Annotated in this window: 49 protein-coding genes, 7 tRNA genes and 1 riboswitch (1 of these 57 running past the window's edge); of the genes, 7 read left to right on the top strand and 49 right to left on the bottom strand. The window is 40.0% G+C overall.

Annotation, left to right across the window (positions count from 1 at the left end; translation table 11 throughout):
• Positions 1-599: the 5' portion of a bifunctional 2-keto-4-hydroxyglutarate aldolase/2-keto-3-deoxy-6-phosphogluconate aldolase gene (locus PaeCFBP13512_RS11990; RefSeq protein WP_137223304.1), read on the bottom strand. It extends 67 nt beyond the left edge of the window; 599 of the gene's 666 nt are visible here — the first part of the coding sequence; the start codon lies at positions 597-599; the stop codon falls past the left edge of the window.
• Positions 600-626: 27 nt separating this feature from the next.
• Positions 627-1,589 carry a sugar kinase gene (locus PaeCFBP13512_RS11985; RefSeq protein WP_137223302.1) on the bottom strand — a complete coding sequence of 321 codons (963 nt, stop codon included), beginning with the start codon at positions 1,587-1,589 and terminating at the stop codon, positions 627-629.
• A gap of 273 nt (positions 1,590-1,862) precedes the next feature.
• Between PaeCFBP13512_RS11985 and PaeCFBP13512_RS11980 the strand changes: the two genes are divergently transcribed.
• The 4 genes from PaeCFBP13512_RS11980 (at position 1,863) to PaeCFBP13512_RS11965 (ending at position 6,611) form a co-directional block, all read left to right on the top strand.
• Positions 1,863-2,933, top strand: coding sequence for an acyltransferase family protein (locus tag PaeCFBP13512_RS11980; RefSeq protein ID WP_137223300.1), 1,071 nt, complete (start codon positions 1,863-1,865; stop codon positions 2,931-2,933).
• 195 nt (positions 2,934-3,128) lie between these two features.
• Complete coding sequence (locus PaeCFBP13512_RS11975) at positions 3,129-3,380, top strand: KGG domain-containing protein (protein WP_137223524.1); 252 nt, start codon at positions 3,129-3,131, stop codon at positions 3,378-3,380.
• Between the two features lie 288 nt (positions 3,381-3,668).
• Positions 3,669-5,339 carry a dihydroxy-acid dehydratase gene (ilvD, locus tag PaeCFBP13512_RS11970; RefSeq protein ID WP_137223522.1) on the top strand — a complete coding sequence of 557 codons (1,671 nt, stop codon included), beginning with the start codon at positions 3,669-3,671 and terminating at the stop codon, positions 5,337-5,339.
• 147 nt (positions 5,340-5,486) lie between these two features.
• Positions 5,487-6,611 (top strand): AI-2E family transporter, encoded by a 1,125-nt coding sequence (locus tag PaeCFBP13512_RS11965; RefSeq protein ID WP_137223298.1) that lies wholly within the window; start codon positions 5,487-5,489, stop codon positions 6,609-6,611.
• Between the two features lie 84 nt (positions 6,612-6,695).
• Here PaeCFBP13512_RS11965 and PaeCFBP13512_RS11960 read toward each other — a convergent pair whose 3' ends face one another.
• The 13 genes from PaeCFBP13512_RS11960 to cymR all read right to left on the bottom strand — a co-directional run bounded on the left by PaeCFBP13512_RS11960 (position 6,696) and on the right by cymR (position 20,224).
• A complete protein-coding gene (locus PaeCFBP13512_RS11960; protein WP_241669360.1) occupies positions 6,696-9,242 on the bottom strand; it encodes a methyl-accepting chemotaxis protein in 2,547 nt (848 codons plus the stop codon).
• Between the two features lie 219 nt (positions 9,243-9,461).
• Complete coding sequence (locus PaeCFBP13512_RS11955; RefSeq protein WP_137223296.1) at positions 9,462-10,832, bottom strand: peptidase U32 family protein; 1,371 nt, start codon at positions 10,830-10,832, stop codon at positions 9,462-9,464.
• A gap of 39 nt (positions 10,833-10,871) precedes the next feature.
• On the bottom strand, positions 10,872-11,804 hold the full coding sequence (locus PaeCFBP13512_RS11950) for a peptidase U32 family protein (RefSeq protein WP_137223294.1): 933 nt from the start codon (positions 11,802-11,804) through the stop codon (positions 10,872-10,874).
• A gap of 24 nt (positions 11,805-11,828) precedes the next feature.
• Positions 11,829-12,878: an endolytic transglycosylase MltG gene (gene mltG, locus PaeCFBP13512_RS11945; RefSeq protein WP_241669359.1), complete on the bottom strand. Its 1,050-nt coding sequence runs from the start codon at positions 12,876-12,878 to the stop codon at positions 11,829-11,831.
• A gap of 91 nt (positions 12,879-12,969) precedes the next feature.
• Positions 12,970-13,278: a DUF1292 domain-containing protein gene (locus PaeCFBP13512_RS11940; protein WP_069329191.1), complete on the bottom strand. Its 309-nt coding sequence runs from the start codon at positions 13,276-13,278 to the stop codon at positions 12,970-12,972.
• Positions 13,279-13,282: 4 nt separating this feature from the next.
• Positions 13,283-13,579 (bottom strand): DUF1292 domain-containing protein, encoded by a 297-nt coding sequence (locus PaeCFBP13512_RS11935; RefSeq protein WP_069329190.1) that lies wholly within the window; start codon positions 13,577-13,579, stop codon positions 13,283-13,285.
• Positions 13,580-13,590: 11 nt separating this feature from the next.
• Entirely contained in the window at positions 13,591-14,007 is a 417-nt protein-coding gene (ruvX, locus tag PaeCFBP13512_RS11930; RefSeq protein WP_069329189.1) for a Holliday junction resolvase RuvX, read from the bottom strand.
• Between the two features lie 18 nt (positions 14,008-14,025).
• A complete protein-coding gene (locus PaeCFBP13512_RS11925) occupies positions 14,026-14,286 on the bottom strand; it encodes an IreB family regulatory phosphoprotein (RefSeq protein ID WP_069329188.1) in 261 nt (86 codons plus the stop codon).
• 221 nt (positions 14,287-14,507) lie between these two features.
• Positions 14,508-17,135 carry an alanine--tRNA ligase gene (gene alaS / locus PaeCFBP13512_RS11920; protein WP_069329187.1) on the bottom strand — a complete coding sequence of 876 codons (2,628 nt, stop codon included), beginning with the start codon at positions 17,133-17,135 and terminating at the stop codon, positions 14,508-14,510.
• Between the two features lie 554 nt (positions 17,136-17,689).
• A complete protein-coding gene (locus PaeCFBP13512_RS11915; protein WP_069329186.1) occupies positions 17,690-17,884 on the bottom strand; it encodes a hypothetical protein in 195 nt (64 codons plus the stop codon).
• Between the two features lie 28 nt (positions 17,885-17,912).
• Positions 17,913-18,419 carry a PRC-barrel domain-containing protein gene (locus tag PaeCFBP13512_RS11910; protein WP_137223292.1) on the bottom strand — a complete coding sequence of 169 codons (507 nt, stop codon included), beginning with the start codon at positions 18,417-18,419 and terminating at the stop codon, positions 17,913-17,915.
• A gap of 119 nt (positions 18,420-18,538) precedes the next feature.
• On the bottom strand, positions 18,539-19,690 hold the full coding sequence (locus tag PaeCFBP13512_RS11905; RefSeq protein ID WP_137223290.1) for a cysteine desulfurase family protein: 1,152 nt from the start codon (positions 19,688-19,690) through the stop codon (positions 18,539-18,541).
• 114 nt (positions 19,691-19,804) lie between these two features.
• The gene (cymR, locus tag PaeCFBP13512_RS11900; RefSeq protein ID WP_069329183.1) at positions 19,805-20,224 is read right to left on the bottom strand and encodes a cysteine metabolism transcriptional regulator CymR; all 420 of its coding nucleotides are present in this window, start codon (positions 20,222-20,224) and stop codon (positions 19,805-19,807) included.
• A 332-nt stretch (positions 20,225-20,556) separates the two neighbouring features.
• Here cymR and mnmA point away from each other — a divergent pair, with 332 nt between their 5' ends.
• Positions 20,557-21,681, top strand: coding sequence for a tRNA 2-thiouridine(34) synthase MnmA (gene mnmA, locus PaeCFBP13512_RS11895; protein WP_137223288.1), 1,125 nt, complete (start codon positions 20,557-20,559; stop codon positions 21,679-21,681).
• A 100-nt stretch (positions 21,682-21,781) separates the two neighbouring features.
• On the opposite strand, the gene crcB (PaeCFBP13512_RS11890) is transcribed toward mnmA, so the two are convergent.
• The 3 genes from crcB (PaeCFBP13512_RS11890) to PaeCFBP13512_RS11880 all read right to left on the bottom strand — a co-directional run bounded on the left by crcB (PaeCFBP13512_RS11890) (position 21,782) and on the right by PaeCFBP13512_RS11880 (position 24,025).
• Positions 21,782-22,147 carry a fluoride efflux transporter CrcB gene (gene crcB, locus PaeCFBP13512_RS11890; protein ID WP_137223286.1) on the bottom strand — a complete coding sequence of 122 codons (366 nt, stop codon included), beginning with the start codon at positions 22,145-22,147 and terminating at the stop codon, positions 21,782-21,784.
• The gene (gene crcB / locus PaeCFBP13512_RS11885; RefSeq protein ID WP_137223284.1) at positions 22,137-22,529 is read right to left on the bottom strand and encodes a fluoride efflux transporter CrcB; all 393 of its coding nucleotides are present in this window, start codon (positions 22,527-22,529) and stop codon (positions 22,137-22,139) included. The genes crcB (PaeCFBP13512_RS11890) and crcB (PaeCFBP13512_RS11885) overlap by 11 nt, the downstream gene beginning before the upstream one ends.
• Before the next feature lie 68 nt (positions 22,530-22,597).
• Positions 22,598-22,660, bottom strand: a riboswitch (Fluoride riboswitch).
• Between the two features lie 45 nt (positions 22,661-22,705).
• Positions 22,706-24,025 (bottom strand): replication-associated recombination protein A, encoded by a 1,320-nt coding sequence (locus PaeCFBP13512_RS11880; RefSeq protein WP_069329179.1) that lies wholly within the window; start codon positions 24,023-24,025, stop codon positions 22,706-22,708.
• Between the two features lie 153 nt (positions 24,026-24,178).
• Here PaeCFBP13512_RS11880 and PaeCFBP13512_RS11875 point away from each other — a divergent pair, with 153 nt between their 5' ends.
• Positions 24,179-24,472, top strand: coding sequence for a cupin domain-containing protein (locus PaeCFBP13512_RS11875; RefSeq protein WP_083243621.1), 294 nt, complete (start codon positions 24,179-24,181; stop codon positions 24,470-24,472).
• Positions 24,473-24,631: 159 nt separating this feature from the next.
• Here PaeCFBP13512_RS11875 and PaeCFBP13512_RS11870 read toward each other — a convergent pair whose 3' ends face one another.
• The 8 genes from PaeCFBP13512_RS11870 to PaeCFBP13512_RS11835 form a co-directional block, all read right to left on the bottom strand.
• Positions 24,632-26,764, bottom strand: coding sequence for a HelD family protein (locus PaeCFBP13512_RS11870; protein WP_137223282.1), 2,133 nt, complete (start codon positions 26,762-26,764; stop codon positions 24,632-24,634).
• Positions 26,765-27,320: 556 nt separating this feature from the next.
• Positions 27,321-28,076: a tRNA threonylcarbamoyladenosine dehydratase gene (locus tag PaeCFBP13512_RS11865; RefSeq protein WP_069329176.1), complete on the bottom strand. Its 756-nt coding sequence runs from the start codon at positions 28,074-28,076 to the stop codon at positions 27,321-27,323.
• A 154-nt stretch (positions 28,077-28,230) separates the two neighbouring features.
• Positions 28,231-30,021: an aspartate--tRNA ligase gene (aspS, locus tag PaeCFBP13512_RS11860; protein WP_137223280.1), complete on the bottom strand. Its 1,791-nt coding sequence runs from the start codon at positions 30,019-30,021 to the stop codon at positions 28,231-28,233.
• A 66-nt stretch (positions 30,022-30,087) separates the two neighbouring features.
• Positions 30,088-31,332 (bottom strand): histidine--tRNA ligase, encoded by a 1,245-nt coding sequence (hisS, locus tag PaeCFBP13512_RS11855; protein ID WP_069329174.1) that lies wholly within the window; start codon positions 31,330-31,332, stop codon positions 30,088-30,090.
• A gap of 835 nt (positions 31,333-32,167) precedes the next feature.
• Positions 32,168-32,614, bottom strand: a complete 447-nt coding sequence (locus PaeCFBP13512_RS11850) for a hypothetical protein (protein WP_137223278.1) — start codon at positions 32,612-32,614, stop codon at positions 32,168-32,170.
• Positions 32,615-32,698: 84 nt separating this feature from the next.
• Complete coding sequence (locus tag PaeCFBP13512_RS11845) at positions 32,699-33,205, bottom strand: type 1 glutamine amidotransferase domain-containing protein (RefSeq protein WP_069329172.1); 507 nt, start codon at positions 33,203-33,205, stop codon at positions 32,699-32,701.
• Between the two features lie 198 nt (positions 33,206-33,403).
• On the bottom strand, positions 33,404-33,856 hold the full coding sequence (gene dtd / locus PaeCFBP13512_RS11840; protein ID WP_137223276.1) for a D-aminoacyl-tRNA deacylase: 453 nt from the start codon (positions 33,854-33,856) through the stop codon (positions 33,404-33,406).
• A 94-nt stretch (positions 33,857-33,950) separates the two neighbouring features.
• Positions 33,951-36,125, bottom strand: a complete 2,175-nt coding sequence (locus PaeCFBP13512_RS11835; protein WP_069329170.1) for a RelA/SpoT family protein — start codon at positions 36,123-36,125, stop codon at positions 33,951-33,953.
• 375 nt (positions 36,126-36,500) lie between these two features.
• Between PaeCFBP13512_RS11835 and uraA the strand changes: the two genes are divergently transcribed.
• The gene (uraA, locus tag PaeCFBP13512_RS11830) at positions 36,501-37,820 is read left to right on the top strand and encodes a uracil permease (protein ID WP_069329169.1); all 1,320 of its coding nucleotides are present in this window, start codon (positions 36,501-36,503) and stop codon (positions 37,818-37,820) included.
• A 296-nt stretch (positions 37,821-38,116) separates the two neighbouring features.
• On the opposite strand, the gene PaeCFBP13512_RS11825 is transcribed toward uraA, so the two are convergent.
• The 23 genes from PaeCFBP13512_RS11825 to PaeCFBP13512_RS11715 form a co-directional block, all read right to left on the bottom strand.
• Positions 38,117-39,310, bottom strand: a complete 1,194-nt coding sequence (locus PaeCFBP13512_RS11825; RefSeq protein WP_069329168.1) for a cation:proton antiporter — start codon at positions 39,308-39,310, stop codon at positions 38,117-38,119.
• 1 nt (position 39,311) lies between these two features.
• The gene (locus tag PaeCFBP13512_RS11820; protein ID WP_069329167.1) at positions 39,312-39,809 is read right to left on the bottom strand and encodes a cation:proton antiporter regulatory subunit; all 498 of its coding nucleotides are present in this window, start codon (positions 39,807-39,809) and stop codon (positions 39,312-39,314) included.
• A gap of 245 nt (positions 39,810-40,054) precedes the next feature.
• A complete protein-coding gene (locus PaeCFBP13512_RS11815) occupies positions 40,055-40,573 on the bottom strand; it encodes an adenine phosphoribosyltransferase (RefSeq protein ID WP_069329166.1) in 519 nt (172 codons plus the stop codon).
• Between the two features lie 48 nt (positions 40,574-40,621).
• Positions 40,622-43,027: a single-stranded-DNA-specific exonuclease RecJ gene (recJ, locus tag PaeCFBP13512_RS11810; RefSeq protein ID WP_137223274.1), complete on the bottom strand. Its 2,406-nt coding sequence runs from the start codon at positions 43,025-43,027 to the stop codon at positions 40,622-40,624.
• Between the two features lie 11 nt (positions 43,028-43,038).
• On the bottom strand, positions 43,039-44,022 hold the full coding sequence (locus PaeCFBP13512_RS11805; RefSeq protein ID WP_161594259.1) for a cation diffusion facilitator family transporter: 984 nt from the start codon (positions 44,020-44,022) through the stop codon (positions 43,039-43,041).
• A gap of 73 nt (positions 44,023-44,095) precedes the next feature.
• Positions 44,096-45,004 carry a protein translocase subunit SecF gene (secF, locus tag PaeCFBP13512_RS11800; protein WP_069329163.1) on the bottom strand — a complete coding sequence of 303 codons (909 nt, stop codon included), beginning with the start codon at positions 45,002-45,004 and terminating at the stop codon, positions 44,096-44,098.
• Complete coding sequence (secD, locus tag PaeCFBP13512_RS11795) at positions 44,994-46,466, bottom strand: protein translocase subunit SecD (RefSeq protein WP_069329162.1); 1,473 nt, start codon at positions 46,464-46,466, stop codon at positions 44,994-44,996. The genes secF and secD overlap by 11 nt, the downstream gene beginning before the upstream one ends.
• A 152-nt stretch (positions 46,467-46,618) precedes the next feature.
• On the bottom strand, positions 46,619-46,903 hold the full coding sequence (locus tag PaeCFBP13512_RS11790) for a post-transcriptional regulator (protein ID WP_069329161.1): 285 nt from the start codon (positions 46,901-46,903) through the stop codon (positions 46,619-46,621).
• Positions 46,904-47,006: 103 nt separating this feature from the next.
• Positions 47,007-48,329 (bottom strand): SLC13 family permease, encoded by a 1,323-nt coding sequence (locus PaeCFBP13512_RS11785; protein ID WP_137223270.1) that lies wholly within the window; start codon positions 48,327-48,329, stop codon positions 47,007-47,009.
• A 129-nt stretch (positions 48,330-48,458) separates the two neighbouring features.
• Positions 48,459-48,773, bottom strand: coding sequence for a preprotein translocase subunit YajC (gene yajC, locus PaeCFBP13512_RS11780; protein WP_069329159.1), 315 nt, complete (start codon positions 48,771-48,773; stop codon positions 48,459-48,461).
• Between the two features lie 86 nt (positions 48,774-48,859).
• Complete coding sequence (gene tgt / locus PaeCFBP13512_RS11775) at positions 48,860-49,999, bottom strand: tRNA guanosine(34) transglycosylase Tgt (protein WP_069329158.1); 1,140 nt, start codon at positions 49,997-49,999, stop codon at positions 48,860-48,862.
• 153 nt (positions 50,000-50,152) lie between these two features.
• The gene (queA, locus tag PaeCFBP13512_RS11770; RefSeq protein WP_137223268.1) at positions 50,153-51,181 is read right to left on the bottom strand and encodes a tRNA preQ1(34) S-adenosylmethionine ribosyltransferase-isomerase QueA; all 1,029 of its coding nucleotides are present in this window, start codon (positions 51,179-51,181) and stop codon (positions 50,153-50,155) included.
• An 8-nt stretch (positions 51,182-51,189) separates the two neighbouring features.
• Positions 51,190-53,295 (bottom strand): SpoIID/LytB domain-containing protein, encoded by a 2,106-nt coding sequence (locus tag PaeCFBP13512_RS11765; protein ID WP_137223266.1) that lies wholly within the window; start codon positions 53,293-53,295, stop codon positions 51,190-51,192.
• Between the two features lie 416 nt (positions 53,296-53,711).
• Entirely contained in the window at positions 53,712-54,731 is a 1,020-nt protein-coding gene (ruvB, locus tag PaeCFBP13512_RS11760) for a Holliday junction branch migration DNA helicase RuvB (protein ID WP_069329815.1), read from the bottom strand.
• 344 nt (positions 54,732-55,075) lie between these two features.
• Positions 55,076-55,690, bottom strand: a complete 615-nt coding sequence (gene ruvA, locus PaeCFBP13512_RS11755) for a Holliday junction branch migration protein RuvA (RefSeq protein ID WP_069329816.1) — start codon at positions 55,688-55,690, stop codon at positions 55,076-55,078.
• Complete coding sequence (gene ruvC, locus PaeCFBP13512_RS11750; protein WP_069329817.1) at positions 55,687-56,190, bottom strand: crossover junction endodeoxyribonuclease RuvC; 504 nt, start codon at positions 56,188-56,190, stop codon at positions 55,687-55,689. Before ruvC ends, ruvA begins: the two co-directional genes overlap by 4 nt.
• Positions 56,191-56,885: 695 nt before the next feature.
• Positions 56,886-56,962 (bottom strand) — tRNA-Arg (locus PaeCFBP13512_RS11745).
• 20 nt (positions 56,963-56,982) lie between these two features.
• Positions 56,983-57,057: transfer RNA gene (locus PaeCFBP13512_RS11740), tRNA-Gly, on the bottom strand.
• A 54-nt stretch (positions 57,058-57,111) separates the two neighbouring features.
• Positions 57,112-57,187 (bottom strand) — tRNA-Asp (locus PaeCFBP13512_RS11735).
• A gap of 7 nt (positions 57,188-57,194) precedes the next feature.
• A tRNA-Met gene (locus PaeCFBP13512_RS11730) sits at positions 57,195-57,268 on the bottom strand.
• Positions 57,269-57,294: 26 nt separating this feature from the next.
• Positions 57,295-57,370: transfer RNA gene (locus PaeCFBP13512_RS11725), tRNA-Val, on the bottom strand.
• Between the two features lie 12 nt (positions 57,371-57,382).
• A tRNA-Glu gene (locus PaeCFBP13512_RS11720) sits at positions 57,383-57,454 on the bottom strand.
• A gap of 99 nt (positions 57,455-57,553) precedes the next feature.
• Positions 57,554-57,645: transfer RNA gene (locus PaeCFBP13512_RS11715), tRNA-Ser, on the bottom strand.
• Positions 57,646-57,671 lie beyond the last annotated feature (26 nt).

Here is a 57,671-nt window from a genome sequence, read left to right as displayed (position 1 = left end):
TCCCCTGTTTTGAGTGCTTCTGTCGTGAGATCCGAACCGATCCCTACTGCTACTGCTCCAGCTTTGATCCATTCTCCTAGATTATCCAAAGATACACCGCCTGTAGGCATAATATTCGCTTGAGGCATAGGTCCTTTTAATGTTTTGATAATGGAAGGATCGTATAGATTCCCAGGGAATAATTTAACGATATCAACACCTAGCTCAAGTGCATGTTGTATGCCTTCTAGTGTCGTTACGCCGGGCAATACAGGTACACGATACAAGTTGCATATTTTAACCGTTTCTGGATTCAAAGAAGGCCCGACTACAAATTCTGCTCCAGCCATTATTGCAGCGCGTGCTGTCTGTGGTTCCAATACAGTTCCTGCTCCAATAATCGCAAAGTTATCAGCTGCATCTGCTTTCCAGCTATACATACGACTTAATTTCTCAATCGCTTTGAGAGCGCCAGGCACAGTCATAGTGATCTCGATAACTTTGATCCCACCTGCAATCGCTTGTTCTGCCATCGTAAAGACTTGATCTGCCGAGTCTCCGCGTAACACAGCAACTACACCGTTATCTAATATCTTTTGTAATAATTGTAATTTTTTCATCGTTAAGTGCTCCTTTAGTAGGTTAGTTTAGCGTTCGATATGAACTTTATTATTTAACTTCGCTTCCACTTGCTCATGCGTCGGTAATGCTTCCCAATCGCCTACAGCCTGTATAACCATAGAACCGTTGAGGTTGCCCAGACGTACAGCTTCAGTCACTTCATAGCCACGTAACAATCCAACGATAAAACCAGCACAGAAGCCATCTCCTGCTCCTACAGTATCGAGTACACGTTCTGCTTTGAAATAAGGCACTTCTAACTTCTGACCTTGATTCAGCACATAGGTTAGATTGGGACCACCTTTGACGATACAGACAGCAGATAGTTGATTGAGACGATCAAAAATCTGTGTTTCATCTTCTGTTTCATATAACAAGCTTAGTTCGTCCAAGCCCGGTAAAAAGTAATCACATTGTTCGGCAAGTCGTAGTAATACTGGACGAGCTTGTTCGATACTCCATAATTTCAGACGCAAATTAGGATCAAAACAGACTTTAACGCCTGCATTTCTAGCGATCTCGATTGCTTTTTGTACAGTCGCCAGTCCAGATTCACTGATCGCTGCTGTAATGCCTGTAACATGCAATATTTTAGCGTGACTGATATACGTAGCATCCAGATCTTCTGGCGTCATTCGACTAGCTGCTGAATGTTTGCGGTAATAATGTACCGAAGCATGACCGGATACATTTTCTCGTAACATCAGTCCCGTCTGTTCTCCTTCTGCTAATATCGAGCGAGATACATCTACACCTTCACCACGAATCGCTTTCTGGATCATGCGCCCTAAAGGATCAGCCCCAAGACGACCAAACCAACCTACCGAATGCCCTAAGCGAGCAATTCCTATCGCTAGATTACTTTCAGCACCGCCAAATGACTTATTAAGATGGGCAGCATACTCCAGACCACGTGAATCATCCGCAGTCATCAATCCCATAGACTCCCCAAAAGTGACCACTTCCGGGTAAGTGTGTTGATTGTTCATTGTTCAGCCTCCTGAGTCGCATACAAAATCATGCTTAATATGTAGCTGGTCATATTTACCATTGTCGCAACCGCTTTCTTTGTTGTCAATGACATAGCTTCATCATATATACACAATTTTAACGATAGATACCGTTTTCAATTGTGAATTAAATCACAATATTAAAAAATTTTTTGTTTTACTTTTAAAGTAACCTTTATATCACGCTTAAAATAATACATTTCAGAGGGATGGGACGAAGCATTTCATCATCACTAACAGGAGGAACAACGTATGAATATTCCACTTAAAATTAATAAATATTCATTGAATACGATCGGAGAAACCTACTTTTTAAATATACGTTTTTTGCTCATAGTCTGTGTGGTAGCAGGTAACTTACTAGAACCGCTGATCCAACAATCAATAGCAGCGCATCATTTATTTGTATGGATTTTTTCATTCCATATGCCTTTATTTGTGTTGGTGACTGGTTATTTTGCTCGCTTTAATCTACATGGACCCGCAGGTAGCCAAATGTTACGTCATATTGCTCTACAATATGTATTATTTCAAAGTATCTATTCTGTGCTTGATTATACGATTTTCCGTGTTCCTCATATTACGCATTCGTTTTTTGCTCCTTATTTGTTACTCTGGTTTTTAGCTGGGCATATCGTCTGGCGTTTGTTATTGATTTCATTACGTATGTTTACATTCAAGCAACAATTGATTGTATCTTTAGTACTTGGATTAAGTGTAGGGTTACTTCCTGTAGATGGAGTATGGCTTGCTTTATCCCGAACATTGATTTATTTCCCTTTCTTTATTGTTGGATACCATCTACATGTGGATAAAATAATATCGTTTTTTCAACATTATCGGCGCTCAATTGCTATAGGCTCTATCGCATTCATGATTTTATTTTTTGATTTGAACCTACCGCTCGTTATAGGATGGTTTTATGGTAATCAGACATTTGTGCAATTGGGCGTAAATTCAGAGACAGGTATGTTGTATCGATTGTGTATGTATATGTTGCAATGTGTCGCTTCTATAGGTTTTCTTGCTCTGGTTCCTATCGGTGCTCACTATATAACTGAACTTGGTAGACGTACATTATATGTCTTTTTATTGCATGGACTTTTGGTGAGAGCGATAGAAACGACGGGCATTTTACATCGGTTCAATACACCTTTGGAAATAGTGATCCTGTTGGTCTTCGCCATTCTTGTAGCGGTATTACTTGCTCAACCGCAGGTTAAACATTGGACTTCACGATTAGTCGAGCCTTCTATTCCTCAACCGCTTTACTCCATGATCCATTATGTTCAAAGACATACTTTATTTCAAAAGCAATCCTAATGACCAATTATAAGGAATATATACACATAACAACGAAAATATAGATCGATTCGTGCTCTTTTTCTGCTATTATCGTATAATTTTTTCCAACTCATTCCTAATTATTCGTTTCACTCTAAACAAGACGGGTAAGTAAGGTTTAAGTATACATGGCATTCCATGCTTACACTTATATAAATAAGGAGTGATTTGGTGATGGCACAGAATAATAACAACAACGGCAAAATGAGTCGTGAAGAAGCAGGTCGTATGGGTGGCCAGGCAACCTCCAAAAAACATAATAAACAATTCTACCAACAGATCGGCAAAAAAGGTGGAGAAGCCACTTCTGAGTCTCATGATAAAGAATTTTATCAAGAAATCGGTAAAAAAGGCGGAGAAGCCACTTCCGAATCTCACGACAAAGATTTTTATAGAGAAATTGGCAAAAAGGGCGGCAGCCGTTAATACCATAAAAAGCAGACATTTCCATTAATGGTGGAATGTCTGCTTTTTTTGTGCCATCTTTTTTATTTCGTTTTGTTTTGCTACGGATTTAATATATATTCGCTAGAAAAAAGCTAACATATATGATAGACTCTATAGAAAACTTCCGCGTAATTTGTATATTTATACTACGTTATGCAAGACTTTTTTAGCTTTTACCTTTGGCGTTACAACGCGCTAAAGCTCCAAAGCTTACTATTATATATTTGGGGGGAAATCGACACCATGGTAGTCAACAAGGGCAAAAAAATGCGTTCCGATATGATCAAAAAAGGTTTCGACCGTGCACCACACCGTAGCTTACTTCGTGCCGCAGGCGTTAAAGAAGAAGATTTTGGTAAACCGTTTATCGCGGTATGTAACTCTTATATTGATATCGTACCGGGTCATGTACATCTACAAGAGTTTGGTAAAATCGTAAAAGAAGCGATCCGTGAAGCAGGCGGCGTTCCATTTGAATTTAATACGATTGGCGTAGATGATGGTATCGCAATGGGACATATCGGTATGCGTTATTCGTTACCGAGTCGTGAAATCATTGCTGATTCTCTTGAAACTGTTGTGGCCGCTCACTGGTTCGATGGCATGGTCTGTATTCCAAACTGTGACAAAATCACACCGGGTATGATGATGGGTGCTCTTCGTGTTAACATCCCTACAATGTTTGTTAGTGGTGGACCGATGAAAGCCGGTAAAGACAAAAATGGCCGTTCGATTTCCCTGACATCTGTATTTGAAGGTGTAGGTGCTTACCAAGCTGGTAAGATTGATGATGCAAGTCTGCTTGAACTAGAACAATTTGGTTGTCCAACTTGTGGATCATGTTCAGGTATGTTTACAGCGAACTCGATGAACTGTCTAGCAGAAGCAATGGGTATTGCTTTGCCAGGTAACGGAACGATTCTTGCAGTGTCTGAAGATCGTCGTGATTTTGTTCGTAAATCAGCTACACAATTAATGGAATTGATCAAATTAGACCTTAAACCTCGTGATATCGTAACTAAAGAAGCATTGGATAATGCATTTGCTTTGGATATGGCGATGGGTGGTTCTACAAATACAGTTCTTCATACATTGGCTCTTGCTCAAGAAGCAGGTATCGACTATCCAATCGAACGCATCAATGAAGTCGCTAACCGTGTACCTCATTTGGCGAAATTGGCTCCAGCTTCTGACTGGCATATCGAAGATGTTCATTTGGCAGGTGGCGTAAGTGCTGTGTTGAATGAATTGCTCAAAAAACCAGGTGCTCTACATCCAGATTGTATTACCGTTACAGGTAAAACGATTCGTGAGAATGTAGAAGGACAAGAAATTAAAAATACTGAAGTTATCCACAAAATTGATAATCCTCACTCTGAGCGTGGCGGTCTAGCCGTATTGTTTGGTAATTTGGCTCCACAAGGTGCTATTATCAAAGTCGGTGCTGTTGATGCTTCTGTAGGCGGATATCATAAAGGCCCTGCAATCTGCTTCGATTCACAAGATGATGCGTTGTACGGAATTGCTAACGGTCATGTGAAAGAAGGACATGTCGTGGTTATCCGTTATGAAGGTCCTAAAGGCGGCCCTGGTATGCCAGAGATGCTTGCTCCTACTTCTCAAATTGTAGGTATGGGTCTTGGTGCCAAAGTCGGTCTAATCACAGATGGACGCTTCTCAGGAGCTTCTCGTGGTATCAGTATTGGTCATATCTCGCCAGAAGCTGCTGAAGGTGGACCTATCGCTTTCGTAAATGATGGAGATATTATTGAACTGGATCTGAACGAACGCAAAATTGAACTTCATATCAGTGAAGAAGAATTTGCTGAGCGCCGTAAAGGCTGGGTTGAATTTGAACCTAAAGTAAAAACAGGATATCTAGCTCGTTATTCCAAACTTGTAACCAATGCAAGTATGGGCGGAGTTATGAAAATATAGTCATATGCATATTCAATAGATTGTTGAATATTCGTTTTAACTCAAAAGGAACTGTCCTCAGGGGCAGTTCCTTTTTTTATTGACGTGGCCCAAACCCGCTTATAAAATGCTTGTATACTATGTTAGAAAAGGAGATTTAGTACGCTTATGCTTCCTTTGTACAAAAAATACTGGCGAACTGCTTTTGATATTGGCGTTGTGATTTTGACGGTATATCTAGTGCTATTACTCGCAAGCAAGCTATATCATATTGCTGCGCCTATCTTTTTATCTTTTATTATTTTTGCTTTAATCGAACCTTTTGCCATGTTTCTTCATCGTCGTGGATTACCCAAAATGGTCTGCTCAGCGATAGCTGTTCTTACTTTTGTATTATTTTTACTTGGTGCATTGTTTGGTGCAGGGCTTATCTTTATATCACAGTCTGCTCAGATTGCAGATAATTTGCCTGAATATGCTAAGATTATTCAAAGTCATTTCACACGACTAACTACATTGATGCATCAAGAAATGAATACCTTACCAGACAATGTGACACAGCGGATTAATGAATATTTTGCGATCTTTACAGGAAACTTAGCCATTTGGGGTAAAGCGGCATTCAACTATGTGTTAGGCTGGCTTAGCTCATTTTCTACGTTTATTGCTAACTTTGCTGTAGGTATTATTTTAGCGTTCTTTTTGAGTGCTGAAATCAATCTCTGGCGACGTGTAGCTACCGAAAGAACACCGAACACACTCAAAAAAGCTTATTTCTTTTTAAAAGAACATGTTTTCTATGCTATCGGTGCTTATCTTAAAGCACAATTCATCATGGTGATGATTACTTTTGTATTGGTGTACATAGGATTGCTTATTTTGGGCGTGAATAATGCTTTCTCGATTTCGTTACTCAGTGCAGCATTTGATATTTTGCCATTACTCGGTATTCCTGTTATTTTTATTCCCTGGATTGTGTATCTATTTGTGGTTGGTGAGACAGGGCTTGCGATCGGATTGATCGTTTTATTAGTGGTTGTGATGTTGACCCGACAATTATTAGAACCCAAAATCACAGGAAATTCGATTGGCATTTCTTCAGCATATTTGATGTTATCGGCAATGATTATTTCTTTATCTATTTTTGGTGTGGTGGGCTTAGTATTGTCGCCGATCTTAATTATCTTGTTAAAAGAATTGTGGTTACAAGGATATCTACAACGGTGGATCAGACTTCCACAAGAAGAATTTGAACCGATACAAGAAGATGATCCAGCTCCGCCTGTACAATAAATGATCAATAGGTATACCCACCAAAAAAAGCCGAAACCCCGTATTGAATACAGGGCTTCGGCTTTTTGGCTTTTTTTAAATCTATTATTCTTTTTTGTCTGAAGTTGTATCTTGCTCTGCATCTGCTTCAGTATGTGTTGCTTCTGGTTGTTCGTGCTCTATTTCAACTTGTGCTTCTGGTTGTTCTTCTTGCTGTGATTCTTGTGCTTCATTCACTTCTGTAAATGGATCTATAGACGATTGCAACGCATCTGCATCTCCTTCGTCTTCTTCCACCGTAAACCGTGAGATCGTTTCTTTCAAATCAAGCGATACATTTTCCAATTGACCTGACAATGATACCAGTTGACTACTTACATTGTGTTGTTCATTACTTAGAGAAGCCACTTCTTGTGATGTAGCAGAAGATTGTTCTGCAACCGCACTTACATTACTCATCGCTTCAGACATCGTATTTTGCACCTGACTAAGCTCATTAATCGAATCTGTAACTGAATTTAGCTTGGTAACAAAAGCAGACATTTGTCCTTGAACCGATTCGAAAATAGTCGTTGTATCTTTAACTGCTTCTGTCTGTTGTTTGAATAACGGATAGGCATCATTCAGAACTTTAATCGTCTCTTCCATTTCCTGCTGAATATTGGTGGTAATTTTGCCAACCATGAGAATAGATTCGCGTGATTGTTCTGCTAACTTACGTACTTCATCAGCAACTACCATAAATCCTTTACCGGCTGCTCCAGCACGAGCGGCTTCAATCGTAGCATTAAGAGATAAGATGTTCGTTTGTTTGGTAATATTCTGCATTACCTCAAGCACTTGTTGAACAGAAGACGTACTTTGTTGTAATGAGTCGATCCGAGCGCCAAGCGAACGAATCATATCTTCTGTAGTCTGCGTGCGAGTAAGTAATTTTTCCATATGCTGAACACCTGTTTCACTAGCTTGTTCCACATCATGAGCAGAAGCACCCATTTCGTTGTTAGCACTGATTACTTTATTCATTTGACCCATAATACCATCGGCAAGTTCTGTACCACGTTCTGCTTCCAGAGCAAGACTGCCTGCACCATTTGCAATTTCTTCAGTAGCAACAGCGATTTCTTTAGCTGATGTAGCTGTCTGTTTGGAAGCATTACTAAGGATTGTCGCTGTACCTAATACTTCTTGCGCCGATTGATTCGTTTGCTTAACCAGATTCGTAATGTTTTCCATCATTTCATTAAAAGCCGAACCTAACTGCCCAATCTCATCTTCAGACTTATGAGTCGTCCGAACATTCAATTTACCTTGTGCACCCTGACGCATAAGTTGTTGTAAATTCTGTAACGGCTTCGCAATAATACGAATAATAAAGATACCGATTAATACAGCAAATACAGCATCAATCACAGCGAAAATCAAAGTCATATTTAAGATCGGTTTGGCACTAGATACCAGTTCATTAATCGGTACTGTCCCTACTAATTTCCAATCTGAATTCTGAAGTGTACTATATGCGATCAAAATAGGCGATTGACCATCACTATTTTCTACTCTACCGCTTTTCTCTGTTAATTGAGGTAAAAAGCTGTAATTCGATGGTGTTGCAATATCTGCATTATTTGTGGAAGCAACGACCGTATTTGTCGCACCACCAATAAGATCAACACGACCTCCAGTACCCATATTTACATTAGCAATCTGATCTTCGATCAATTTACTGTTGGCACTGATTACAAAAATAAACGAATCAGAAGTATTGGTCGTACGGACAGCACGTGCGAATAAGAAGTTTTTGACAGTGCCTTGCATTTCCATGGTAGGTACCCACTGCATCACACCGTTGCCACTTTCTAATTCTTTATACCAAGCTGTATTACGTACTTCATCCTCTGCCGGAATCTGTACCCCTGCTCCTACAATATTCACTGCTTTATTCATTGGAATAATATAAATTGAATCGATAGCATCTAATGAGTTGAGTTGATTTTGTAGATTACTTGTAATTGCATTAACCGCTTGGAATTTCTCAAAATCGTCTATACCTGCTGTAGATAACTTCACTAACTGATCTTGCATATTAGGATCGAAAAAGATTTGAGTAGATGAATTCACCAGTTGTCCCAAAATCACATCGAGTTTTTCACCTGTTTGAATAATCGTCTGTTCATTACCGATCGCTGCATTTTCTTTGATAATACTTTTTGCTATCAGATACGAGAACGTTCCTAACGATACCACGAGCAACATAATAGCAATAAAAAAGATAAGAAATAATTTGATGCCTACCGATTTTGCTGGATTTAATCTACCCCAGCGATTAGTGGGTACAGATGGATCATTTGATGAGTTTGAATAGTTACTTGAGAACTTAGGAATTTTCGCCCATTTGGGTAGTGTACGAGAATGTTTTGCTGTCGTGGGGAGAATAGAAGGTTGTTGTGTATTCGCTTTCTTTTCTGGTTTAAACCATTTCTTCTGAGCAACTTCATTAGCCTTTTTCGCTAAACCTGTACGCTCACTTTTCAATTTCTTTTTTTGTTCTTTTTCAAGCTTCTTGGTGTCTGGAAGTGTTGTTTTGCTGTTTGACTTGCCTTTTTTCTGCAATAACCCCATAATCTTCACCGCCGTTTTAGATTTCGTGTGCATACAGGTTTTTATGTAATCCTACTTGTTTTATCCCTGCTTCACCTTATAAACGAAACAAAAAATAAGCATTTCGAATGCTCTTGATTCCATTATCGGTTATAAACCAGGAAATTTGAACCCTTTTTCGCAAAAAAATAAGGTCTATTATACTATGCGGTATAATAGACCTTATTACCTTATAAGATTGTAAATGATTCCATTATTTTCTTATAACTTAAATTATACTGTAACTGCTGTTTTAACAGCTGATTTGCTTTGTTTGGTGTTGTTTTTACGCATCATATCAAAGTAACGAACAGGATGATCAACTTTCATTTTCACTTTTTGTAATGGATGGCGTGCAGCATCTAACTCGTTGCCATTTTCATCCCACAATTGACCGACTGTTTGTTTGAAAAACATTTGATTCGGTCCAAAAAATTCGATCTCTTGTCCTGGTTTGAAATGGTTACGCTGTTGCACCGTTGCGATTCCTGTTGTTTCATCATAATCCAGTACTAAGCCTGCAAAATCATAAGGAACTGCTTTTTCTTCTGCTTCATAGATATGATCTTCATGATCAGGTGTATCATAGAAAAATCCTGTATTTAGTGGACGATTCGCTGCTTTATTAATATCTTCCAACCATTCTGGCTTCAACACATAATTCTCAGGATCAGCCATATATGAATCGATTGCTTGACGGTACGCATTCACCACAGTCGCTACATAATGGATCGATTTCATACGCCCTTCAATTTTGAAGCTATCTACACCGACTTCAATCAGATCAGGAATATGCTCTAACATACACAAATCTTTGGAACCCATAGAGAACGCAGAATCTTGTTCTTCATAAAGTGGTTTCTGATTCACGCCCAGACTAAAGGATTGCAACATTTGTTGATCAGCCGCATCTTCTTCTGATACCCATTCTTGTTCTGAACGTGCATCTTCGAATAGATCATATTTCCAACGACAAGACTGACAACATCCACCACGATTAGAGTCACGATCTGTAAAGTGGTTCGATAACACACAGCGTCCTGAAAAAGAAGAACACATCGCTCCATGAATAAAGGCTTCGATTTCAACATCTACATGTTTTTTGATCTCAGCAATTTCAGCAAAGCTTGTTTCCCGTCCCAATACAACCCGTGGTAATCCTTCTTCTTTCCAGAATTTCACCGCTTGCCAGTTCAATGTGGATTGCTGTGTACTCAAATGGACTTCAAGACCGGGCGCACAGCGTAGTGCTGTTTCAATAATCGCAGGATCTGCTACGATAACCGCAGAGATGCCTACTTCTTCTAATTTGCACAAATACTCTTCAAGACCCGCAATATCTTCATCATGAGCATAAATATTGGTAGCTACAAATACTTTAGCACCGTAACGATTTGCAAATTCGACCCCTTCACGCATTTCTTCAAAACTGAAGTTATCTGCATTCGAACGAAGACCGTATTTTTGTCCACCAATATAGACTGCATCTGCACCATAGTGAATCGCAAATTTCAGTTTTTCTAAATTACCAGCAGGTGCTAACAATTCAGGTTTGGCTAGACGATGACGTTTACCATAATACTTTGGTTTTTCCGTTGTTGACATGGAAAGCCCCCCTTTTCAATCATTCCATCTACACTGCAATCAAAATACTTGTTCTTTATAAAAGAAACCAAATGACAATTCACGTTCAGGATCTTGTATACGACGAATCTCATCCATCCATGACTCATCAAATTCATATTGTTCTGGATCTTGAGCATACTGATCAATCGCTTGACGGAACATGCGGACCGCTGTTTCGTTATAAGTAATTGATTTTAAAATGCCTTCGATTTTGAAGCTTTGAACGCCTGCTTCCATCAGCAAGTGTAAATCTTCCAGAATACATACATCTTCTGAGCTCATAATATGCGTTCCATTGGTATCTTCATAGATAGGAAATGTCTCATCCCGACGTTCGGCTTCAATCAGGAACAATCCACGTTGCAGACCTAGATCATTACCATCCACAGGTCTACCCTGATGTTGCATATAGCTACCGACTAGGCGTCTTTTGGAATGATAAATATTCGTCATCCCGTGTACCTGTACTTGCGCTTCCACTTCTAGCTTGTCGATCATACCTGTGATCTCATCCATATTGAGTTCACGTGCCAGTACAGCTCTTGTAGCACCTTTACGGCCCCAGTAGTTCGCTGTCACTGCATTGGTCGAAGTCATCTCAGCATTCCAGTGTAACGCTATTCCAGGCGCATGCTCACGAGCCAATGCTACGATAGCAGGATCGCCAAATTCGATCCCATCTACTTGTAACGTTGTCAGCTGTTTGATGTATTCTAGTAAATCTTCTAAAAGCTCATTAGTCATTAAATTATTGACGGCTACATAAATACGTTTGCCATGTTCATGCGCATAATTTACTGCTTGTGCAATATCTTCTACCTTGAACTCCCCAGACAATCGCATTCCATAACGTTCTTCACCGATCAGAAAAGCATCTGCTCCTGCTTCTGCCAAACGATATAATTCTTCCAGCGAAGATGCTGTAACCAACAATTCAGGTTTTGTATTCATCTTGAAGCCGCCTCCCACACAGCCTTACTTGGCTGTACTCTTGCTTGTTTCGATATTTTTGAGATGTTCTTGATACGTTTGAGCGAATAAATGCCCGCCTGTACCGTCTTTTTTGGTCACATAATATAAATATTTTGAAGCTTCAGGTGCCAGTGTTGCTTTGATCGCATCTAGACCCGGATTCGCGATCGGACCTGGTGGTAACCCTTCATGTAAGTAAGTGTTGTAAGGACTATCTATTTTAAGATCTGAGTATAACAGTCGGGCTTTTTGCTTGCCTAGGGCATATTGCACAGTTGCATCAATTTGGAGCTTCATATTTTGCTTCAGACGATTATCGATTACCCCTGCAACTTGAGCTCTTTCTTCTGGAACGACAACTTCACGTTCAACAAGAGAGGCCTCTGTTAACAGCTGATGCACCGTCAAATTGCGTTCTTTGAGCTGAGCATCTAGATTATCAATTGAACGCAGCTTGGTGCGTGTGGCTAACAACATATTAGCGATAATATCGGATTCTGTACTTTCTATCGGTAAATCATAGGTTGCCGGGAACAAATACCCTTCCAGTGGATGAAGAATGCCGTCTCCAGTAGGAACTTTCAATTCTTGAGCAAGCTTCATGGATGAAGGATCATCAACCAATTTCATAAAAGCATCACGATCTACAAATCCTGCTTCACTTAACTTATCCGCAATCTGTGTCACGGTATAACCTTCAGGAATCGTAAATTTCATCGTTTTGGGCACCACAACATCTGCGTTATTCAGCTTCGTAATGATTTGAGCATATGTTAGACCTGGCGTGAACTCATAATCACCTGCTTTGAATTCGCTACCTTCACTATTTAATTTCAAATAGACTTTAAAAGCCAACGCATTTTTGATCAATCCATTTTGAGCTAATTCTTCAGCTACGGTTGATTTGCTTGTTCCTGATTTTAATGTATATGGAACGACTTGATCTGATGTTGCTGTAGGTTGCATGGCATTCCAGCCGTAGCCAATACCTGCTGCAATCACAATAAGAACAATCAATATTATCCATATCCCTGCCCTACCTCGTCTGCGCAATGAATATAACAGCTCCTTTTACAGCCAAAAAGAGCGGAATAGATCCCGCTCTTTTTGGAAGATAATTGTGCATATTGTACTGCATCCGTGATTAATCTTCAAACGGTAATGTCAGTTCGTCATATAGCTCGGCTACATCTTCCCATTCATCATCATCATCAATAGTCACAAGTTCAGGTTGTCCATCTGCATCATCAATGATTTTTAAAATCTCGACGTTGTCTTCAGGAATAACCGTATCTTTTTGCAAGACTGCATAAGTTCCTGTGTCTATCTGAAACTCACTGACAATACGATAAACAGTGACTTCGTTCTGTTCATCCGTTAGTTCAATCAACAGACCATAAGCTTCTAGCAATCTTGACGTAAACTTGACGTTACTCGCAGAAAGATCCGTCATGGGCTTATTCACCATCCAATTCAGCAACTAAAGTATTGAATGTTTCTTCAACGATCTGCCATTCCTCTTCATTTTCGATAATGAAAAGTTTGAGATCATCGTTATCTTCTTCATAGCGAAACGCATATACTTCGTCGGTATCGTCCTCTGTGGATTCCATAGGCACGACCATCATATATTTGGCGTCCGAACCATCAACCTCGAATTTCATGATGACTTCAAACTCTTCTTCATTACCTTCATCATCAGGAATATAAATAATTTCTGGTTCTTCCTCAAGCAAATTTTGATCTTTAGCCATATTTACCACCCTCACCTTTTACTTTTGGCATCCAAGTAATTTTGTAAAATCAAGCTTGCAGCCATTTTATCAACCACTAGCTTGCGTTTCTTGCGACTTACATCTGCCTCGATAAGCGTACGCTCAGCTGACACGGTTGTAAGCCTTTCATCCCATAGGTGAACAGGTAGCTGCACAGATTCTTTGAGACTTTCAGCGAATTCCATACTTAGTTGACCACGGGGACCGACGCTTCCGTTCATATTCTTGGGTAGTCCAACAACAATCTCGGTCACTTCAAGTTCCTGTACAAGCTCTACGATCCGTGCACCGACATCTTTGGTACGTTTACGATCAATAACTTCTACCCCTTGAGCGGTCCAGCCAAAAGCATCGCTTATCGCAACGCCAATTTTTCGATCCCCATAATCCAAACCTAATATTCTCATTTCTTGTACGCTCCGTCTCTACCGATGACTGGCCAGGTAGGATCGGACCAGTTCTTCTATTAATTCATCCCGCTCTTTTTTGCCGATCAAACTTCGAGCATTCTTATGCCGGGGAATGTAAGCGGGGTCCCCTGAGATCAAATATCCGACCATTTGATTGATCGGGTTGTATTCCTTCTCAACCAGTGCATCGTATACAGTGAGAAGTATTTCCTGAGAAGAGGTTTCGTGCTCGTCACCCTTCACATTAAATTTAACTGTTTTATCCATGGAGTCCACTCGCTGACACCTCGCTTTTTGGAAAAAGTGTATACTTGTACACTTCCTCAAAATGGAATCCCTTGCTGTTCATGCTGATTCTTTTTCATCATAACACAACAAGGGATATACAAGGAATATTTACGTTAAAACTATTCAAAAAGTTACAAAATTGTTTCAACTTTTTGAATCTAACACGCTATTCCTTCTATTTTATACCCATTATCTGATACTCATATCACTTAGATGGATGCTACATGTTGTTTGGCTGCTTCAAGAGCTTCAGCTAATTTGGAAGCATCTTTACCGCCGGCTTGTGCCATATCTGGACGACCACCACCGCCACCACCACAGATAGCAGCGACTTCTTTAACCAATTTACCAGCATGAAGTCCACGCTCAATACCTGATTTCGGAACAACGACTACAAAGTTTACTTTATCGTCTTGAGCAGCTCCTAATACAAGCACTGCTTCAGGCAATTTGCCTTTCAATTCGTCTGCTAGACCACGTAAAGCATCCATACTTGGAACATTGACAGATACAGCCAATAATGGTGTAGAACCAATCATTTCCACTTTGTCTGTTAATTGACCTGCTTCGATCAAGCTTAATTTACTTTGTAGAGATTCATTGTCACGACCTAGATCGCGAAGTTGTTGGTTCAATGACTCGATGCGTTTAGGCACATCATGTACATTTGATTTCAATTGTACCGCAGCTTGCTTCAGAATATCCAATTGGCTATCCAAGAACATGTAAGCTAGGCGTCCTGTAACAGCTTCGATACGGCGTACACCCGAACCGATACCACTTTCAGATACTAATTTGAACAATCCAATACGTGCTGTGTTATCGACATGACAACCACCACATAGCTCAATACTGTAATCGCCAATCTGTACAACACGTACGATATCGCCATATTTCTCGCCAAATAATGCCATAGCACCCATCGCTTTCGCTTCGTCAATACCTTTGTACTCGATCTCGACATCAAGACCTTTCCAGATTTCCTGATTCACACGACGTTCGATATCTGCCAGTTCTTCCGGTGTGATACTACCGAAGTGAGAAAAGTCAAAACGTAAACGCTCTGCTTCAACCAGTGAACCTGCCTGATTAACATGTGTACCCAATACATCTTTAAGTGCTTGATGAAGTAAATGAGTCGCGGTATGGTTTTTGATAATATCGTTACGATTTGGTGCATCTACTTCTGCTGTAACCACATCACCGATATGAAGTTCACCCGAACTTACCGTTACGATATGCACAAATTGTCCGCGTGGAGCTTTGAACAATCCTTCAACAGAAGCTTCTACAGTATCGTTGCTCAAACGTCCTACGTCACTGATCTGACCACCACTTTCAGCATAGAAAGGAGTCACATCTAGAATCACCTGACACTGTTGACCTTCACCGACACGGTCGACCGAAGCTTCTTCTTGAATCAATGCGACTACAGTAGCTTGTACGGTTAACTGCTCATAACCGATAAATTCACTTTTGCCTTCAAAATCAGACAATACGCCACCTTGTACTTTCATACTACCACTATCTTGACGAGCTGCACGAGCGCGATCACGTTGCTCTTGCATTGCTGTATCGAAGCCTGCACGATCTACAGTCAATCCATTTTCAGCTGCATAGTCTTCTGTCAAATCAAATGGGAAACCATACGTATCATACAATTTAAACGCTTCTGCGCCACTGATCGCTGTTTGTCCATTTTGCTTCGCTTGTGTACTCAGATCAGCCAAAATATTCAAACCATCGGATAATGTCTCATGGAAACGCTCTTCTTCTGTACGAATAATTTTCTCGATAAATTCACGCTTGGATACTACTTCTGGATAATAGACGCCCATAATCTCGCCTACAATACCGGTTAAGCTGAACAAGAACGGTTTATCCAGACCGATCACTTTACCATAACGCACTGCACGACGTAACAATCGACGGATAACATAACCGCGTCCTTCGTTCGAAGGCAATACGCCATCTGCTGCTGCAAAAGCAACCGTACGAATATGGTCAGCAATGACTTTCAACGCTACATCGGTTTCTTCATTTTGTTTATACGTTACACCCGCAATTTGAGCGGCTTGTTGAATAATCGGTTGGAACAAGTCAGTATCAAAATTAGAATCCACTTCTTGCAAAATCGAAGCAAAACGCTCTAACCCTGCACCTGTATCTATGTTTTTGTTCGGTAGCGGTGTGTAGCTACCATCTTTGTTATGATTAAATTGAGAGAATACAAGGTTCCATACTTCCAAGAAACGTTCATTTTCTCCACCTGGATACATCTCAGGATCATTCGGATCAAGAGCGCCGTAAGCATCTCCACGATCATAGAAAATCTCACTACAAGGTCCACAAGGGCCTTCACCGATATCCCAGAAATTTTCTTCCAAACGAATAATACGTTCAGCAGGTAGACCGATTTTCTCGTTCCACAATTTGAAAGCTTCTTCGTCTTCTGGATATACTGTTACAGATAAACGTTCTGGATCAAATCCAATCCACTCTTTGCCCGTCAAAAATTCCCAAGCCCATGTGATCGCTTCTTCTTTGAAATAGTCACCGATAGAGAAGTTTCCTAGCATTTCAAAAAACGTATGGTGACGACGTGTTTTTCCTACATTTTCAATATCATTGGTACGAATACATTTCTGTGAATTCGTAATACGTGGATTTTCAGGTTTTTCGCGTCCATCAAAATAAGCTTTGAGTGGAGCCATCCCTGCATTAATCCACAATAGAGATGGATCATTATGAGGAACTAACGGAGCGCTTGGCTCAACATTGTGTCCTTTGCTTTCGAAAAAAGCGAGCCATTTGGAACGAATTTCACTTGCTTTCATAAGTAATGAGCCTCCTCAGAATAGTTAAACATCAATTTCTTGGTGATCCAGTAATCTATCCAACCTGTATCGCTTGACAAGTCGGTAAAAAAAAAGCGCCCTGCGCAAAATCAGGGGCGGTGTTCTGGTGTATATCTAACAATATTCCCTGCAACCGCTCTTTTATTGTATATAGGTCTCTTGAATAAGTGACTCTTAACCGCTGAATACATCCGATTAACACTATGTAGGGTTCGGTCATCACTTCAATTACCTGTGTAACAAAAGATGTATGCCTGGATCTCCTTTATTTCGGCTCATCTAACGTTCATGTTCCGAAATTTCACGGTTCTTTAACAACTATATCAGTATATCTAGCGCCCATACGTCTGTCAATCGCATCCATCATGCTTAAAAGCCCCGACTTCTATCGCCACCTCTACAGATGTGCAATACAAGACGGGGTTTTTAAAATAGCGCTGATACACGTAGTATGTATAAGATAAGAATTGTATCGCGCTGTCGGAACAGCCGATATTCGCCATTCTATACATCGTTCACGTTTCTAAAAAGGCTCAAGCTTGTGTATACATAGCTACAGGTTCTTCGACAAACAAATCGTCTAATGAACTCAGTGTGCCGTCTTCTTCGACTTGATACACAGACATTTTACCGCCGTTAACAGTTAACTCAATAAAGCAACCCCAGCAATAAAATTGATGGGAACCAATTTTACCAATATCTTTTGAACTACAATTTGGACATTTCATTCAGCGCTCACCCTATCCGTCTCCAAGTTTAATGACATTCCTGTAGGCGTTCATTACTTTCAATCGGCACCATAATCGCGCTTTCACCAAAAGCAACTTGTCCACTTACTGGAAGCCACTTTCTTCCGCCTATCATATCCGAGATAAAGCCATCACTGATTTCAATCCCGGTAATGCTTTTACCCAACTCATGATCAAAATAAACATCAGACACATAGCCTAACATTGCTCCATCACTGGTAAGCAGAGGCATATCTTTAATTTTGTTTTGACCGATCAAAAATGTATGTTTAATATCGTCAGCCGCGATCTGGCGGACTGCCTGTTGATTGCGAATCATAATAGCGTCTTCTCCATAGGATACAATATCTTCCCATAGTATAGTACGCACTTGTAATGAGAAAAAGCTTTTACCTTCCAGTTCAAAACCTTGAACCGACCAGTCTTCGCTTAATATAAAGTCATGAATTTTACCAAGTTGCTTGCCATCTTCAATATCAAATACAGCAAGTCCAATCATTCCCTGCATCTTCATAACGCTCAGGACCTCCTCATCGCATAGATTGCGCAGGAAGAAAATCATTTCTTTCTTGCCCGGCTGTTGGCGTCATATGATCATCTTCCCTCCCTTATTATTCACCACACAGGGGAGCCCTAATTTCTACTACGTATACGCTTTAAAATAGTTGCAATCTTTTGTGTAGCATATGCTATTTCTTCCCTAGTATTACCCATCCCAAAGCTAAAGCGAATCGCCGAATTCAAGAGATTTTCAGGAATTTTCATTGCTTGAAGAACATGTGACAATTCGAGTGAACCTGAAGTACATGCTGATCCACTGGCAGCTGCAATATTTTCCATATCGAGATTCATTAACATCGTTTCACTTTTCACGCCGGGAAAGCTAATATTCAGAATATGAGGTAGCGATTGATCGAGGGGTGTATTGACAACATACCCTTCGGTACCGACTTGTTGTTCTAATTCTTCTAACATGTATGCACGTAACGATTCCAGATGGTTGATGCGCTCAGATAGTTCTTGTACAGCAAGTTCTACCGCTTGTGCAAAGCCTGCAATACCTGCTAAATTCTCCGTTCCTGCACGACGCTTGCGTTCTTGTAGACCACCGTACAATACAGGTTCTACTTTGACTCCATGACGTATATATAGTGCACCGATCCCTTGTGGACCATTGATTTTGTGAGAAGAAAAGCTAATTAAATCTACAGGTAACTCATGACAGTTCAAAGGAATAGCACCTAGTGCTTGAACAGCATCGGTATGAAAAATAATATTTTTGGCACGTGCTAATTGTCCAATCTCTGTAATCGGCTGAATGGTTCCTACTTCATTGTTACCAAACATAATACTGATCAATATCGTATCCGGGCGAATAGCCGCTTCTACTTCTTCTATAGAAACTAATCCATGAGCATTAACAGGCAAATAAGTTACTTCATAACCACGCTGTTCTAACGCTTCACAAGCATGAAGTACCGCATGGTGTTCAATCTGTGATGTGATGATATGTTTGCCTTTATGACTTAAGGATTCAGCAATCCCAAATAAAGCGAGATTATCACTTTCGGTTCCTCCTGCGGTAAATACCAATTCATCTGGACGACAACCTAGATCTTTAGCGATTTGGTCTCTGGCTCCACTGACTACTTTTTTGGCAGAGCGTCCGAAAGCATGCACACTTGAAGCATTACCGTGGGTATGGGTCATTACCTGTAACATACGTTCAGCCACTTGAGGATGGATCGGAGTAGAAGCTGCATGGTCTAAATAAATAGCGTTCATATCAATTCACCTTTCTGTATCGGAAAATAAAATATACGTACAAAGACAGCAAAAAACGGAAGGGAGCAGCCATATACCTGCGGATTCCCCTCCGTCTTGTTGTCTATATCGAATTTAGATATAAAACATATAATTGTCTTCTTGACCTTGCTCACGGTACGTGATCAGATCTTTAAGTGTTGTTGAATCAATGACTTGAGCGATGGCATCACGAATCTGCATCCATAGATGACGCTTAGCAGCTACATCTTCATCGGTAAAATCAACAACGGAAATGGGACCTTCGAGTACACGAATAACTTCGCCTGCTGTAATCGTCTCCGGTTCACGTGATAAAATATAACCGCCATACGCCCCGCGGATACTTTTTACTAATCCGGCATTACGAAGTGGAGCGATTAACTGCTCCAAATAGTGTTCAGATAGTTGATTTTTTTCAGCAATACTTTTGAGTGATGTAGGACCTTCACCAAAGCGGGAAGACAATTCCATCATGATTGTTAGACCGTAACGTCCTTTAGTTGATATCTTCATATAGGGCACCTCACTTAAATTTGGCAAAAACAATGATAAATCGTTGATTTATTGAACAACCTCAATTATTATTAATAGTTGCACGTATCGTAAAATTTCGATAATTCACTGTATTCCGATCATTCTTGTGACCTATCGTAACATATATACAGGCTTTATGGGAAATTATTCGTGCTTTTCTCCACGCGATCTTGCAAGAAAATGGTACAATGAATTATTGCTGTCGGTTAGATATACCTTTTACAGATGAATTCTTATTATTGGGTACAGAATATGATCCATTTAGCAAATAATACAGAATCATCTCATCTTATATAAAGTGGTGAGTACAAATGGAAAAAGCAAAAGCAGACACTCGTGTCGTTGTCGGTATGTCCGGCGGAGTCGATTCCTCAGTGACCGCGTTGCTACTCAAACAACAAGGTTACGATGTGATCGGAATTTTTATGAAAAACTGGGATGATACCGATGAATTCGGTCATTGTACAGCAGAAGAAGATTCAGAGGATGTGCGCCGGGTCTGTGAACAGATCGGTATTCCTTACTATACAGTGAATTTTGAAAAAGAATACTTTGATAAAGTATTTACGTATTTCTTAGACGAATACAAACGTGGACGCACACCGAATCCAGACGTGATGTGTAACCGTGAAATCAAGTTCGGTGAGTTTTTGAACAAAGCGATGGATCTAGGTGCTGATTATGTCGCTACAGGTCATTATGCACGTGTTATTGAAAAAGATGGTGTATTCCAGTTGCTACGTGGTATTGATAATGGCAAAGATCAAACGTATTTCCTGAATGCGTTGAATCAAAAACAATTATCCAAAACGATGTTCCCGATCGGTCATTTACCTAAACCAGAAGTTCGCCGTATTGCAGAAGAAGCAGGTCTATATACAGCGAAGAAAAAAGATAGCACTGGCGTATGCTTTATCGGTGAACGTAATTTCCGTGAATTTCTAAGTGGATACTTACCTGCCAAATCGGGCAAAATGATTGATATTGCAACAGGTGAAGTCAAAGGCGATCATGATGGATTGATGTATTACACTCTTGGGCAACGTCAAGGATTGGGAATTGGCGGTTCAGGAAATGGTAATCCGTGGTTTGTCGCTGACAAAGATTTGGATCAAAACATTTTGTATGTTGTACAAGGTGATCAACATCCAAGTCTGTATTCGACGGGTCTTGTAGCATCTGTGATGAACTGGATTGATGGTTCTGAACATGCAGTGGGTTCAACTCTTCATTGCGTAGCGAAGTTCCGTTACCGTCAACCGGATCAAGGTGTGACGTTGACATGGCAAGCTGATGGCAATGTCCATGTGCAATTTGATGAGCCACAAAAAGCAATCACCCCAGGACAAGCAGTTGTTTTCTATGATGGAGAACTTTGTCTAGGTGGCGGTACGATTGATGTCGTTGAAAAAGTAGCTTACGAAGCCGTTGTGTAATTGTTATAGAAACTAAGTTAAATATGTAATAACAGCAAAGAGTTACTGATGATCGTTATCAGTAACTCTTTGCTGTTTCTCATACTTCTTAATCACAAACTTATAAATACGTATTTCCTATCCATAGCCCCAATGCACCAAATCCTATGCCCAGTACATAGGAAGCACCGATATAGCTCCAGAAGATACGATACTTTTTTTTCAAATGCAATTCAATATTTTCTAACTTAAATGTTGAGAACGTAGTATAACTGCCCATAAAACCAGTACCAATCAACAATTGAAAATGACTGTTTAACCCTGAAGCGAATAATAATCCTAACAAAAAAGAACCGCTGATATTAATACATAGCGTCGCTAAAGGAAATTGCATCGGCCACTTGGTTTTCATCCAGTTGGATAACAATAAGCGAGTCAACACGCCAAATACCGCTCCTACTGATACCAACAGCATATTAATGAGCATGACGATTCCTCCTTCTGTTCAACCATTGTTCGCTCACATAGAATCCGAAGCGCGAAGATAACAATCCACCGATAAGACTGGCTCCGATATAAAGCATTGCTGTACCGTACCAGTGTTTTTCGATCAGTTGAATACTTTCCACACTAAATGTTGAAAAGGTAGTAAATGAACCTACAAATCCGGTACCAAGCGCTGTAATTATCGTTTTTGAGATATAAGGAAGTTCTGCCAAGTACTTCATCACTATCGCTAACAGAAAACATCCCACAATATTAATGATCAATGTTGCCATTGGAAAGCCAGGGCTTACAATCCATACTCCTGTTAGATAACGACATAATGCTCCCAACACGCCAAATAGAGCGACCCAGACATAATACATATTTATGATCCCCTTTCCTTTACATAAAAATAACTCCTACTCGATCAAGACACAGCAATCCTGTGCTTAAACAAGTAGGAGTCATTAGCTGAAATCAGCAGTCAATAGCGAACTCCATCGCCGATTTTATTGATTTTAATATAACGTATGCCTATTGGTTTGTAAAGAATGGCATATTATAATCCTCGTCTGCGTTCTTGATTGAGCTTGATCTTCGATTCATTGCCCTGTTCTGTCGCTTGATAAAACACTTTACGAGAAATCCCTTTCGGCAAATACTCTTGTTTGACAAAATGATTCGGGAAGTTATGCGGATACTTATATCCTTCATGCCCTAACTGTGCCGATCCTTTGTAATGAGTATCTCGTAAATGCAAAGGAACTTCAGCAGACTTGATCTCATCAATAGCCGACATTGCACTGGAAATGGCAGTATAGACAGCATTAGACTTCGGACTTTCGACAGCAAATAGAATCGCTTGCGCAATATTGAGCTTCGCCTCAGGCCATCCATTTGTACGATACGCATCTAATGCGCCTAGTGATTGAATCATCGCCTGTGGGTTAGCCAGTCCGATATCTTCACTACTGGCAGCGATTAAGCGTCTTAGGAAAGTCATCGGGTCCATCCCTAACTTTTCAACTGCATATAAGAACCAGAATAGAGCAGCATCACTGGAGCCCCGTATACTTTTGTGAAAAGCAGACAATACATCATATTGAGTCGACTCATCTGCCCTTACAATCGGACGACGAATCGATTCTTCTGCCACCTCTAGAGTGACATGAATATTGCCTTCACTGTCTGGTGGTGTAGTCACAGCAGCTAGTTCCAACGCATTAAGTGCTCGCCGAATATCTCCATTAGCCATAGAAGCGATATGTTGTAGTGCTTCTTCATCCACTTGCAATTGCATAAATCCAAGTCCACGCTGTGAATCGCTCAATGCACGCTTCATCGCAATCATCGAATGTTCTTGATTCAATGACTCTAATTGAAAAAGAGTCGAGCGACTCATCAAAGCGCCATTCACATAATGAAAAGGATTTTCAGTTGTAGCCCCTATAAAAATAATCGTTCCTTTTTCTACAGCAGGTAATAATGCATCTTGACGAGAGCTATTAAACCGATGGACTTCATCTAGAAAAAGAATCGTTTTGGTACCGTATAACGACTTATTCGTCTGTGCCCGTTCGATCACTTCACGCACTTCTTTAACTGTGGCTTCTACAGCATTTAGTCGTACAAATTCAGCTTGTGTATGCTTTGAAATAATGTGTGCTAATGTCGTTTTGCCACACCCTGGTGGGCCATATAATAAGATCGATGATACTTGATCTGCTTCAATCGCCCGTCGTAGTAATTTACCTTGACCGACAATCTGTTCTTGCCCTATATATTCATCGAGCGACTGTGGACGCATCCGATCTGCCAGTACACCCATACTCTCTGATCCAGAACCATTGCCACTGTCTTCATAAGAAAATAAATCCATACGTTCACATCCTATCTATACTGACTCATTTATACTGTCACATTTGTAGTGACTGTAATCACCTAGATGATTCTGATTTCGCTCTATAGTAAAAGCAGGTTAACAACAACCCTAATAATTGCCTTATGCTAAACACTTGAAGGAGACGATAGTATGCAAACCATTTTATTAGATACAGTAATACCACAACAGGATAAAAAACTAACTTCGATCTACAATACCGAAGCACGTCAGATTGTTCATTTACAATTAAGTGCGAATCAAGAAATTCCTACTCACAAAAGTCCTAAGCATGTGTTCATTGTGGTCAAAAGTGGAAAAGTAGCTTTTACCGTATCAGACCAAGAAATCATACTTTCTCCTCATGAAGTTTTGATTATGGAACCTGATGAATTTCATTCTCTCAAAGCCCTTGAAGATACCTCTATTTTAGTTATCAAATCCTAAATTGGGCGAAAGACCGTCTCTTTATTTTAACATTATTTTGCACAAAAAGCAGAAAGAGAGTCCATATACAGATTCACTGTATGCGGTACTCTCTTTTTAGCATTCTGACTTAATTGTATAGAATGAGTATCCTTACTCCACTCTACATTTTAATTATTGTTATCTACTAATATAATCAGGTACTTGTTGACCATGCATAATCCACAATTCGTGCAATGCACGCGTACATCCAACATACAATAATTTGGCATCCCAATCATCATTACGATAATGATCTGTATCTACATCAGTAACGATCACTGCATCAAATTCTAACCCTTTAGACAAATACACAGGTAGAATCGAATGTCCACCTTGATAAGCAGCTTTGCCTCCATCAATTAAATGGATGTCTATCCCTTGTTCAGTCAGTTGTTGATGTAGCGCTATCGCTTCATGCAGAGTACGTGTCAGAATAGCAGTTGTGCGGTACTCTTTAGCTTGCAATTGTTGCCAGTGTGACTTAATCTTCTCTACACGTGAATCCGGAAGACAAGGAATCATCTGTACCGGATCACCACTACGGAATACAGGTACAGCGGTGATACCATTTTGTACACCTTTATCCAAAATGATATTTGCAAATTCGATAATTTCCATGGTTGAACGATAACTTCGAGTTAATGGGAAGTAATCGGTCTGCTCCGAAGCAAATAAACTGCTTATTTCTTCCCATTGGTGTACACCTCGATACGCATGAATCCCCTGCGACAAATCGCCCAGTATCGTAAATGAACTACCCCGTACATAATGATCTAATAAAGACACATGGAAAGGCGAAAAGTCTTGCGCTTCATCCATCACCACATGGTCAAAGCGATGTTCGGCTTCCATCTCATGAAGTAACGTATGGATATATACCAGCGCTGGCAGATCATCTTCACGAATACGATCTTTTTTCAATTCACTGGAGATAATTTTGATAATATCAGCCGGAATCTGTTCCCAGATCGGTTGCAGATTTTCAGTGAGACTATTACTTTTAATTGCTTTAAATAGTTGTTTATATAATGTTAACGGCTCGTATTTCGGCCATTTATTTAAGTATGCTTTTTCCCGTTGAGCCGCTTTTTTCTTACGCTCTTTACGGATAGCTTCGGAAGGCGCTATTTTTAACTGCATTTCTACCCAGCGGTGAACACGTGCTATCACTCGCTCTTTACGCTTCGCTAGTGGATAGTGTTTGTATTCATTATTGAACCATTCCAATATCTCAGCTTGTGGCAAAATCGCTTCGTCCCATGGATTAAAGTCTATATCAGGAACTGCTGTCTGCTCAAGCACTTCGATATACTGACGAATCAACTGCATAAATACAAGCGATCCTTTATAACGAGAAGGGGTATGATCGGTTACAGCTGGACGATCGGTATTTTCAAACCAGTAATCATACGTCTCTGATTGAGGAACAAGACGGATATCACTTTTAAGAATCTGTTGCGCCCAGTCACTGAATGTACTTTGCTGAATATCACCTACACCCAGTTCAGGTAACACTTCTGAAATGTAGTCTAAAAACATATGGTTAGGTGCAAAAATAATCATTTTATCGGCAGATACTTGCTCTTGATATTGATACAGTAAAAAAGCTAAGCGATGCAGAGCAACGGTTGTTTTCCCACTACCGGCTACTCCTTGAATCACCAGTGCTGTATTTTTAGCGGCACGGATAATCCGATCTTGCTCGGCTTGAATCGTAGATACAATATCACGCAATTTATTATCTTTATTTTCGCCCAGACGATACACCAGAAATTCATCAGTGACCGCAGGTTCTGTACTTTCACGATCATACGTATCTGCTAGGCGTTCTAACATCCGTTGATGAATCACAATATTGCGTTTCAGATAGACTAATCCTTGAATGAATCCTTCTGGAGCTTCATAGACTGCTGCTTCATCTCCGCCTGTAAATGAGTAAAACAAACTGGCAACCGGTGCTCGCCAATCAATCACTAATGGCTGATCATCCACTTCAGACTTACCTACGCCAATCTTGCCAATATACAGCGGTTGACGCGCTCCTTCTTCTCCTTCTGCAAAATCGAGTCGACCAAAATACGGTGCTTGTGCGCTTTTCGAAAGAGATTGACGTTGCTGTTCACGACCTGATTCCAAAATCTGCTCGGTAAAATCATGACCGGTATAGACAGGAATCTGGCTTAAACGCTCGAGTTGTTCATCGATCTCAACAACCGTTTGTTGCAACTTGTCTTGCTCTTCTTGATAGGCACTTTGAAAGTTGTCCTCCAATTTCAGTTACCTCCTAAGAAATCTACTTATGATCTCTTTGTTAAGCACGCAAAAAAACAAAACGCAGACGTAACAGTAAAAAGGTACACTTCTCATGATCACTTTTTGCAAAGCGAATATGGTGTCATGTGTACTATTTTCAGGTCAGTCTGCGCTTATGTTTATAGTTTTGCCATTAACAAAGGATTTTTAATATACCACAAGCATTTTGAAAAAACTAGTTCTTTTTGGCGGAAATCTATGGATTGATTTGTTTTCAAATGCTCGCTGTGGGCATCATTCGCTTCAGAAAAGGCTTTGTTCTTGCCGTCGCTGGTGAAATGGAATCCTTTGATTAGACTGCATAGCAGTCGGGATTCCACTTCAAAGGCGACTTTCAGAACATATCCATTTCTTACGCTACGTTGGAATGAAGATTATTTTACGTTAGCAATAGCAACATCGTAAATGATTATGAGCTTATACCGATTATCTTTGAAAAGAATGATAAGAAAAGAGCATGTATCTTTGGAAGATAGCATGCTCTTTCTTATGAAAACTTACTTAGCATTGTATTTTAGAGTTCGATGCCATTCTTTTCAAGCAGATCGCGGACAGTGACGCTGACCATGATGAGTCCTGCTACAGGGGGTACGAAAGCATTACTTGCTGGTGGTTGTTTGGCTTTACGGATTTCCGGTGCATTTTCAGGCACGATTTTGTCCGTAATATCCTGACGTGGTTTCATCGGTTTTTCGGTAGAAAATACGACTTTCACGCCTTTTTTGATGCCTTCTTGACGTAATTTGGTACGAACGATACGTGCAATCGGGTCCATTTTGGTCTGCGAAATATCGGCTACCTGAAATTGACTCGGGTCCATTTTGTTAGCTGCACCCATACTCGAAATGACAGGGATTTTGCGTTCTAGGCATTGTTTGATCAAATGGATTTTATAAATGATCGTGTCTGAAGCATCGATTACATAATCGAGATCATATTTAAACAATTCTTCGTACGTTTCTTCGGTATAGAACATGTTTAGTGCGATTGCGTCACATTCAGGATTGATCAATTTGACACGATCCACCATTAGATCCGCTTTCTTTTGTCCAACTGTAGTCGTTAGCGCATGAATTTGGCGATTGATGTTAGTAATATCAACCGTATCTTTGTCGATCAAAATAATACGCCCGATACCTGTACGTGCGAGGGCTTCAACAGCAATTCCGCCGACTCCACCAATACCTAACACAGCAACAGTACTATTTTTCATCACTTCCATACCTTCTGAGCCAAAAGCAAGTTCTGTACGTGAAAATTGGTTTAACATCAATATTCACTCCTTTCTTCATGAGTGGAAGACTGAACTTCATATAAATAGCTCTAATGTATTGTACGTTCTAAGAGCTATATAACAAAAGTATTCTGAGCAAGCATATTTAAAATATCTTTATATCGCATTGCCCAGAATATTTTAAATGATTTTATTTATTTTCTTGTTTTTTGTCATCGCCCGGTTTTTTAGCCAATTTGATATGCAATTGTTGAAGTTGAGAAGTATCGACTTCAGATGGTGCATTCATCAATAGATCTGTAGCATTGGCTGTTTTCGGGAATGCGATCGTTTCACGCAAGTTTGTACGTCCTGCTAGCAACATCACTAGACGGTCAAATCCAAATGCAATACCACCGTGTGGAGGTGTTCCGTATTCGAATGCATCCATCAAGTAACCGAATTTATCACGAGATTCTTCTTCTGGAAGACCCAATGCTGCGAACATTTTTTCTTGTACATCACGTTTGTAAATACGCATTGAACCGCCACCGACTTCATAACCATTCAATACGATATCGTAGGCTTGAGCACGAATTTGACCTGGATCTGTATCGAACAAATGTACATCTTCTTCACGAGGACGTGTGAACGGATGATGTTCTGCAACATAACGTTTCGCATCTTCATCGTAACCAAGTAATGGGAAGTCTACCACCCATACAAATTTGAATGCTTTCTCATCAATCAGACCTAGATCGCTTCCGATTTTCAGACGCAATGCACCCAATACGTCAGCAACGACTTTTTTAGTATCCGCAGAGAATAACAATAAGTCGCCCTCTTCTGCGCCTACAGCTGTTTTAATTTGCTCTAATTCTTGCTCATTGAAGAATTTAACGATAGGTCCTTTAAGCTCGCCTTCTTTCACTTGAATCCAAGCTAGACCTTTAGCGCCATAACGTGCTGCATATGGCTCTAAGCTATCGATTTCTTTACGAGTCCATGTGCCACAACCTTTAGCATTTAAGCACTTCACTTCTCCGCCTTTTTCAATCACAGAAGCAAATACTTTAACACCACTTGCAGCTACAATATCACTCACATTAACCAATTCTAATCCAAAGCGAAGATCTGGTTTATCTGAACCGTATTTATCCATGGCATCAGCATGTGTAATGCGTTGGAATGGAGTAGGGATATCTACATTAACCGTTTCTTTAAATAATTTCACCATTAATTGTTCCATCATATCAAGCAAGTTGTCCTGTGTTAAGAAAGAAGTCTCAATATCAACCTGTGTAAATTCCGGTTGACGGTCTGAACGCAAATCTTCATCACGGAAACAACGAGCGATCTGGTAATAACGTTCCAATCCACTCACCATCAATAATTGTTTGTAAATCTGTGGTGATTGTGGCAATGCGAAAAATTCGCCTGCATGGACACGGCTAGGTACAAGATAATCACGTGCACCTTCTGGTGAACTCTTTGTCAAAATTGGTGTTTCTACATCAATAAAGCCTTCACCATCTAAGAAATCACGGAAAATTTTAGCTGCTTTAGAACGCAACATCAATGTTTTTTGCATTTCAGGACGACGCAAGTCCAAGTAACGATATTTCAAACGAACGGATTCGTCGACTTCGATCCCATCTTCGATAAAGAATGGAGGTGTTTTGGCTGCATTCAATACTTCAATTTCAGTAATGCGTACTTCAATCTCACCTGTTGGCAAGTTTTTGTTGATCGTCTCATCTTCACGTAATACCACTTCGCCTTTAACAGCTAATACATATTCACTACGAACACGATCTGCGATTTGTAGAGCATCGCCAGAGTATGCAGGGTTGAATACAACTTGTACAATCCCTGTACGGTCACGTAGATCGATAAATAGTACGCCACCCAAGTCACGACGAGTCTGTACCCAGCCATTCAAAGTGATCGTTTCGCCAATATTGGCAGTTGTTAGTTGTCCACAGTTATGAGTCCTTAACATAAATTATTCATTCTCCTTCAAATTGAGTTGATGGTCTGAACTTGTGTTGCACAAGTAAAACTATATTTATTTCAAGTGATCTGCTAACTCGTCCATTTTGACAGTTTGCTGTTCACCGGTATCCATACGTTTTAGAGCAATTTCACCACGTAGTAATTCATCTTCACCGAGAATTGCTGTATACCGTGCTTTAAAGCGATCAGCTGATTTCATCTGAGCTTTCATTTTACGTCCTAGATAATCTCGTTCTGCGGAGAAACCTAATTTACGTAATTTGAATAATTGCTTCACAACTTCTACTTCTGCCGCTTCACCGAGTGCTAGCAAATATACATCGAGTGGCTGAATCGCTGGAATATCGACTTCTTGATCTTCCAGTAACAATTGTAGACGTTCCATCCCAATACCAAAGCCGATTCCTGGTTGATCCGGTCCACCGACTTCAGAGACTAACTTGGTATAGCGTCCTCCGCCACCAACAGTATCAATCGCTCCAATACCTTGAGCTTTATATTCAAAAGCAGTATGTGCGTAATAATCCAGACCACGTACAAGACGAGGATTGATCGTATACGCTACATCCATAATTTCCAAATACTCTTTTACTTTGGCAAAATAAGCGGTACTTTCTTCGTCCAAGCTATCTAGAATTGAAGGTGCATCGACGAATTTGTCATGATCGATTTTGCAATCCAAGACACGCATCGGATTTCGTTCCATTCGATTTTGACAATCTTTGCACAACGTATCTCGCATAGGACGTAAGAATCCAAGCAAAGTCTCATTGTAGTTCGCTCTTGTCTCTGCGGTACCAACAGAGTTCACTTCAACAGTAACCCCTTTTAATCCTAATTCTCTAAAAAATTCTAAGCCGAGTGCAATCACTTCTGCATCAATTGCTGGATCAATCGAACCGAAAGCTTCGATACCGAACTGATGGAATTGACGATAACGTCCTGCTTGCGGACGTTCATAACGGAACATAGGACCCATATAATATAATTTGCTGACATCAGGCTCGCCATACAATTTATTTTCAGCATATGCGCGTACAACACCAGCTGTCCCTTCAGGACGTAGCGTCATACTTCTGCCACCTTTATCTTCAAACGTGTACATTTCTTTTTGTACAACATCCGTTGTTTCTCCTACACCACGTTGGAACAATTCTGTCGATTCAAATAATGGTGTACGTATCTCGCGATAGTTGTAACGTCTACATAGATCGCGTGCTTGTTGTTCGACATATTGCCATTTTTCTACTTTACCAGGTAAAAAATCTTGTGTACCTGTCGGTTTTTGAAAAGCCATTTCGTATTCCTCCTTGATTCAAATCATTCTCTATTCTCTTGCTAAATGACACAAAAAAATCCCACGCCTCTGTTTATTAAAAACAGGGACGAGGGATTGGATTATTCCATTCACCCGTGGTACCACCCACATTTCGAATACAACGTTCTAAATCAAACGATAACCGCTTTATTTAGAATACAACCATTGCACTCGCTTCATTAGCGGTTAACGCCCGCTGACTACGCATGAAGTTACTTGGATTCCAAAAGGATTAGTTATACTGTAAATATCAATTTACAGCTACACGTTCTCACTTTTCTATCTTTCACATCATGTTCTCGGGGAGGTCTTTTCACAAAGGAATACAGGGAATTCTTCCAGCCATGGAATTCCTCTCTTTATCGATCATCGATACTGTATCGATCTAAGTTACTTTTCCCGTCTACAAATTCGTATATTTAAAGATTACGTTGATCTCATAATCTTATATTCTATCGTTCCAACTGTCATCTACAAAGCTTATAGTCAGAATCATGTTATATTTAACGATTGTAATGAACCACTGCACTAAAGTCAACACTTTAACTTAATAAAAATATCCTTTGCAAAAAGACTCTATCATTATAGACAAAAAAATAACCTACAGCAACGGGCTGTAGGCCAACATAGTATGTTAAAAAGGGGGTCATAGGTACATTATAGATGGTGATTGTTAAGAGAAGATGTTTCCTATATTACAGTTTCATTACAATAGGTAAACTTTGATCATTACATTCCATAAAAAAGGTGCTACAGATGAACAATCTTCACCTGTAACACCTTTTAAACTATATATCTACTTTAAAAATAAATATTAATCTAAAATTTCTACAAACGCATTGTTTGTACGCAATGCTTGAACAACTTGTTCTACATCAGCTTCCATCACAGAAGCAGACAATACATATTTCAGATCATCATAATCTTTGTCTGTAGCATTGCTTGCACTGTAAGCTGCATCGTCATCACTACGAGGTGAATCTTCGCGATCAACATCTTCACGATCTTCACGATTCTCAATAATAGCTGTTGGAGCGACAATGCCTCCTGGACCTGCTCCTGATGGAGCCCCTGCTGTACCTACAGCGCCGCCTGTATTTGTAGCAATCGGAACGAGCGGTACTAATACTTTACCACTTTGACTAATTTGGTGAGGTAAACGTCCCACCTCAAGTTGTTTTACATTGAACGTTTGCAGACTTGTTCTAGCACCCTCTGCTTGATCTTCTGTTTGAAAATAAGCTTGAATATGTTTAGTCATTATCATTACCTCCTTGCTGTATTTTAAATACATGGTACGGATATACTATTTTAAGAAAAGAAATCTTTTCATGGTACGTTCTACTTACAATGCTTTTAAAATTTCACGTACAAAGGCTGGCTCATCTTTAGGTGTACGAGAAGTAATAAAATTACCATCTACAATCGCTTCGCCATCTTCAAAAGTTGCTCCTGCATTGACCATATCGTCTTTGAGAGGAGGGAATGAAGTAATCGTACGTCCTTGAAGCAAATTAGCACTTGCTAAAATTTGTGGACCATGGCAAATCGCAGCAATTGGTTTTTTCGCTGTATTCACTTCCGTTACAAATTTCAGAATATCTTGATCCAAACGTAAACCTTCCGGTGAAGAACCACCAGGGATCACGACTCCATCATAATCAGCAGCGTTAACTTCACTGATTGCTTTTTCGATTGTGTATTCTTCTTTGCCGTTTTTACCTTTCACCGTTTCTCCTTTTTGGAGACCGATGATATCAACATCATGACCCGCTTTTTTCAGCTCGTCATAAGGCACCTGCATTTCGGAATCTTCAAATTGGTCTGCTAATAAGAATGCTACTTTACTCATGGGAATAGTTCTCCTTTCGTGATGCTATCTAGTTGTCTATACAGTAGAATACTGTAATTGTTCTCGCTTTCTTATTACCCTTTTCTTTTGCTCTTCTACCACAATCCATCATCTAATTGATAAATAAATAACAAAAAGAGCATTCTTCTTTACAAAAGAATGCCCTTTTATTCATCACCTATACGGTTTGTGTATCCATTAATTGTTTTTAGTGGGGCTATCAATAATCAGTGTGACAGGTCCCCAGTTCGTCAGAGACACATCCATATCTGCGCCGAAGATTCCTGTTTCAACAACAAGCCCTAACTCCCGCAAAGCACTATTAAATGCTTCATATACAGGTGTAGCCACTTCAGGACGAGCAGCATCGCTGAATCCCGGACGCTTACCTTTGCGACAATCTCCATACAAGGTAAACTGTGATACTGACAGTACCTGACCACCGATCTCCTGTAAACCTAGATTCATCTTTCCATTCTCATCTTCGAAAATACGAATTCCTGCTACTTTACCTGCAAGATACTTGGCATCTTCAACCGTATCCTGATGAGTAACTCCCACTAGTACCATTAATCCTTTGCCAATTTGCCCGACAATTTCTTCATTTACGGTAACTGAAGCTTGTTTACAACGCTGAACAACCACTCTCATAAGTCTGAATCCTGCCTTTCTATAAAGAAAAGAAGCTAACGATTCCGGTGAAGGAGATTAGCTTCTTTTCAATTGGTATTACAATTAATTTATATTATTGCATAATCCGATGAACGGTATATACATCTTGAATACGTTTGATCTTATCGACTACCGATTGCAAATGATCTGTATTCCGAATCAAAATTGTCATATGAATCATAGCCATTTTGTTTTTATCGGAACGTCCAGATACCGCTGAAATATTCGTTTTGCTTTCTGCGACAGTCTGCAATACTTCATTGAGCAGTCCACGACGATCATGTCCTGTAATCTCAATATCCACACTATAGTTAGATTCAACAGCATTTTCCCAGCCCACTTCAATAATACGAGCGGCTTCACTGTTGTCACTCACATCAGGCACATTGGTACAATCGCTACGATGAATCGATACACCGCGTCCGCGTGTCACATAACCGACAATATCATCACCCGGTACAGGATTACAACAACGAGCAAACCGTACTAATAGATTATCGATTCCTTTGACGCTTACGCCATTAGTTGGACGTGGGCGTTTTTCTTCTGGCGCTGTTTTGACTTCTTTTACCTGTTCACTCAGTTCAATAATCGCCGATTCTTCTTGTTCTTTACGCAATTTTTCGGTTAAACGTGTACAGACTTGAGCCGCTGTAATGCCTCCAAATCCAATAGCAGATAACATATCTTCGCTGTCGTGAAAAGCAAACTTTTTACCGACTTCGACTAATTTATCATCTGTTAACCAGACTGAAGGTTCCAGATTTAGACGTTTGATTTCACGTTCTAAAGCTTCACGACCTTTTTCTACATTCTCTTCACGTTTTTCTTTTTTGAACCACTGCTTAATTTTACTACGTGCATGCGAAGATTGAGCAATTTTGAGCCAATCTTGACTTGGACCATAGGAATGTTTAGAAGTCAAAATCTCAATAATATCGCCTGTTTTCAAACGATGATCCAGTGGTACAATACGACCATTTACTTTAGCACCAATCGTCCGGTTACCCACTTCTGTATGAATACGATAAGCAAAATCAAGCGGTACAGATCCGATAGGTAATTCAATAACTTCTCCTTTTGGTGTGAAAACAAATACCAAATCAGAGAAAAAGTCCATTTTGAGTGATTCTACAAATTCAGAAGCATCTTTAGCTTCATGCTGCAATTCCAGAATCTCTTTGAAAAAAGGAACTTTATTTTCGATTGTTCCGGTTGTACCTTCTTTATACGCCCAGTGAGCCGCGATACCAAATTCAGCAGTGCGGTGCATATCCCATGTACGAATCTGTACTTCTGTCGGTTCGCCATTTGGACCTACCACTGTCGTATGCAAAGACTGATACATATTTGTTTTAGGCATGGCAATATAATCTTTGAATCGACCTGGCATCGGTTTCCATAACGTATGAATAATACCCAAAGTGGCATAACAATCTTTGATATTATCTACAATAATACGGATCGCCAATAGGTCATAAATTTCATTAAATTGCTTGTTTTTCATCGTCATTTTTTGATACACACTATAGATATGCTTAGGTCTACCTGAAAGATCAGCTTCTACGCCCATTTCAGATAGCTTTTCATTGATACGTCCAATCACATTATCAATATATTGTTCACGTTCTGCACGCTTTTTGTGCATCAAATTCGCAATACGATAATACTGTTGCGGATTCAAATAACGAAGAGCAATATCTTCCATTTCCCATTTAATCGCCGATATACCGAGACGATGAGCTACAGGACAGAAAATTTCAAGTGTTTCATAAGCAATACGGCGCTGACTTTCTTCAGACTGGTATTTCAGTGTCCGCATATTATGCAGACGGTCAGCTAGTTTGATCACAATCACGCGAATATCTTGCGCCATCGCAATAAACATTTTGCGATAATTCTCATTTTGTTGTTCTTCTTTGGAACGAAATTTAATTCGTTCTAACTTGGTTAGACCATCAACCAGCATGGCACAATTATCGCCAAACCGGGTGCGAATTTCATCAAGGGATACGGTGGTATCTTCAACAACATCATGCAGAAGTGCAGCAATAATGGAAATGGTATCCATTTCCATACCAACAACAATATCTGCAACCGCCAAAGGATGCAAAATATAAGGTTCTCCTGACTTCCGCACCTGGCCGTGATGGGCTTGATCAGCAAACTCATAGGCTTCCCGTATGCGGTGAAGATCCTTTTCTTTAATGTAGGCGGACGCCTTTTCAAGTAATCGCTCTATGCCCATAGAATCGTTGTCGTATCCTTTCTATTTATAAATAAACATTGTGAATCCTTTTTGAGAAACGAAAGAATATCACCTGTTTTCACATCTTTTTTTAGGTTTTCAGTATTTACCAAAAATACATATCAAAATGGAACCTGCCCATATCTGTGTGGCATCAGGTTCCGAAAAGGGGATTTCCTATAATTATGCCTCTTGCACGTATCCGCGTCAACCATTCTGGATGAATGGTTTATGAAGATTATCATGCTTTTCTGAAAAACGTTATTGAAAAAAACATGCAAACTCATTAAGCTATTAAAGATATGCGTTTGATCGTTGCAGAAGACAATTGTTGTTAATGTAGAGAATACTATTTGATCAGAAGGAGTGAATAACGTGCAGCGTGAAATTCAAGTGAATGAGAAACTTCCTTTATTTCAAGGATTGCTGTTAAGCTTACAGCATCTTTTTGCTATGTTCGGAAGTACAGTACTTGTTCCTAATCTGTTCCATGTCGATCCAGGTATGATTTTGTTGATGAATGGTATAGGTACCCTGCTTTATATCTGGATTTGTCGAGGCAAAATTCCTGCGTACCTTGGTTCTAGCTTTGCATTTATCGCACCGGTAACGCTTGTATTAACCAAATACGGTTTTGATGAGAATGGTTACTCACTTGCGTTAGGTGCTTTTATTGTAACAGGTGTTATCTTCGCTCTTGTGGCTCTTATTGTAAAATATGCAGGTACAGGTTGGTTAGATATCGTCTTCCCTCCAGCAGCGATGGGTGCTATTGTCGCTCTGATCGGACTTGAACTGATTCCTGTCGCTGCACAGATGGCTGGATTTATCGCTCCTTCAGGTGCAGATGCAAGTACATGGGCTCCTGATATGAAAGTCATTACGCTATCGTTAATCACGCTTGGTGTCACGCTACTCGGTGCTGTGACTTTTCGTGGATTCCCCAAAATCATACATATTCTGATTGGTATTGCAGTCGGCTATGGACTTGCTTTTCCAATGGGTCTAGTCGATACAACCAAAATTCAGGAAGCAAGCTTTATTCAACTGCCACAGGTCGTTACGCCTTCTTTTAACTGGTCTGTCATTTTGACGATTATTCCTGTCGCTTTGGTCGTTATTGTTGAACACGTAGGTCACTTGCTTGTAACAAGTAATATTGTAGGCAAAAACTTATCCAAAGATCCTGGGCTTCATCGCTCTCTATTAGGAAACGGTATTTCAACGATATTGTCTGGCTTTGTCGGTTCCACACCCAATACGACATACGGTGAAAATATCGGTGTAATGGCATTAACAAAAGTGTATTCTATCTATGTGATTGCAGGAGCTGCTTTATTTGCGATCGTCCTTTCGTTCTCAGGTACATTTACAGGAGCTATCTCTGCGATTCCTCAACCTGTTATGGGCGGTGTATCTCTTCTTTTATTCGGAGTAATTGCCGCGTCAGGTCTGCGGATTCTGGTCGAACAAAAAGTCGATTACTCTAAAGCACAGAATATGCTACTTACCACAATGGTACTGATCACAGGTCTAAGCGGAGCGACTTTAAAATTCGGTTCTGTGGAGTTAAAAGGGATGGCTCTTGCGACGATTGTCGGTATTCTACTCAGTCTATTTTTCCGTATACTACATGTGACAGGATTATCCAACGATAAAGATGATCCATCTATGCCTGCCAAAAATCCAGATTGATCTATTGATCTATTTGTCTGATTCCTATTCCCCTAAATCAAATAAAAATTATTAATAAAAAGACTACCTTTAACGTACAGAATACTTGTACAAGGGTAGTCTTTTTTATTGAATAGTATTACTTTTTTCTTTGTAGATACAGCCTGCTTTGTATTTTCTTTTCGAGATATACGGTCGTTATGACCATCCCAAGCAAGTCATTTTCTTATAATACGAGTCATTTACCATACTGAATATATGGTATCTGAGTAACGCTCACATCTGTTCGCTCGACGTGTTATAGGAAAATAATTTGCTTATTTTTTGAGTCTGAAAATACGTGCGATTCCGTTATGAATCCATTTGGATTCTTTCGTCATCAATGGGCCTAAAATCGCCAAGATCAAAACATAGATAGCAGCAAAAGGTTGTAAGATAGCAGCAAGTCCACCTGCTGCGCCTAGATTGGCTACAATAATTGAAAACTCACCACGAGACATAATCGTTAGTCCTACATTTGATGAAGATTTAGGTGATAAATTAGCCGTTTTTCCTGCTAACATCCCTGCTGAGTAGTTACCAATCATCGTTAAGATCACAGCACCTATCGCCAACCATACTGCATTTCCACCTAAGGACAATGGATCAATCGTCAGTCCAAAGCTAAAGAAGAACAGTGCGCCAAAGAAATCGCGGAAAGGTAAAATAATTTTTTCGATCCGATGCATATGCGAAGTTTCAGCAAGAACAAGACCTACTAATAAAGCGCCGATTGCTTCTGCGACATGAATCGTTTCGGAAAATCCAGCAATTAAAAATAAAGCAGCAAATACAGTACACATAAAAATTTCATTTGAAGGAATATTGAGTACTTTATTTAATAGCGGTACAGCTTTGCGTCCGACAACCAGGATCAATAACATATATCCAAGTGCCAGAGCAGCAGAAAGGAGAATACCACCAATTGAAGTTGCTCCACTTAACAATAGACCGGAGAGCACAGATAGATACACAGCTAAAAATACATCTTCAAACATAATAATCCCGAGGATCATTTCTGTTTCTGGATTAGCAGTACGCTTCAGATCAACTAACACTTTAGCTACAATGGCGCTGGAAGAGATTGTTGTAATCCCTGCAATCACCAATGTTTCTTTGATGCCAAATCCGGTAGCAAAACCGAACAGCAATCCCAGTGTAAAGTTAATTCCAATATAGATCGTTCCGCCAATCGCTATCGATTTACCGGCTTTGACCAACCGACCTACCGAGAATTCGAGTCCCAGATAGAACAGTAAGAAAATGACGCCGATCTTTCCCATAAATTCAATCAATTCAGCACTTTGAATAAATCGAAAATCCAAAATGCCGAATACTGGTGCATGAGGTCCTACAGCCATTCCCGCTAAAATATAAAACGGAACTACCGAGAACTTCAGTTTGGATGCTAGTAATCCTGCTAGAGCGACTAACAGAACAGCAATCCCAATCTCAAAAACAATATAGTCCATATTATCCAGACCCCCTCTCAAGCAATTGCTTAAGAATCTGAATACCGCTACGCTCACCAGCAACAACAAGAGTATATCCTTCTTGTAGTACATATTCGGGTCCTGGACTAATCTTCTGCTTACGACTTGATTCGATACTCGCTATGATCACAGTACCTGTACTTTCACGAACAGCCAGATCGCCTATCGTTTTACCCAAGCAATCCATATTTCTTTTCAATTTGTACCATTCGATACTTAATTGAGACAATGATAATTCCGCTTGTTCTAGTCCACTAGGTCGATAGCTCATCCCACCAATAATGCTTGCAATCTGGCGAGCTTCTACATCTCCAAGTGTAACCACCAACTCATAGTCTTCCGGGCTGTCCGGTGGATTGTGAAAAATCTCGCGCTTCCCATCTTCATGCACAATGATCGATATTTTCTCACTCTCATCGGTTTCTACTGAAAATTTCCTGCCAATACCGGGTAAGTCCGTCTCACGAATGTTAGCCATACTTCCCCCTCCTTTATCTGTAAAATAGCATGACTAATCTATACAGAAATAACTGTACATACCGTATGCTTCTACAATGTTATACGTGCTTCTATCCCTTAGGTTTCATAAAAATCTCATTTTAGTCCAATTTAGCTCAAAAAACGCCAAAAAACCCGATTTACCAATAATAGTTATTGGCAATCGGGCGTTATTACAACACTTTTTATATATGCAACTTTTTATTTCCCGGGAAATGCTCCGTTTTAGAACGGATATTGTGTCAATGTGAACACATCAACGTCCGGTAATTTAGCACGACCATTCAAGTCTTGTAACTCGATCATAAATGCTGTACCTACTACATTACCGCCCAATTGACGAATCAAGTGGATCGATGTAGCAATAGTACCACCTGTTGCTAGCAGATCATCAGCAATCAGAACATTTTGTCCTTCGGTGATTGCATCTGCATGCATAGCTAGGCTATCTTGACCATACTCAAGAGCATAATCTGCTTGAATCGTTTTGTAAGGAAGTTTACCTGCTTTACGAATAGGTACAAAAGCAACACCTAGTGCATAAGCAAGTGGAGCACCTACAACAAAACCACGTGCTTCTGGCCCAGCAATCACATCAATTTGCAAATGCTCTACCATTTTTTTTAGTTCATTGATAGACTGTTGATAAACAGGTCCATTTTGCATCAAAGTGGTGATATCTTTAAAACTGATTCCTTCTTGCGGGAAATCAGGAATCACACGAATATAATCTTTAAAATCCAAAAAAATCTCCTCCTCAAAATAAAAACCTCTGCAACCTTATACTTCTTTTTATGACGCGCCTTGCATGCGGGAAATCATCCATGATGTTAACTGCGGCAGATCACTTTCACATAACATATATTCCATTTCAGCCAGCTCGCTAAGTTCCTGATACCGCTTCGAACTATCCAGAGGACGTTTGGAAGGAGAAGTATTGACTGTAACCTTCCCTTGTTCCCGAATAATAAATTCCAGTTCCTCGAATACTTCCAGCATAAGCTGTACCATTCTTATCGAACTGGATGTTTTCTGACTCAGGTAAGGAATAAGCTCATCTTCACGAACAAATTGCTGATTGCTTTTGACAAGCCATCCATAGATCAATTTAAATTGATCTCGATCAGGTATTTGCAGAAGTTCCTGCTGTTGCCGCTTATCATGGAGAAGAATGATATTTTCAAGAGAAGTGAACTGGGCAAAAATCATATCCAACTGCCCTGTATGCGCTGGTAAAGACAATACACATAATGTGCGTACAGCCTCTGCACCATATTGCATAGAAATAGTATTACTAGCGACAATGCCAGCCTTTCTATCATAACCCCAAAGGGATACATCACACAATTGGCTTTTTGATAAATGTTCATCTTCTTCACTTAAGATCGCCCATTGTCCTTGTTCAGTTGCCATATAACGTCCAAATTGTTGCCGAACCTGAGTTAATTCGCTATCCATCGCTTGGCAATTCCGTCGATCCCAGATCTGTAGACCCGGAACAGCAATATCTTGCACCATCAATTGGGACTTACGATTACCACGCCATTCATTAATACTCGTTTCGGCAAGCAGATCAATATGATCTCCTTCTTTTAGTAGACTCGCAAGTTCTCCTTTGCCAAAAGCCACACCTTCGATCATCGTATCTCCTTGCTCGACCACCAAGCGAAGATGAGTACCTGTTTTACCGATCGTTTTGGCTTGAATGACTGTAACTCCACGTAACACAATCCGAGGTAATGGATTAGACATTCCAAATGGAGCCAATTGATCTAATTCCTCAATCGCCGATAAAGACAATTCTTTTAATTCACATTCACAATCAGCCTGCGTTTGTGGAACCAAATCGGTTTCAGTCAAAATCGTTGCTGCTCGTTCATTCAAAGCTTGACGAAAAGCAGCCAATTGATCTCGATGCAGACTCATTCCTGCTGCTGCTGGATGTCCTCCAAAATGATCCATTAAGTCTGAACAGTCCAGTAATGCTTGATAAATATCGTATCCATCAATAGAACGAGCAGATCCTTTGCACATCCCTGTGACAGGATCGATTCCAAGAACAATAGTCGGACGGTAATAACGATCTAATAATTTAGAAGCTACAATACCCACTACACCCGGATTCCAACCTTCTCCAGCTACGACAATCACATCTGGAATAGCTTTGATCTGTCCTTCATACCCTTGTTCAACCATTAGATGAGCTTCTTGAGTAATCGTGTTGACTAGCTCCTGACGAGATTTGTTCAATTGATCCAATTCATGAGAAATATAATTTGCTTGTTCGATATCTGTAGCTGTTAACAACTCAACTGCTCGCATCGCATGTTCCATCCGTCCACTCGCATTAATACGAGGAGCCATGGCAAAAGCAATATGAGTAGCTGATACTTGCTCATGTTCAATCCCTGCTACATCCATTAAAGCTTTGATCCCGACAAAAGAACTGTTTTTCATTTTTTCTACACCTGCACGTACCATCATACGGTTCTCGCCTTCAAGTGGCATTAGATCAGCTACCGTACCGATAGCGACGATTTCTAACCATTGTTCAGGCATAGAACCTATTAGCGCATGTGCAAGCTTAAAAGCAACTCCAACTCCTGCTAACCCTTTGAACGGATAAGGACAGTAAGGTAACTTGGGATTCACTAGAGCATAGGCTTGTGGCAATATAGCAGGCGGTTCATGATGATCGGTTACAATCACATCTATGCCATATTGTGAAGCATGTGCTATTTGTTCTACTGCACTAATACCCGTATCTACTGTAATGATCAATGTCACGCCTTGAGCATGAGCTTGATCGATTGCATGTTGATGTAGACCGTATCCTTCTTTGGAACGATGAGGAATATACGTATCGAAATCAGCCTTCAAATGACGTAACAAATAGATCATTAACGTTGTACTGGATACACCATCTGCATCGTAATCTCCATAGATCCATATTTTCTCATGTTGATCCAGAGCTTGACGAATACGTGCTACAGCTTCTGTCATACCTGCGAGCAAGTACGGGTCATGGATATCTTCCCGACTTCCATGAAGAAAGTCTAGAGCTTGTTGTTCTTCTGTATAGCCTCTACTCGCCAAAAGGGTAGACATCAATGAAGATATGCCTAACTGATTAGCAAGAGACTGTGAAATCGTCTGATCAGGACGACGAATATTCCAATGATATTGTGAATGAATCATGGGGTTCCTCCTTATTGAAGCATACCATTTCCAGATGTATCTCTACTTTGTGTCAGTTCATAATTTGATTTGTACGGATATCCCCCGTTATAAGGAACCACCTGTACTTCTACACTACTGACATGTGCAAACCGACTCAGTAATAAATTTTTGGCATACTCTGAAATTTCTGCCGCTTCTCGAACGGTAATTTGTGGATTTACACTGATTTTGAGATCGATTTTGACACTATCTCCTACTTCTTGCGCTTTCAATTCTTCAACTGTAATAACACCCTGTACACGTTGTACCGTATCCATAAAATCGACAGCATCCTGTTGATCTAATTCTTGTACAAGTGATCCATAAATAGAGTGTTTGGCAATACGATATCCTTGTCGCCATACAATCCCAGCCACCAGAATCGCAGAAATCGGTTCGATATAATACAGTTGATCAATATTCAGTTCCAAAGCAGCAATCGTACTTAACATCCCTGCAAGTACCAGTATCGAAGAGTATAACGAGTAACGATGATTATCAACATCATCAGCTAACCGAGCATTTTTTTGTTTTTTCGCATAACGATAGCGATAACGGAATACGGCTTCATTGATAGCAATAGATAGAAATACAGGAATAATCGCATATGGCTTCGGATCAGGAGTCGCTGAAGACATCAGATCACGCACAGCTGAAATACCAATTTCTAATCCACCTAACAATAACAGCACAGTAATCATTAAATTTGCAAAAGGAGCTCCTGTTTTAGCAGGTGGAGCAGTGGTACCTGTACGCCCATTTTGACGTGTATGACTTTTTGCGGTTGTACCATTATTCGATAAACGATCGACAAGACTACTTGCCGCTGTAGAAGCTGTATATAATGCATCTCCCATTAATGCTTTATTGTTTGCCATATAGCCGGTAACCCCTTTGACAATAGCTAAGCCAAGTCCGGTAATAACCGATGTCCAAAACACCTTTTCCCCTTGATGGATATCTTGGTTCTTCACGAGTTTCCCTCCTAAAGCAACATAAAGCCGCGTCTGTAACAGGACGCGGCTTCAACATGTTGGACTTGCAATGTTACGCCGTCGTTTTAGACGGTGTTTTCGCTTTTGGTTTTTGTCTGTTTTTAAGCAACAACCACAATGGGCTTGCAATAAATACAGAAGAGTAAGCACCAAAGACAAGACCAAGAATCATTGCTAATGAGAACATACGAATCGATTCACTACCGAATATGAACAAACATACGCAGGCGATAAATACAGTTAATACTGTATTTAGTGAACGAGTCATCGTCTGAGAAATACTGTTGTTAACGATGGTTTTAATATCTCCACTTTTCTTCTGTTTAGAGAAACGTAGATTTTCCCTGATACGGTCAAAGATAACGACGGTATCATTCAGCGAGTAACCAATAATCGTTAAGATCGCTGTAATAAAGGTAAGATCCACCTCTAGGCGGAAGATAGAGAAGATCGCAATAACGATAAACGCATCATGGAGCATGGCTACAACTGCTGCAACCGCAAAGCGCCATTCAAAACGAATCGTAATGTAGATAATAATACCCAAACTTGCTGCTAATACTGCCCACAAAGCGTTACGTTCTAATTCTTTTGCAATCGCTGGATCAACGGTGTTGACTTCAAAAGAAGCTCCACTATCCAACTGTTTGTTAAATGCTTGTTTGAATTGATTTTCCTGCGTATCGGTTAGTACTTTTTCAAAACGAACATTCATCCGTCCGTCACCGATCGTAATACTAGGATCATCACTCAGTTTTAATGCTTCAACCACAGGTTGAGCTTGCGCTTCTGTAATAGGTTTGGTCAATGTCACATCCACATTAGAACCTGAACGGAAATCAACACCATAATTCAATTTGAAGATTGCTAGACTCAAAATACCAAGTACGATCAAAATGATCGAGAACGTATAGAAGTATTTACTTATTTTGATAAAATCATAATTCCACTTAAAGCGCACTGCGTTCACTCTCCTTTACACCGAACGACTTCGCTTTGGTAATAATCTTTCCTTTAAGAAGCAAAGATAGCAAGAAGCGAGAGAAGAACACATTCGTCAAAATACTCACTACAATATTAAGAATCAATACTAATGCAAAACCTTTTACTGCGCCTGTACCCAATGCGAACATTACAGCACCGGCAATAATAGTGGTTATATTTGCATCCATAATCGTTCCGAATGAATTGCGTCCACCTGCTTTAAATGCAGACAATAAGCTCTTACCGCTACGAAGTTCATCTTTGATCCGTTCGTAGGTAATAATATTCGCATCGACACCCATACCAACCCCGAGAATAAAGGCTGCAATACCTGGCAAGGTTAATGTAAAGTCGCCTGCAATAAAGATCATAACCAATAACCAGGTATGAACAATAATACAGAATCCTGCAATAAGACCAGGAACACGATAAATAAGAGCCATAAATAACAGGATCAAGATCGAACCAATCACACCTGCTAGTAATGTATCTTTCAATGATTGTTGACCCAATGTTGCGCCAACACTTTGAGAATACACTTCTGTCAATTTAAGTGGCAATGCACCCAAGTTGATTTGGTCTTTCAGTTGTTGTGCTTCTTCTTGCGTATACGTACCTGTAATAACCGCTGTTCCATCTGAAAGCTCACCTTGTACTGTAGGAGCAGACAGCAATTGATCATTTAGGAAAATAGCTAAGTTTTTACCTGTCAAACGTTTGGTGATCTCAGCAAATTTACTTGCATCTTTCAACTTAATAGCAATTTGTGGCTCATTCAGTTGAGTGTATGAAATCGATGCTCCATTTTCTGTGAAATCATTACCTGTCAATTCTACTTTACAATATACTTTAAGCGGATCTTGTGCTGCTGGATCCTGCTCTGCTGCGCCATTGTATGTATCTCCAGGGGCAGTTGTAGCTTCTCCGGTTGTAGGATCAACATTAATTTCTTGTGTTGCTCCTGCCGATTGAGCCGATACTTCATTGCTGTCTTTGGAAGTAGACTTGCTAGTAGCATCTGATTTTTTAGATTCAGTTGCTGTTTTACTTGTAGCTTCGTCTTTTTTGGCAGAAGAATCTGTTGTACAGCCATCTGCACTACGGAAAGTCAATTCCGCTGGTTCTTTCATCGTTTGGCGAACCGTTGCTTCGTCAGTAACTCCAGCAATTTTCAGACGAATACGATCTGTACCCTCTGTTGTAATTTCTGGTTCACTGGTTCCCAAAGCATTCGCACGTTGTTCCAAACTTTTTGCTGTTTGCAATAGTGATTCCCTGGTGACTTGTTCCCCCTGCGTGGTTGGCGTAGCCTGATACAAAATCTCAAAACCGCCTTTAAGGTCAAGTCCTAGACGAACATCCTTAAATAACGGTGTCGTTGCGCCAATAACTCCAGCAACGACGAGCATAACGACTACGAAGCTGATGATTCTTTTCATCCCGTATGTGGTTCCCCTTTCATTCTCAATATTCCTATTATAGCGATGGCACAAATTACAGTCAATTTACCACTGGTCTGCAAAATAAACAAGCTGATGTCGATAAACTACCGACTCCAGCTTATCATTGGTTCATGCTGTTATTCAACAGTTTATGATTGATCCAACGGTGCCTGGTTCCAAGTATCTGGTGCGCTTTTATAAGATGACATAGTTACATAATTCATAAACTGATTTACCCTCATTGACAAAATATCACTAACCAACTCATGAAGTTTGGGCATTCCCTGCTGATCATATTTATGACCAAGACAATCCCATATCTCATCTGAAGTTACATTTTCATAGCCTAGCAGTCGAAATTCTTCTGCTTTGCTTTCGCATAATGTCTCAATCACTTCAGTAAGCTCGGCATTGGTTAATTCTTCCATCGCCATTGGAGCACCTTTCCTTCCTGCACTTGATAACCCTGTCTATTTTTTTATTTGTCCATGCTCAACATTAACTAATTCTTCATCCAACTGGAATCTCCTGCTAAATTCACAAGATAATAAAATAAAGATAAAGTGAGGCAATGATCAAAGAAATCAATGTTAAAGGTAATCCTACTTTCAAAAATTCCATATAACTAAAATGATGTTTCTCACGATGAGCCATAGCAGCGACTAACATATTGGAAGAAGCACCAATTAACGTACCATTTCCACCAATGCAAGCACCTAATGACAAAGCCCACCAGAGCGGATTCAGCACAGCAGGAGTGTTGGCATTCATCTGCACGCCTGCTTCTTGAATTAAAGGAATCATTGTCGCTACCCACGGAATATTATCAATGGCTGCAGATACAACACCTGTAATCCATAATATAATTATCGCCGCAAATCCAAGATTGCCATTGGTTAATTCGATAAGATGCATCGCTCCTAAGCTTATCCAGCCCGTATCTACCAGACCACCAACCAATATAAAGAGTCCGATAAAAAATAAAACGGTTCCCCATTCGATCTCACGCCATATCTCCCCTGTACGCCATTGTGAAGGAGAACTGACTAACAACATCAATACCGCTCCACTCAGAGCAATCACAGGAGCTTCGAGACCTATCCATTTTTGGCATATAAAAGCCAACAACGTCAAGATAAAGATGATAAATATAATCATAGAACGACGTGGGCTCTGAATATAAGAACGTGCTTCTTCCTCCAAATGTTGCAATGAAGTGGTAGGTCCCTTTTGCCGAAAAGACTTGCGATAAAATAGCAACAACAGACCAATATTTACGACTAATAAGATAAGTACGATAGGACCCATGACTTTTAAGAATAAATCGAACGTCAATTGAGGGTTGGCTGACCCAATCCAAATATTGACCGGATGTCCAATCATCGTAGCTGCACCACCCAAGTTACTCACCACAATTTCAGCAATTAAAAAAGGAACAGGATTGAGCTCTAATTTGCGAGTCATCACAATCGTTACAGGCACGATCAATAGCACCATCGTGACACTATCTAATAATGCCGACCCTATTGCTGTAAATGCTGTTAGTAAGAGCATTACTCGTACAGGGCCGCCTTTCGTCCATTTAAGACTATAGATGGCTGCATAAGGTATTAAGCCACTCCGATTCATGACGGCAGCTATTAACATCATACCTATCCACAAGAAGACTGTATTCCACTCTATATGCATTCTATACGCATCTTGCCAATCGACAATACCAATGACTAGAAAAATAAGGGCTCCTGTTAACGCAACAAGTGCTTTGCTTATTCGATCTGTCATCCATACTGCATATATGATCAAAAAGATCACAATCGCTGCCACAGGCTGCCACGAACTCATCAACGCTGTCGGTTGCATATTGCACCTCCTTATTCATCCTTTATATCTATCATACTGATAACAAGAGGTCATCTTCAAGCAAAAAACGGACCTGTTAACCAGGCCCGCTTCGATGTAAGCATCATTATAATGATTAATAAACGTTTATTATTTAGTCAAAACAGGTGCTTTTTCGCCTGTTGCATGACTGATAGAAGCACGATCAAATGTTAATTTCGTTACATCATTCACGCGCAAAACAACCATATCGTCTGTGATTTCAGCAATCGTACCGTGTAATCCACCGATTGTAACAACTTTATCACCTTTAGATAAAGTATTTAACATCATTTTGCGTTGCTTTTGTTTCTTTTGTTGCGGACGAATCAGTAAGAAGTAAAAAATAACGAACATAAATACAAATGGAAGTACTGCTCCCCAGATACCGCCTGTTCCACCTGCAGCTGCTGCTGTTTCAAACATGTTATTTCCCCCTTTTTCTTATCAACCATTAATCAAAAAGCAATATCATATTGTTTTTCGATGGATGTCATGTACATACCGTTTGTTTAGAACCCTTTATCATTATCATGTAGTCCATATTGCGTGAAGAACTCTTCTTTAAAGTCTAGAAGACGATCATCCATAATCGCTTGACGTACATTTTTCATCAGATTCAATAAGAAATGCAGATTGTGATACGTGGTCAATCGTAGACCAAATGTTTCGTCTGCTTTGATGAGATGACGCAGATAGGCACGGGAATAATTCCGACACGTATAACAATCACAGTTCGGATCAAGTGGTCCAAAGTCACGCGCATATTTCGCATTACGTACCACTACACGTCCTTCACTAGTCATGGTTGTACCATTGCGTGCAATACGTGTTGGCAACACACAATCGAACATATCTACTCCACGAATCGATCCTTCGATCAGAGCATCAGGCGAACCTACACCCATAAGATAACGTGGCTTATTGTGCGGAAGAAACGGTATCGTGAAATCCAAAGCTTGATACATCAAGTCCTTAGGCTCACCTACACTCAGTCCACCAATAGCATACCCCGGGAAATCCATCGAAGTCAAATCAAGTGCACTTTGTTTACGTAGATCTTCATGCATCCCACCTTGAACGATTGCAAACAGTCCTTGATCTTGTGGACGACCATGACTTTCAAGGCAACGTTCTGCCCAGCGAGATGTACGTTCAAGTGACTTTTTCACATACTCATATTCAGCAGGATAAGGAGGACATTCATCAAATGCCATCATAATATCCGAACCTAATGAGTTTTGAATATCCATCGCAATTTCAGGAGATAGGAATAACTTATCGCCATTTAGATGCGATTTAAAGTGTACGCCTTCTTCACTAATTTTACGCATATCACTCAGACTAAATACTTGGAACCCACCGCTGTCTGTCAAAATAGGGCGATCCCAGTTCATAAATTTGTGTAATCCACCTGCATCACGAATCAGATCGTGACCTGGACGAAGAAACAAATGATACGTGTTACTCAAAATAATATGCGCATCCATTTGTTTAAGTTCTTCTGGACTCATTGTTTTAACTGTTGCTTGTGTACCTACAGGCATAAAAGCAGGTGTTTCAATAACTCCATGCGGAGTATGAACACGTCCAAGACGTGCTCCTGATTGCTTACAAGTTTTGATATGTTCGTACGTAATAGGTCCAGCCATAGTATTGGTTCTCATCCTTCTGCTTATAAAATAGGATAGTCAGACTTATCAATAAGTTAACTTATCCTGTTAACGTCACTATAGACATAGCTTACAACAACGTTCATCAACAGTTAATTATACGGGAGCACCCCTGTGAAATACAATCATTTTCTAATAAATAAACATCGCATCGCCAAAGCTGAAAAAGCGATACTCTTCGGCTACAGCTTGCTGATAAGCATTCATAATATGATCTCGACCTGCTAATGCACTGACCAACATCACTAATGTAGATTTAGGCAAATGAAAATTTGTCACCATCGCATCAACCAGACCAAATTCATGTCCTGGATAAATAAAAATTTGTGTCCAACCACTAGAAGCTTCGATCAATGAGCCTTTTGCTTCACGAGCTACAGTTTCCAGCGTACGGGCAGAAGTGGTGCCTACAGCAATAATACGACCGCCGCGATCTTTCGTTTCATTTAATAATTGAGCCGTCTCCGCAGACAGTGAATAAAATTCTTCATGCATCACATGTTCTTCGATGGTTTCAACCGACATTGGACGGAATGTACCTAACCCTACATGTAAAGTCACAAAGCCTACTTGTACACCTTTAGCTGCAATTTGTTCTAATAATTCTGTTGTAAAATGAAGTCCGGCAGTAGGTGCAGCTGCGGAACCTTCGTGTTTGGCATATACCGTCTGATAACGCTCACGATCATCTAACTTTTCTTTAATATAAGGAGGAAGTGGCATTTCACCCAATCGATCTAGAATCTCTTGGAATATCCCTTCATATCGGAAAGACAATACACGCATCCCCATATCCGATTCTTCTTCGATCACGGCTTCAAGCTCACCGCCGAAATCAATAACAGCGCCTTTTTTCAACTTTTTGCCGGGTTTCACTAATGCTTCCCAACGATCACCTTCAAGTTGAGTTAATAACAGTACTTCTGCTTTAGCCCCTGTATCTCGTTTGATACCGAATAGACGAGCAGGAATAACACGCGTATCGTTCAAAATCAGTGTATCGCCTTCATGTAAATAATCTAAAATCTCACCGAAGTGTTGATGTCTTACTTCGCCTGTTTTTTTGTTTAATGTGAGTAATCGTGAAGCGGTTCGATCTTGTAATGGAACTTGAGCTATTAAATGCTCTGATAATTCAAAATCATATACATCTACTTTCATGGTTCTACTTACCCCTTCGTAATTTGCACATTGTTATAATAATGTTGCAAGATTTGTTTATAATTGGAGCCTTTATCTGCCATTCCTTTAGCGCCCCATTGAGACATACCTAATCCATGACCATTTCCGTTACCTGTAAATAAAAATCCACCGGCTTCAGTCACTCTAGCTACACCATCACCATTTAAAATAACAGTTGAACTTGAACCGGTTCCTTGTCCGGACGATCCCAAAAGAACAGTTCCAGCAGCTGGCATTTCATTTTGATCATTATTCGAACCGATTACTACATAATTGGCAGTATTGACCACATCGAATAATGTACTTGGTAGACTATTAAGTGCAGAACGGAATACATCTGGATATTTAACTTTCACAACAGCACCATTGACTTTAATTTCAGTAACACGACCTGAAGGTCCACGTTGAGATACCTGAATAGAAGTAATCGTTGATGGTAAGCTTGATGTGGTTTTACCTTTTAAAGTAGCTAGAAGTTGCGCAGAGGTAAACGGACCACGTATCCACTCATAACTATTAGACTCAGGCAATAATTCCAACACAGTAGCTTGATCGCCTGGATTCATTTGACCCACCATCGCTACACTGCTTTGTACAACTGGTAAAGGACGTACATTTGTATTTTTAGCAGTAACCGTCATATAATCTAATCCAGCCGATGTTTTCTTGCCTGATAATTTTACATTATCTTCACGCACATAACCAGACTTTCCATTATCCAATAATACATGATACCAATTTTTAAGTGCAGCTTGTGAAGCAGCATCTTCTTTGGAGACTACACTGACAAAGACATCTCCACTGCCATTCCATACTTCGGAAGGATCTGCCGAAGCTCCACCACTATTAGCAGAAAAGATGGCTTCAATCACTTTATTATTTTTGGTGACGATTTCACCTGCTGTAGCATCGACAGCCGCAATAATTCGTTTGTCTTCTGCACTTACACCGTTATACGCTTGACTCAGTGTAGTATCGACTACATCTGCTATTTTAAATTTAGAACCTTGTTCTTGAAATCTTGCATAACTGCGTGCAGCTACTGCTTGAGCTTTCAACGCTTCAGCTGGCCATGAAGCAGACACTTCTCCACCTACTACCGAGTACAAATACTCTTCCATCGGCAAAACATTGATCCATGCCAGTTGACCATTATAATTACTCATTTCGAAATCGCCACGATACGTTCGAGCTGACCGTTCGGTGACTTGAGTTCCAGAATCATTACCTTGTAACATCATTTTGGCATCGGTTCCACTCACCATATAATGATCTACAGGTGAAGGACTTGTGATACTTGAAGTCACATTGGTACGCTTAATCATTGCTGCTTGTGTACTGCTTACCGTAGTCAAGGCTACATCAGGTAGCGATGTTGCTGCGAGCGATTTGATACTTGCCAAAGCAGATGCATCTGCTTCCTCACCCACCCATACATTATAAGAAAGAGCTCCACCACTTTTGGTCATAGCGACAAATCCATCTAATCCGGCTGCACCTACAGCAGCAAGTCCAGCATTAGCTTGCGCTTCCGTTGCATAACTTCCAGCAGATAGATGGAAGCCTCCTTTTACAGCAGGAGTCTGACCGTTCAAAATAGATCGTACCGCAGAAGCAGTGCGAGAAGCTCCAGTGGCAGCAGCCGCTTTAGAAGAATACATGCCTGTATACAATTGGTATACTGTACCTCCATTTTTGGAAGCTGAAAATACGATCGGTTTATCACTGGTCGATTGTAACAATTTAATACCTGTAGCCGCTGTAGCAAAATCCGTCGTCTCCAACACTTTAACCCGGTAGCCATCAATTCCGAAGCTTGCTTGATTACCAATAGATACCCATGAATCAACAACACCATTATTGGATTGTCCAATACTCAGACTACCTGCTGATTTCACATTCACAAAAGGAACCGTTGAAGAATATGTACTCCCCACGTCCAAAAATAATCCTACACGCACTTTTTCATTATCAACAGATGATGTTGCTCCATAAGAAGATTGAGGCAGTGTTCCCGCTAACAGTATCACTACAGGCAAAAGCCATAATTTTTTCTTCCACTTTTTTAAGGTTGTATTTACATTTGTGCTCATGTTTACTCACTTGTTCCTTTCTTCATCCATACTTGTACAGCTACACTCTTATCCATTATACGCATAAGTAGTCCAAATGACTTGGTTTACACAGAAATTGTCCTAAAACCATTAAGACTTATTACATTAATCTCATTAGCCAAAATATTTTAAAATCTAAAATCACTTTCTTATTAATCATTGATAGCGAACTATATACTTACAATAATAAAGTTCACAAATATAATAATCTATCACTCATCACTCATCACTCATCACTCATCACTCATCACTCATCACTCATCACTCATCACTCATCACTCATCACAAATTGTACGGACTGCTTCCTTTATATACAATTATATTATCGCCAAAAAGGCTTATTATTTATAGCACCTTGCTCTCTATAAATAATAAGCCTTTTCCCTAAATCAAATCTATGCTTTTCCATTCAAATGATCAGGCATCGGTATCCCCAAATAATCATAAGCCATAGGAGTCACGATCCGCCCACGTGGTGTACGTTGTAGGAATCCCAATTGAAGCAAATAAGGTTCATACACATCTTCAATCGTTTGACCTTCTTCACCAATCGTAGCCGCAATAGTGTCCAATCCTACAGGACCCCCGCGGAAATTATGAATCATCGCTTGCAAGACTTTATGATCAATCTGATCCAGTCCACGCGGATCCACTTGTAACATATCTAATGCTTCATCTGCAATCTCAGGTGTGATGATGCCGTCTCCCCGTACCTGTGCATAATCACGAACACGTTTAAGCAAACGGTTAGCAATACGTGGCGTTCCTCTGCCTCGAAGTGCGATTTCATCGGCTGCATCTCCCACAATATCGATACCAAGAATTTCTGATCCACGGCTTACAATAAATGAAAGTTCATCAACTGTATACAATTCTAAGCGACTCACTACCCCAAATCGATCTCGCAAAGGAGCAGATAATAAGCCTGCACGTGTCGTTGCTCCAATCAAAGTAAATGGAGGTAAATCCAAACGTACAGAACGAGCACTAGGACCTTTACCAATCATAATATCAAGTGCTGAATCTTCCATCGCTGGATATAATACTTCTTCCACAGACCGATGCAAGCGATGAATCTCATCAATAAACAATACATCGCCATCTTGAAGATTGGTCAGTAAAGCAGCCAGATCACCAGGACGCTCTATAGCAGGCCCTGAGGTTGTTCTTAAGTTCACACCTAGCTCATTAGCAATAATGTTAGCAAGTGTGGTTTTACCTAAACCTGGTGGACCATATAAGAGTACATGATCTAGCGCCTCGCCTCTTAATTTAGCCGCTTCAATATAAATCTTCATATTTTCTTTAATCCGTGTTTGCCCGATATATTCTGAAAGGTAACGGGGACGTAGACTCAGTTCCACCGCTTGGTCTTCCATCATCAAGTTAGCAGATATGATGCGGTCATCCGTCATCTTTATTCGCTCCCCTTCATCTGTTCTACCTGTTTTTTTCAATTCGATCCAAAGCTATCTTTAAATATACCCTAGCCACTTTAATATAATATTTAGTAAAAGATAAGTGCATACATTACGTTTTTTTAAAATAGTATTACTTGATCTTAATTATAATCTTAATCACTATATTAATTACGATCTTAATTACTACATTAACTACTGTATTATTCGTAATATATGCAAAATAGAAAAAACTTTTTCAGTACGATACAATCTTCTACAAAATTCATAGCCTTTACTCTCAAATATACTGAAATATATTGAATTTCTATTCTTTTGATTATTTTAGCATAATGATTGTATTAGCCAGTATACAACATTTTTAGTGCTCTCTTCATCACATCATCGGCTGTATCATCAGGGAATACCTCGTGTTTCAATGTTTGCCAGATTCGATCTAATTCGGTATCCGTATATCCTAATGCTTTCAGTCCATCGCGCACTTCAGGCCATACTTCTCCAGAAGTATTTGTAGATATCGCCGGAGCAAATAACCCTGTAGTAATCAGAGAATCTCCAATACCACCTAGTTTATCTTTCAAGTCCAAAATCATACGTTGTGCTGTCTTTTTACCAATCCCAGGCAATTTGGTCAAGAACGTAATATTTTCTTGATAAATAGCAGTAACTACACCCTCTGGACTACCACCGCTCAAAATCCCAAGTGCTACACGTGGACCAATTCCTGATACTTCAATCAATTTACGAAATAACTTCTGTTCATCACGAGTAGGAAATCCAAAGAGTTGAATCGCATCTTCTCGTACATAATGATGAGTGTAGATGGTCACTTCGCCTGCTTCTTTCATCCATGCATAAGGATTAGGGCAAAACACACGGTACCCGATTCCTTGCATATCTACAATCACATATTCATTCTCCAAATGGACAATCGGTCCGCGCAAAAAATCAATCATTTTTTCAATACCTCATTTATCTTGGAGTTTAGCAAATAAGAATGTGCATGACATACAGCAACAGCTAACGCATCAGCCACATCATCAGGCTTCGGAATTTTTTGCAAATTTAAAAACATTCGAATCATTTCTTGAACCTGTCTTTTTTCAGCTTTACCATAACCAACAACAGCTTGTTTTACTTGCATTGGTGTATATTCTGCAATAGGTAATCCCTTTTGTTTAGCAGCTAATATCATCACTCCACGTGCCTGACTAACAGACATCGCATTGGTTACATTCCGATTAAAAAAGAGTTTTTCAAAAGCTACAGTGTCTGGCTGATATTTCTCAATCAATTGCACTGTACCTTCATAGACATGTAATAATCTATCCTCATCCGGTGTATGAGCTTCCGTTTGAATACATCCGTATTGAACAGGAGTCAACTTACTTCCGTTTTTATCAATAAATCCAAACCCAACGATCGCAATCCCGGGATCAATTCCCATAACACGCAAATCTATCGCTCCCTTGTTGTACCCCATAAGTATTAATGATCTTACTTGAATATATAAGACAACTTTTATACAAAATAAATCTATTCTGTATATCGCACATTAAATCACCTAGCTAGTATAAACTAAATCATTTAACTATCAGGATTTAACCATATCATCGCTAGAAATCATAATCTTAATCATATATTCGATTTGACCTCAATAGGCGAACATATGTATCTCTTTCATTTTATTATAGCAAATATAAATCAACTTGAGTTAATAAAATAACAAAATTTCATTGAAGTTATATCAATTGTATTTTCGAAACAACTTCGGAGTATTTCAACTAAAATGATAATTATTTATAACTCCATCTATATGTATCCCTATAATTAAGTCGTTAGTTATATTCTAGTGTTCATTAATATTTATTATCATTTTCCTATTCGTTTTATACATTCTTATTTGCTTTTAATATCTACTTTTATATATCTGTAATGGCTACTATTTTATATTCTGTTGTTTATATTTTAATTATTGTATATCTTTCAGAGTAAAAAGTTTTTATAGTTCTACAGCTATATTTAAAATAAATATGAATTTAAAATAAACATAAAAAAACCATTGATCATAATGATCAATGGTTTTTTAGTATCGGGACGACACGATTTGAACATGCGACCCCCNGCCACACCGGCCAATCAAGATAAAAATGGCGCGCCCTAAGAGATTCGAACTCCTGGCCTTTTGATTCGTAGTCAAACGCTCTATCCAGCTGAGCTAAGGGCGCAAATAAAATGTAGAAAATATTGGAGCGGACGATGGGAATCGAACCCACGACCCTCGCCTTGGCAAGGCGATGCTCTACCGCTGAGCCACGTCCGCAATGTAATATTCATTGCATTACTTATGATCGAGCCAATTTTCTTTTAAAGAAAATGGCGGAACCGACGGGATTTGAACCCGCGATCTCCTGCGTGACAGGCAGGCATGTTAACCCCTACACCACGGTTCCAGATTAATTGCGGGGACAGGATTTGAACCTGTGACCTTCGGGTTATGAGCCCGACGAGCTACCGGACTGCTCCACCCCGCGTCATTAATACTTGCTATAAAATTCTATGGTGGAGATTGACGGGATCGAACCGCCGACCCTCTGCTTGTAAGGCAGATGCTCTCCCAGCTGAGCTAAATCTCCAAGAAGTAAATATGACCCGTAGGGGACTCGAACCCCTGTTACCTCCGTGAAAGGGAGGTGTCTTAACCACTTGACCAACGGGCCACAATAAAACCAACACTTTACATATTAACATTTTATTACTTTAAGAACAAGTTAATTTAAAACTAATTAATTTGCTATTGGCTGTAATAAAACGGCCTCTGGCGGAGAGAGAGGGATTCGAACCCTCGAGACGCTTGTGACGCCTACACGATTTCCAATCGTGCTCCTTCGGCCAGCTCGGACACCTCTCCATATGGCTCCCCGAACAGGACTCGAA

This window comes from Paenibacillus sp. CFBP13512, assembly GCF_005233705.1.
GTDB lineage: Bacteria > Bacillota > Bacilli > Paenibacillales > Paenibacillaceae > Saccharibacillus > Saccharibacillus nuruki.
This window is presented reverse-complemented; position numbering and strand designations above follow the sequence as displayed.

What these genes read in the sequence shown, in the direction of transcription:
- PaeCFBP13512_RS11980 (WP_137223300.1), top strand. Translation starts at nt 1,863, where the DNA reads ATGAATATTCCACTTAAAATTAATAAATATTCATTGAATACGATCGGA.
- PaeCFBP13512_RS11960 (WP_241669360.1), bottom strand. Translation starts at nt 9,242, where the DNA reads ATGCACACGAAATCTAAAACGGCGGTGAAGATTATGGGGTTATTGCAG.
- alaS (WP_069329187.1), bottom strand. Translation starts at nt 17,135, where the DNA reads ATGAAAGCAAGTGAAATTCGTTCCAAATGGCTCGCTTTTTTCGAAAGC.
- PaeCFBP13512_RS11820 (WP_069329167.1), bottom strand. Translation starts at nt 39,809, where the DNA reads ATGGCTAACATTCGTGAGACGGACTTACCCGGTATTGGCAGGAAATTT.
- PaeCFBP13512_RS11865 (WP_069329176.1), bottom strand. Translation starts at nt 28,076, where the DNA reads ATGTTAAACCAATTTTCACGTACAGAACTTGCTTTTGGCTCAGAAGGT.
- PaeCFBP13512_RS11785 (WP_137223270.1), bottom strand. Translation starts at nt 48,329, where the DNA reads ATGCAACCGACAGCGTTGATGAGTTCGTGGCAGCCTGTGGCAGCGATT.
- PaeCFBP13512_RS11850 (WP_137223278.1), bottom strand. Translation starts at nt 32,614, where the DNA reads ATGACTAAACATATTCAAGCTTATTTTCAAACAGAAGATCAAGCAGAG.
- PaeCFBP13512_RS11825 (WP_069329168.1), bottom strand. Translation starts at nt 39,310, where the DNA reads ATGGACTATATTGTTTTTGAGATTGGGATTGCTGTTCTGTTAGTCGCT.
- recJ (WP_137223274.1), bottom strand. Translation starts at nt 43,027, where the DNA reads ATGATTCATTCACAATATCATTGGAATATTCGTCGTCCTGATCAGACG.
- PaeCFBP13512_RS11835 (WP_069329170.1), bottom strand. Translation starts at nt 36,125, where the DNA reads ATGGGCATAGAGCGATTACTTGAAAAGGCGTCCGCCTACATTAAAGAA.
- PaeCFBP13512_RS11790 (WP_069329161.1), bottom strand. Translation starts at nt 46,903, where the DNA reads ATGGCGATGGAAGAATTAACCAATGCCGAGCTTACTGAAGTGATTGAG.
- PaeCFBP13512_RS11875 (WP_083243621.1), top strand. Translation starts at nt 24,179, where the DNA reads ATGCAAACCATTTTATTAGATACAGTAATACCACAACAGGATAAAAAA.
- PaeCFBP13512_RS11880 (WP_069329179.1), bottom strand. Translation starts at nt 24,025, where the DNA reads ATGGATTTATTTTCTTATGAAGACAGTGGCAATGGTTCTGGATCAGAG.
- ruvX (WP_069329189.1), bottom strand. Translation starts at nt 14,007, where the DNA reads ATGAGAATATTAGGTTTGGATTATGGGGATCGAAAAATTGGCGTTGCG.
- crcB (WP_137223284.1), bottom strand. Translation starts at nt 22,529, where the DNA reads ATGTATTATGTCTGGGTCGCTCTATTTGGCGTGTTGGGAGCATTATGT.
- mnmA (WP_137223288.1), top strand. Translation starts at nt 20,557, where the DNA reads ATGGAAAAAGCAAAAGCAGACACTCGTGTCGTTGTCGGTATGTCCGGC.
- hisS (WP_069329174.1), bottom strand. Translation starts at nt 31,332, where the DNA reads ATGGCTTTTCAAAAACCGACAGGTACACAAGATTTTTTACCTGGTAAA.
- PaeCFBP13512_RS11985 (WP_137223302.1), bottom strand. Translation starts at nt 1,589, where the DNA reads ATGAACAATCAACACACTTACCCGGAAGTGGTCACTTTTGGGGAGTCT.
- ruvA (WP_069329816.1), bottom strand. Translation starts at nt 55,690, where the DNA reads ATGATTGATTTTTTGCGCGGACCGATTGTCCATTTGGAGAATGAATAT.
- yajC (WP_069329159.1), bottom strand. Translation starts at nt 48,773, where the DNA reads ATGTTTGAAACAGCAGCAGCTGCAGGTGGAACAGGCGGTATCTGGGGA.
- ilvD (WP_137223522.1), top strand. Translation starts at nt 3,669, where the DNA reads ATGCGTTCCGATATGATCAAAAAAGGTTTCGACCGTGCACCACACCGT.
- PaeCFBP13512_RS11940 (WP_069329191.1), bottom strand. Translation starts at nt 13,278, where the DNA reads ATGACGGATCTTTCTGCGAGTAACGTCAAGTTTACGTCAAGATTGCTA.
- queA (WP_137223268.1), bottom strand. Translation starts at nt 51,181, where the DNA reads ATGAAAGTAGATGTATATGATTTTGAATTATCAGAGCATTTAATAGCT.
- PaeCFBP13512_RS11910 (WP_137223292.1), bottom strand. Translation starts at nt 18,419, where the DNA reads ATGAAGATGCAGGGAATGATTGGACTTGCTGTATTTGATATTGAAGAT.
- cymR (WP_069329183.1), bottom strand. Translation starts at nt 20,224, where the DNA reads ATGAAGATATCAACTAAAGGACGTTACGGTCTAACAATCATGATGGAA.
- PaeCFBP13512_RS11975 (WP_137223524.1), top strand. Translation starts at nt 3,129, where the DNA reads ATGGCACAGAATAATAACAACAACGGCAAAATGAGTCGTGAAGAAGCA.
- ruvB (WP_069329815.1), bottom strand. Translation starts at nt 54,731, where the DNA reads ATGACGGATGACCGCATCATATCTGCTAACTTGATGATGGAAGACCAA.
- PaeCFBP13512_RS11845 (WP_069329172.1), bottom strand. Translation starts at nt 33,205, where the DNA reads ATGAGTAAAGTAGCATTCTTATTAGCAGACCAATTTGAAGATTCCGAA.
- PaeCFBP13512_RS11905 (WP_137223290.1), bottom strand. Translation starts at nt 19,690, where the DNA reads ATGAACGCTATTTATTTAGACCATGCAGCTTCTACTCCGATCCATCCT.
- PaeCFBP13512_RS11915 (WP_069329186.1), bottom strand. Translation starts at nt 17,884, where the DNA reads ATGAAATGTCCAAATTGTAGTTCAAAAGATATTGGTAAAATTGGTTCC.
- crcB (WP_137223286.1), bottom strand. Translation starts at nt 22,147, where the DNA reads ATGCTCATTAATATGCTGTTGGTATCAGTAGGAGCGGTATTTGGCGTG.
- aspS (WP_137223280.1), bottom strand. Translation starts at nt 30,021, where the DNA reads ATGTTAAGGACTCATAACTGTGGACAACTAACAACTGCCAATATTGGC.
- tgt (WP_069329158.1), bottom strand. Translation starts at nt 49,999, where the DNA reads ATGGCTGGACCTATTACGTACGAACATATCAAAACTTGTAAGCAATCA.
- dtd (WP_137223276.1), bottom strand. Translation starts at nt 33,856, where the DNA reads ATGAGAGTGGTTGTTCAGCGTTGTAAACAAGCTTCAGTTACCGTAAAT.
- PaeCFBP13512_RS11950 (WP_137223294.1), bottom strand. Translation starts at nt 11,804, where the DNA reads ATGAATACAAAACCTGAATTGTTGGTTACAGCATCTTCGCTGGAAGAA.
- PaeCFBP13512_RS11935 (WP_069329190.1), bottom strand. Translation starts at nt 13,579, where the DNA reads ATGGCTAAAGATCAAAATTTGCTTGAGGAAGAACCAGAAATTATTTAT.
- secD (WP_069329162.1), bottom strand. Translation starts at nt 46,466, where the DNA reads ATGAAAAGAATCATCAGCTTCGTAGTCGTTATGCTCGTCGTTGCTGGA.
- PaeCFBP13512_RS11955 (WP_137223296.1), bottom strand. Translation starts at nt 10,832, where the DNA reads ATGTCAACAACGGAAAAACCAAAGTATTATGGTAAACGTCATCGTCTA.
- PaeCFBP13512_RS11965 (WP_137223298.1), top strand. Translation starts at nt 5,487, where the DNA reads ATGCTTCCTTTGTACAAAAAATACTGGCGAACTGCTTTTGATATTGGC.
- PaeCFBP13512_RS11765 (WP_137223266.1), bottom strand. Translation starts at nt 53,295, where the DNA reads ATGAGCACAAATGTAAATACAACCTTAAAAAAGTGGAAGAAAAAATTA.